The organism is Allobosea sp. BH3 (assembly GCF_025499465.1).
In the GTDB taxonomy this organism is placed as follows: domain Bacteria; phylum Pseudomonadota; class Alphaproteobacteria; order Rhizobiales; family Beijerinckiaceae; genus Allobosea.
The window spans coordinates 165,322-217,182 of sequence record NZ_JAIMCA010000007.1; the positions used below are offsets into that span (position 1 = coordinate 165,322).

The 51,861-nt window shown below is 65.6% G+C and carries 46 protein-coding genes and 3 tRNA genes (1 of these 49 only partly in view); 31 read left to right on the forward strand and 18 right to left on the reverse strand.

What is annotated here, in order from left to right:
• On the forward strand, positions 1 to 928 hold the 3' portion of the coding sequence (locus tag BoBH3_RS23180; protein WP_262333225.1) for a tripartite tricarboxylate transporter permease. 572 nt of this gene lie to the left of the window's left edge; the window shows 928 of its 1,500 coding nt (coding positions 573-1,500); its start codon lies beyond the left edge, outside the window; its stop codon occupies positions 926 to 928.
• Positions 929 to 937: 9 nt separating this feature from the next.
• Here BoBH3_RS23180 and BoBH3_RS23185 read toward each other — a convergent pair whose 3' ends face one another.
• Positions 938 to 1,855 carry a LysR substrate-binding domain-containing protein gene (locus BoBH3_RS23185; protein WP_262333226.1) on the reverse strand — a complete coding sequence of 306 codons (918 nt, stop codon included), beginning with the start codon at positions 1,853 to 1,855 and terminating at the stop codon, positions 938 to 940.
• 121 nt (positions 1,856 to 1,976) lie between these two features.
• Between BoBH3_RS23185 and BoBH3_RS23190 the strand changes: the two genes are divergently transcribed.
• The 9 genes from BoBH3_RS23190 to BoBH3_RS23230 all read left to right on the forward strand — a co-directional run bounded on the left by BoBH3_RS23190 (position 1,977) and on the right by BoBH3_RS23230 (position 10,238).
• Positions 1,977 to 3,014, forward strand: coding sequence for an ABC transporter substrate-binding protein (locus BoBH3_RS23190; RefSeq protein ID WP_410050642.1), 1,038 nt, complete (start codon positions 1,977 to 1,979; stop codon positions 3,012 to 3,014).
• 146 nt (positions 3,015 to 3,160) lie between these two features.
• A complete protein-coding gene (locus BoBH3_RS23195; RefSeq protein WP_262333227.1) occupies positions 3,161 to 4,195 on the forward strand; it encodes an ABC transporter ATP-binding protein in 1,035 nt (344 codons plus the stop codon).
• Positions 4,192 to 5,058 (forward strand): ABC transporter permease, encoded by an 867-nt coding sequence (locus tag BoBH3_RS23200; protein ID WP_262333228.1) that lies wholly within the window; start codon positions 4,192 to 4,194, stop codon positions 5,056 to 5,058. Before BoBH3_RS23195 ends, BoBH3_RS23200 begins: the two co-directional genes overlap by 4 nt.
• 13 nt (positions 5,059 to 5,071) lie before the next feature.
• Positions 5,072 to 5,872, forward strand: coding sequence for an ABC transporter permease (locus tag BoBH3_RS23205; protein WP_262333229.1), 801 nt, complete (start codon positions 5,072 to 5,074; stop codon positions 5,870 to 5,872).
• 2 nt (positions 5,873 to 5,874) lie between these two features.
• Positions 5,875 to 7,008, forward strand: coding sequence for an NAD(P)/FAD-dependent oxidoreductase (locus BoBH3_RS23210; protein ID WP_262333230.1), 1,134 nt, complete (start codon positions 5,875 to 5,877; stop codon positions 7,006 to 7,008).
• Positions 6,989 to 7,297 carry a (2Fe-2S)-binding protein gene (locus BoBH3_RS23215; RefSeq protein ID WP_262333231.1) on the forward strand — a complete coding sequence of 103 codons (309 nt, stop codon included), beginning with the start codon at positions 6,989 to 6,991 and terminating at the stop codon, positions 7,295 to 7,297. Before BoBH3_RS23210 ends, BoBH3_RS23215 begins: the two co-directional genes overlap by 20 nt.
• On the forward strand, positions 7,294 to 8,745 hold the full coding sequence (locus BoBH3_RS23220; RefSeq protein ID WP_316045127.1) for an FAD-dependent oxidoreductase: 1,452 nt from the start codon (positions 7,294 to 7,296) through the stop codon (positions 8,743 to 8,745). The genes BoBH3_RS23215 and BoBH3_RS23220 overlap by 4 nt, the downstream gene beginning before the upstream one ends.
• Entirely contained in the window at positions 8,742 to 9,869 is a 1,128-nt protein-coding gene (locus BoBH3_RS23225; protein ID WP_262333232.1) for an NAD(P)/FAD-dependent oxidoreductase, read from the forward strand. Before BoBH3_RS23220 ends, BoBH3_RS23225 begins: the two co-directional genes overlap by 4 nt.
• Before the next feature lie 24 nt (positions 9,870 to 9,893).
• A complete protein-coding gene (locus BoBH3_RS23230; protein WP_262333233.1) occupies positions 9,894 to 10,238 on the forward strand; it encodes a Rid family hydrolase in 345 nt (114 codons plus the stop codon).
• A gap of 474 nt (positions 10,239 to 10,712) precedes the next feature.
• On the opposite strand, the gene BoBH3_RS23235 is transcribed toward BoBH3_RS23230, so the two are convergent.
• Entirely contained in the window at positions 10,713 to 12,134 is a 1,422-nt protein-coding gene (locus BoBH3_RS23235) for a multicopper oxidase family protein (RefSeq protein WP_262333234.1), read from the reverse strand.
• Between the two features lie 198 nt (positions 12,135 to 12,332).
• Here BoBH3_RS23235 and BoBH3_RS23240 point away from each other — a divergent pair.
• The 5 genes from BoBH3_RS23240 to lon all read left to right on the forward strand — a co-directional run bounded on the left by BoBH3_RS23240 (position 12,333) and on the right by lon (position 19,164).
• A tRNA-Leu gene (locus BoBH3_RS23240) sits at positions 12,333 to 12,417 on the forward strand.
• A gap of 195 nt (positions 12,418 to 12,612) precedes the next feature.
• Positions 12,613 to 14,043: a trigger factor gene (tig, locus tag BoBH3_RS23245; protein WP_262333235.1), complete on the forward strand. Its 1,431-nt coding sequence runs from the start codon at positions 12,613 to 12,615 to the stop codon at positions 14,041 to 14,043.
• A gap of 161 nt (positions 14,044 to 14,204) precedes the next feature.
• Positions 14,205 to 14,828 (forward strand): ATP-dependent Clp protease proteolytic subunit, encoded by a 624-nt coding sequence (locus tag BoBH3_RS23250; protein WP_262333236.1) that lies wholly within the window; start codon positions 14,205 to 14,207, stop codon positions 14,826 to 14,828.
• 294 nt (positions 14,829 to 15,122) lie between these two features.
• Complete coding sequence (gene clpX / locus BoBH3_RS23255; RefSeq protein WP_262333237.1) at positions 15,123 to 16,388, forward strand: ATP-dependent Clp protease ATP-binding subunit ClpX; 1,266 nt, start codon at positions 15,123 to 15,125, stop codon at positions 16,386 to 16,388.
• A 349-nt stretch (positions 16,389 to 16,737) separates the two neighbouring features.
• Entirely contained in the window at positions 16,738 to 19,164 is a 2,427-nt protein-coding gene (lon, locus tag BoBH3_RS23260; protein WP_262333238.1) for an endopeptidase La, read from the forward strand.
• 133 nt (positions 19,165 to 19,297) lie between these two features.
• On the opposite strand, the gene BoBH3_RS23265 is transcribed toward lon, so the two are convergent.
• Positions 19,298 to 20,131: a class I SAM-dependent methyltransferase gene (locus BoBH3_RS23265; RefSeq protein WP_262333239.1), complete on the reverse strand. Its 834-nt coding sequence runs from the start codon at positions 20,129 to 20,131 to the stop codon at positions 19,298 to 19,300.
• A 164-nt stretch (positions 20,132 to 20,295) separates the two neighbouring features.
• On the opposite strand from BoBH3_RS23265, the gene BoBH3_RS23270 reads away from it, so the two are divergent.
• Positions 20,296 to 21,384: a helix-turn-helix transcriptional regulator gene (locus BoBH3_RS23270; RefSeq protein ID WP_262333240.1), complete on the forward strand. Its 1,089-nt coding sequence runs from the start codon at positions 20,296 to 20,298 to the stop codon at positions 21,382 to 21,384.
• A 139-nt stretch (positions 21,385 to 21,523) separates the two neighbouring features.
• Here the strand turns inward: BoBH3_RS23270 and BoBH3_RS23275 are convergent.
• Positions 21,524 to 21,599 (reverse strand) — tRNA-Val (locus BoBH3_RS23275).
• Positions 21,600 to 21,715: 116 nt separating this feature from the next.
• Here BoBH3_RS23275 and BoBH3_RS23280 point away from each other — a divergent pair.
• The 7 genes from BoBH3_RS23280 to BoBH3_RS23310 all read left to right on the forward strand — a co-directional run bounded on the left by BoBH3_RS23280 (position 21,716) and on the right by BoBH3_RS23310 (position 27,856).
• Positions 21,716 to 22,180 carry a hypothetical protein gene (locus BoBH3_RS23280; protein ID WP_262333241.1) on the forward strand — a complete coding sequence of 155 codons (465 nt, stop codon included), beginning with the start codon at positions 21,716 to 21,718 and terminating at the stop codon, positions 22,178 to 22,180.
• Positions 22,181 to 22,298: 118 nt separating this feature from the next.
• Positions 22,299 to 22,375 (forward strand) — tRNA-Asp (locus BoBH3_RS23285).
• Positions 22,376 to 22,977: 602 nt separating this feature from the next.
• Positions 22,978 to 23,751: an ABC transporter ATP-binding protein gene (locus BoBH3_RS23290; protein WP_262333242.1), complete on the forward strand. Its 774-nt coding sequence runs from the start codon at positions 22,978 to 22,980 to the stop codon at positions 23,749 to 23,751.
• Positions 23,741 to 24,481 carry an ABC transporter ATP-binding protein gene (locus tag BoBH3_RS23295; protein ID WP_262333243.1) on the forward strand — a complete coding sequence of 247 codons (741 nt, stop codon included), beginning with the start codon at positions 23,741 to 23,743 and terminating at the stop codon, positions 24,479 to 24,481. Before BoBH3_RS23290 ends, BoBH3_RS23295 begins: the two co-directional genes overlap by 11 nt.
• 72 nt (positions 24,482 to 24,553) lie before the next feature.
• A complete protein-coding gene (locus BoBH3_RS23300; RefSeq protein ID WP_262333244.1) occupies positions 24,554 to 25,756 on the forward strand; it encodes an ABC transporter substrate-binding protein in 1,203 nt (400 codons plus the stop codon).
• Between the two features lie 202 nt (positions 25,757 to 25,958).
• Complete coding sequence (locus tag BoBH3_RS23305; protein ID WP_262333245.1) at positions 25,959 to 26,846, forward strand: branched-chain amino acid ABC transporter permease; 888 nt, start codon at positions 25,959 to 25,961, stop codon at positions 26,844 to 26,846.
• Positions 26,847 to 26,866: 20 nt separating this feature from the next.
• Entirely contained in the window at positions 26,867 to 27,856 is a 990-nt protein-coding gene (locus BoBH3_RS23310; RefSeq protein WP_262333246.1) for a branched-chain amino acid ABC transporter permease, read from the forward strand.
• Positions 27,857 to 28,086: 230 nt separating this feature from the next.
• Here BoBH3_RS23310 and BoBH3_RS23315 read toward each other — a convergent pair whose 3' ends face one another.
• Complete coding sequence (locus BoBH3_RS23315) at positions 28,087 to 28,275, reverse strand: hypothetical protein (RefSeq protein ID WP_262333247.1); 189 nt, start codon at positions 28,273 to 28,275, stop codon at positions 28,087 to 28,089.
• A 242-nt stretch (positions 28,276 to 28,517) separates the two neighbouring features.
• On the opposite strand from BoBH3_RS23315, the gene BoBH3_RS23320 reads away from it, so the two are divergent.
• Positions 28,518 to 29,387 (forward strand): hypothetical protein, encoded by an 870-nt coding sequence (locus tag BoBH3_RS23320; RefSeq protein WP_262333248.1) that lies wholly within the window; start codon positions 28,518 to 28,520, stop codon positions 29,385 to 29,387.
• 372 nt (positions 29,388 to 29,759) lie between these two features.
• Positions 29,760 to 32,126, forward strand: a complete 2,367-nt coding sequence (locus tag BoBH3_RS23325; protein WP_262333249.1) for a PAS domain-containing protein — start codon at positions 29,760 to 29,762, stop codon at positions 32,124 to 32,126.
• Between the two features lie 85 nt (positions 32,127 to 32,211).
• Here the strand turns inward: BoBH3_RS23325 and BoBH3_RS23330 are convergent, their stop codons facing one another.
• The 7 genes from BoBH3_RS23330 to BoBH3_RS23360 all read right to left on the reverse strand — a co-directional run bounded on the left by BoBH3_RS23330 (position 32,212) and on the right by BoBH3_RS23360 (position 40,807).
• The gene (locus BoBH3_RS23330; RefSeq protein WP_262333250.1) at positions 32,212 to 34,746 is read right to left on the reverse strand and encodes an HWE histidine kinase domain-containing protein; all 2,535 of its coding nucleotides are present in this window, start codon (positions 34,744 to 34,746) and stop codon (positions 32,212 to 32,214) included.
• Positions 34,743 to 35,288: a biliverdin-producing heme oxygenase gene (locus tag BoBH3_RS23335; protein ID WP_262333251.1), complete on the reverse strand. Its 546-nt coding sequence runs from the start codon at positions 35,286 to 35,288 to the stop codon at positions 34,743 to 34,745. The genes BoBH3_RS23330 and BoBH3_RS23335 overlap by 4 nt, the downstream gene beginning before the upstream one ends.
• A gap of 183 nt (positions 35,289 to 35,471) precedes the next feature.
• Entirely contained in the window at positions 35,472 to 36,440 is a 969-nt protein-coding gene (locus tag BoBH3_RS23340; protein ID WP_262333252.1) for an MBL fold metallo-hydrolase, read from the reverse strand.
• 13 nt (positions 36,441 to 36,453) lie between these two features.
• Positions 36,454 to 37,134, reverse strand: coding sequence for an aspartate/glutamate racemase family protein (locus BoBH3_RS23345; RefSeq protein WP_262333253.1), 681 nt, complete (start codon positions 37,132 to 37,134; stop codon positions 36,454 to 36,456).
• 12 nt (positions 37,135 to 37,146) lie between these two features.
• The gene (locus BoBH3_RS23350; RefSeq protein WP_262333254.1) at positions 37,147 to 38,064 is read right to left on the reverse strand and encodes a 3-hydroxyacyl-CoA dehydrogenase NAD-binding domain-containing protein; all 918 of its coding nucleotides are present in this window, start codon (positions 38,062 to 38,064) and stop codon (positions 37,147 to 37,149) included.
• A gap of 19 nt (positions 38,065 to 38,083) precedes the next feature.
• Entirely contained in the window at positions 38,084 to 39,058 is a 975-nt protein-coding gene (locus tag BoBH3_RS23355; protein ID WP_262333255.1) for a Bug family tripartite tricarboxylate transporter substrate binding protein, read from the reverse strand.
• Between the two features lie 75 nt (positions 39,059 to 39,133).
• A complete protein-coding gene (locus tag BoBH3_RS23360; RefSeq protein ID WP_410050646.1) occupies positions 39,134 to 40,807 on the reverse strand; it encodes an IlvD/Edd family dehydratase in 1,674 nt (557 codons plus the stop codon).
• A gap of 116 nt (positions 40,808 to 40,923) precedes the next feature.
• Here BoBH3_RS23360 and BoBH3_RS23365 point away from each other — a divergent pair, with 116 nt between their 5' ends.
• On the forward strand, positions 40,924 to 41,616 hold the full coding sequence (locus BoBH3_RS23365; protein WP_262333257.1) for a GntR family transcriptional regulator: 693 nt from the start codon (positions 40,924 to 40,926) through the stop codon (positions 41,614 to 41,616).
• Positions 41,617 to 41,636: 20 nt separating this feature from the next.
• Here the strand turns inward: BoBH3_RS23365 and BoBH3_RS23370 are convergent, their stop codons facing one another.
• Positions 41,637 to 42,542 carry a LysR family transcriptional regulator gene (locus BoBH3_RS23370; RefSeq protein WP_262333258.1) on the reverse strand — a complete coding sequence of 302 codons (906 nt, stop codon included), beginning with the start codon at positions 42,540 to 42,542 and terminating at the stop codon, positions 41,637 to 41,639.
• Between the two features lie 106 nt (positions 42,543 to 42,648).
• Here BoBH3_RS23370 and BoBH3_RS23375 point away from each other — a divergent pair, with 106 nt between their 5' ends.
• From BoBH3_RS23375 to BoBH3_RS23390, 4 genes are all read left to right on the forward strand, one after another.
• Positions 42,649 to 43,635, forward strand: a complete 987-nt coding sequence (locus BoBH3_RS23375) for an MBL fold metallo-hydrolase (RefSeq protein WP_262333259.1) — start codon at positions 42,649 to 42,651, stop codon at positions 43,633 to 43,635.
• 213 nt (positions 43,636 to 43,848) lie between these two features.
• Complete coding sequence (locus BoBH3_RS23380) at positions 43,849 to 44,589, forward strand: metallophosphoesterase family protein (RefSeq protein ID WP_262333260.1); 741 nt, start codon at positions 43,849 to 43,851, stop codon at positions 44,587 to 44,589.
• A gap of 4 nt (positions 44,590 to 44,593) precedes the next feature.
• Complete coding sequence (locus tag BoBH3_RS23385) at positions 44,594 to 45,991, forward strand: bifunctional serine/threonine-protein kinase/universal stress protein (protein WP_262333261.1); 1,398 nt, start codon at positions 44,594 to 44,596, stop codon at positions 45,989 to 45,991.
• A gap of 137 nt (positions 45,992 to 46,128) precedes the next feature.
• A complete protein-coding gene (locus BoBH3_RS23390) occupies positions 46,129 to 46,563 on the forward strand; it encodes a Ros/MucR family transcriptional regulator (RefSeq protein ID WP_410050643.1) in 435 nt (144 codons plus the stop codon).
• 157 nt (positions 46,564 to 46,720) lie between these two features.
• On the opposite strand, the gene BoBH3_RS23395 is transcribed toward BoBH3_RS23390, so the two are convergent.
• Genes BoBH3_RS23395 through BoBH3_RS23415 form a run of 5 tightly spaced genes read right to left on the reverse strand, consistent with a single transcriptional unit; the run spans position 46,721 to position 50,439 of the window.
• On the reverse strand, positions 46,721 to 47,782 hold the full coding sequence (locus BoBH3_RS23395; protein ID WP_262333262.1) for an ABC transporter substrate-binding protein: 1,062 nt from the start codon (positions 47,780 to 47,782) through the stop codon (positions 46,721 to 46,723).
• 2 nt (positions 47,783 to 47,784) lie between these two features.
• Positions 47,785 to 48,114, reverse strand: a complete 330-nt coding sequence (locus BoBH3_RS23400; RefSeq protein WP_262333263.1) for a hypothetical protein — start codon at positions 48,112 to 48,114, stop codon at positions 47,785 to 47,787.
• Complete coding sequence (locus BoBH3_RS23405; RefSeq protein ID WP_262333264.1) at positions 48,111 to 48,869, reverse strand: ABC transporter ATP-binding protein; 759 nt, start codon at positions 48,867 to 48,869, stop codon at positions 48,111 to 48,113. Before BoBH3_RS23405 ends, BoBH3_RS23400 begins: the two co-directional genes overlap by 4 nt.
• Entirely contained in the window at positions 48,866 to 49,669 is an 804-nt protein-coding gene (locus tag BoBH3_RS23410) for an ABC transporter permease (protein WP_262333265.1), read from the reverse strand. Before BoBH3_RS23410 ends, BoBH3_RS23405 begins: the two co-directional genes overlap by 4 nt.
• Positions 49,669 to 50,439 carry an ABC transporter permease gene (locus BoBH3_RS23415; RefSeq protein ID WP_262333266.1) on the reverse strand — a complete coding sequence of 257 codons (771 nt, stop codon included), beginning with the start codon at positions 50,437 to 50,439 and terminating at the stop codon, positions 49,669 to 49,671. The genes BoBH3_RS23410 and BoBH3_RS23415 overlap by 1 nt, the downstream gene beginning before the upstream one ends.
• 444 nt (positions 50,440 to 50,883) lie before the next feature.
• On the opposite strand from BoBH3_RS23415, the gene BoBH3_RS23420 reads away from it, so the two are divergent.
• A partial coding sequence (locus BoBH3_RS23420) for a HAMP domain-containing protein (protein WP_262333267.1) occupies positions 50,884 to 51,861 on the forward strand: 978 nt, incomplete at its 3' end.

The window sequence follows — 51,861 nt, forward strand, 5'->3', positions numbered from 1 at the left end:
GCGCATGACCTTTGGCGTCCCGGAGCTCTCTGACGGCATCGATTTCGTGCCGGTGGCGATGGGCATGTTCGGCCTCGCCGAGATCATCGCCAATCTGGAGCGTCCCAGCGAGCGGCGGGTGGTGAGCCAGAAGGTCCGCGATCTCATTCCCAGCCGCGCCGATCTGCGCGCGGCCTTCCCCGCCATGGTCCGCGGCACGCTGCTGGGCTCGGCGCTCGGCGTGCTGCCCGGCGGCGGCGCTGCGCTGCCGCCCTTCTCCTCCTATGCGTTGGAGAAGAAGCTCGCGAAGGACCCGTCCCGCTTCGGCCATGGCGCGATCGAGGGCGTCGCTGGCCCCGAGGCCGCCAACAATGCCGGCGCCCAAACCAGCTTCATCCCGTTGCTGACGCTCGGCATCCCGGCCAATGCCCTGATGGCGCTGATGATCGGCGCGCTGATGATGCAGGGTATCCAGCCCGGCCCGCAGATCATGCGCGAGCAGCCGCAGCTGGTCTGGGGTGTCATCGCCTCGATGTGGGTCGGCAACCTGATGCTGCTGGTGATCAACCTGCCGCTGATCGGGCTCTGGGTCTCGATGCTCAAGATCCCCTATCGCCTGCTCTTCCCGGCGATCGTGCTGTTCTGCTGCATCGGCACCTATGGCATCGCCAACAGCCTGTTCAATGTCTGGCTGATGCTGGGTTGCGCGGCGGTTGGTTATCTCTTCATCAAGGTCGGCGTCGAGCCCGCGCCGCTGCTGCTCGGGCTGGTGCTCGGGCCGCAGCTCGAGGAGAATTTCCGCCGCGCCATGCTGCTCTCTGAAGGCGATTTCTCGATCTTCCTGAGCCGGCCGATCAGCGCGGTTCTGCTCGCGGTCGTGGCGGCGGTGCTATTGGCGATGCTGTCACCGGCGATCGTGCGGCGGAGGCGCGAGGCGCTCACCGAATGAGGCTGGGCCCTAGTCTGTCATGCCACGCCGATAAAGGTCGCCGCGCGTTTCAAGCTCTGCCCGTACCGTCGCTGCGAAATCCAGCGCGAGAGCAGACCGGAACCGACCTGCCGCCCAGATCACGGCGACCTCAGAGGGGATGGTCGGCCGGAACGGCTTCACGACGATGCCGCGCCCGCTGTACTCAGCGGCGGTGAAGGGGTCGACGATACTCAGACCCGCGCCGGCCGAGACCAGCGAGCAGGCGATCATCGACAGTGGCGTCTCGATCCGCACGTCGCGCGTGATGCGCTCGGCAGAGAAGATCGCGTCGATCCGGTAGCGAAGCAGCGTCGATTGTTCCAGGGAGATAAAGGGCTCGCCGGCGAAGTCCGCCGGCCCGAGAACGTCTCTGGCCGTGAGAGGGTGACTTTCCGGCAGCACCGCAACCTGGGCCGCCAGTGGCAGCAACTCGATGTCGAGCGTCGGGTATTCGAGCGGAAGCTGCGCGAAGCCGACCTCGCAGAAACCCGAGGTGACCCAGTCCGCCACCTGCGAGGAGATACTGCCGTAGATGGAGACGTCGAGGCCCGGACGTTCGCGGATGAAGCCGCCCATCAGCCTGGGCAGGAAGCCGACATTGAACGCCGGCAGCGCCGCGACGCGCAGCGTGCCGGCGCGACCTTCCCGCAGGTTCTGCGCCGCCGCCTGGATGCGCTCCAGCCCGACGAACTGCCGCTCGACCTCGCGATAAAGCGACATGGCCTCGTTGGTCGGCACCAGCCGCGCGCCGCGTCTGGCGAAAAGCTGCAGCCCCAGAGCGTATTGCAGATCGTGGATCAGCCGGGTCACCGCCGGCTGGGTGATGTTCATCGCACGGGCTGCAGCTGTGACGCCGCCGGTGACGATGACAGTGCGGAACGCTTCGACCTGGCGCGGATTTAGCATGCGGTCGGCTCCCCTCGTTCAAATCATAACATTTGGACATGGGTTGCACGAATCATTCGATTTGACCAACTCCAGACTGTCGATGACCTTCGCCCATCACTCGAAAAGAGGAGGGGATACGATGAAGTCCGTATGGTTCGGTTTGCTTATGGGCACGACGGCGCTGGCCGGCGCCGGCTCGGCCAATGCCCAGCAGAAGACGATGTTCGTCGCCGGTTATGGCGGCTCCTATGAGCAGACCATGCGCAAGGAGGTCATCCCGGTCTTCGAGAAGCAGGCGAACGTCAAGATCGAATACGTTGCCGGCAACTCGACCGACACCCTCGCCAAGCTGCAGGCGCAGAAGGGCAACCAGCAGATCGACGTCGCCATCGTCGATGACGGCCCGGCCTATCAGGCGGTCGCGCTCGGCTTCTGCGGCACGCTGACCGACGGCGCCGTCTACAAGGACGTGGCGCCGGTGATGAAGTTCAAGTCGAACAAGGGCGTCGGCCTCGGCCTCGTCGGCACCGGCCTGTTCTACAACAAGAAGGTCTTCGACGAGAACAAGTGGCCGGCCCCGACCTCGTGGAACGATCTGAAGTCCAAGACCTATGGCAAGAAGATCGTCACGCCGCCGATCAACAACACCTATGGCCTGCATGCGCTGATCGCCTTCGCCCAGATGGGCGGCGGCGGCGAGAGCAATATCGAGCCGGGCTTCGAAGCCTTCAAGAAGGACATCAACCCGAACATCGTCGCCTACGAGCCCTCGCCGGCGAAGATGACGGAACTCTTCCAGAACGGCCAGGCGGTGCTTGGCGTCTGGGGCTCGGGTCGCGTCAAGGCCTTTGCCGACACCGGCTTCCCGGTCGAGTTCGTCTATCCGAAGGAAGGCGGCTATGCGCTCGGCGTCGCGGCCTGCCCGATCGAGGGCTCCAAGAATGCGGCCGAGGCCAATGCCTTCATCCAGTTCATGCTCTCGCCCGCGATCCAGAAGGTGATGGCGACCGGCGCCGGCTTCGGCCCCGCCAACGTGACCGTCACACTGACGCCCGATGAGCAGAAGGGCCTGCCCTATGGCGAGGACGTGAAGAAGCTCAAGGCGGTCGACTGGGACATCGCCAACGCCAAGCGCGAGGAGTGGACCCGCCGCTGGAACCGCGAGGTCGAGCGGTAAGTCCCAGCCGTAGCCGTCATTCTCGGGCGTTGCTTTGCGACGACCCGAGAATCTCGTGATGTGGGTGTTCGCCCGAATTTTCACGAGATGGTCGGGTCAAGCCCGACCATGACGCCCGCGCTCAAGCAGAAGACATTCAGGAATCCATGTCGCATCTCGTCCTCGAAGGGCTCTGCAAGTCCTATGGCGCGGCCGTCGCCGTCGAAGCGCTCGACCTGAAGGTGGAGCGCGGCGAGTTCGTCTCGCTGCTCGGGCCTTCCGGCTGCGGCAAGACCACCACGCTGCAGATGATCGCCGGTTTCGTCGGCGTCGATCGCGGCCGCATCCTGCTGGATGGCGGCGATCTCGCCTCGGTACCGCCTGCCAAACGCGGCCTCGGCATCGTCTTCCAGAGTTATGCGCTCTTTCCGCACATGACCGTCGCCGAGAACATCGCCTTCGGGCTCGAGATGCGCGGCATCGGCAAGGCGGAGCGCGAGCAGCGCACGCTCGACGCCATGGCGCTGGTCGGGCTCAAGGGCTTTGCAGAGCGTTATCCGCGGCGCATGTCCGGCGGCCAGCAGCAGCGCGTGGCGCTGGCCCGCGCGCTCGTCATCAAGCCGGCCCTGCTCCTGCTCGACGAGCCGCTCTCCAATCTCGACGCCAAGCTGCGCGAGGAGATGCAGGGGGAGCTGCGCCAGATCCAGCGCTCGGTCGGCACCACCACCATCCTCGTCACCCACGACCAGCACGAGGCGATGGCGCTCTCCGACCGGATCGTGGTGATGAACCATGGTCGCGTCGAGCAGATCGGCGCGCCCGACACCGTCTATGGCCAACCTGCCACCGCCTTCGTCGCGAACTTCCTCGGTAAGACCAATACGCTCGCGGCGATGGGCGACGGCGCCGGCCAGGTCGACGTACTGGGCTTCCGCGTGCCGCTCGCCGGCGCGCCGGCCGGCCCGGTCTCCATCGCGGTCCGCCCCGAGCGGCTGACTCTCGCCGAGGGCGGCTTCCCGGCACGCATCAAGAGCCGCGTCTTCCAGGGCTCGCACTGGCTGCTCGGAGCGGAGAGCGAGGCCGGAACGCTGCTGCTGATGCGTCCGAATGACGGCATGCCGGTTCCTGCCGAGGGCGAAGCGGTGAAGATCGCCTTCGCGCCGGCCGATGCCGCGTTGCTGACCGAGGGCAAGGCGCCATGAGTTTCGCCGCCAGCGAGCGCAGCGCGCCTTACTGGCTGGCCGGGCCGGCGCTGCTCGTCTTCCTCGGCCTCGTCATCATCCCGTTGGGAATGACGGTCCTGCTCTCGTTCTACGACTGGGGCCAGTACAAGGGCATCGTTCCCGAGTTCACCCTGAAGAACTGGATCGAGATCGCAACCGATTCCTATTTCTTCGAGGTCTTCCTGCGCACGTTCCGGATCTCGATCCTGGTGACGCTGGCCTGCGTGCTGATCGGCGTGCCTGAAGCCTATATCCTGAACCGGATGTCGCCGGGCTGGCGCAGCGTCTGCCTGCTCGTCGTCATCGGCCCGCTTCTGGTCTCGGTCGTGGCGCGCACGCTCGGCTGGGCGCTGCTGCTCGGCTCCAATGGCTTGGTCAACCAGGGCCTGATGGCACTGGGTCTCATCACGACGCCACTTGAGTTCATGTTCACCGAGACCGGCGTCGTCATCGCGCTGACCCATGTGCTGATCCCGTTCATGATCCTCTCGGTCTGGGCCTCGCTGCAGCGGCTCGATCCCCAGGTCGAGAATGCGGCGGCCTCGCTCGGGGCGGGCTTCTTCACGATCTGGCGGCGGGTGATCCTGCCGCAGGTCGTGCCCGGCATTCTCTCGGGCGCGATCATCGTCTTCGCGCTGGCGGCCAGTGCCTTCGCCTCGCCGGCGATCATCGGCGGGAGGCGGCTCAAGGTCGCGGCGACGCTCGCCTATGACGAGTTCCTGAACACGCTGAACTGGCCGCTGGGTGCTGCCGTCGCCGTGCTCCTGTTGGTCGCGCTGGTGCTGATCATCGTCGGCTCCAACCGGCTGGTCGAGCGCCGCTATGCTCAGGTCTTCGAGTGAGGAGGGCGGTTCGATGAAACGCAACGGCGCTCTCGCCCTCGTCTTCCACCTGGCCTTCGTGGTGTTCATGCTGGCGCCGCTCGCCATCGTCTGCATCGTGGCCTTCACGCCGGAAGGCTATCTCTCCCTGCCGACGCGCGGCCCGAGCCTGCGCTGGTTCAAGGCGATCTTCGGCTATCCGGAGTTCCTGCGCGCCTTCTACGACTCGCTCTGGCTCGCGGCGCTCTCCTCCACCATCGCGATTGGGCTGGCCGTGCCGGCCGCGCTCGCCATCGCGCGCTACCGCTTCCCGGGACGCGAGGCGATGACGGCGCTGTTCATGTCGCCGCTGATGGTGCCTCATGTCGTGCTCGGCATCGCCTTCCTGCGCTTCTTTACGCAGATCGGCCTGTCCGGGACCTTCACCGGCCTCGTGCTGAGCCATGTCATCGTGATCCTGCCCTTCGCGCTCCGGCTCGTGCTCGCCGCCTCCTACGGCATCGACCGGCGCATCGAGCATGCCGCGATCTCGCTTGGAGCCGACACCATGACGGCCTTCCGCCGGGTGACGCTGCCGCTGATCCTGCCGGGCGTCGTTTCCGGCTGGCTGCTGGCGGCGATCAACTCCTTCGACGAGGTCACGATGACGGTGTTCATCGCCTCGCCGGCCACCGTGACGCTACCCGTCCGGATGTTCCTCTACATCCAGGACAATATCGATCCGCTGATCGCGGCGGTCTCGGCCTGTCTCATCGCTCTGACCGCGGGGCTGCTGCTGGCCCTCGACAGGCTCTATGGGCTCGACCGCCTCTTCGTCGGATCCGGAAAGGGCTGACCATGAACCCAAGCGGCAACCGGAACGAGGGCGACGTCGTCGTCATCGGCGGCGGAGTGGTCGGCGGCGCGATCGCGCTCGGTCTCGCCCGCTCGGGCGCGCGCGTCACCGTGCTGGACGAGGGCGACACCGCCTTTCGCGCTTCGCGCGGCAATTTCGCGCTGGTCTGGGTGCAGTCGAAGGGCTTCGGCATGCCGGAATACGCCCTTTGGTCGCGCCGCTCGGCCGATGACTGGCACGGGCTTGCCGCGATCCTGCGGGACGAGGCCGGCCTCGATGTCGCGCACAGCCAGCCGGGCGGCTTCATGCTCTGCCTTTCCGAGGAGGAGCTGGACAAGCGTGTCGAGATGATGCGTCGGCTGCACAACAGCCAGCCGCTCACCGATTTTCCCTATGAGGTGCTCGATCACGCCGAGACGAAGCGGCGTCTGCCGGCCATCGGCAAGGATGTCGTCGGCTCGCTCTACTCGCCGCTCGACGGCCATGTGAACTCGCTCAAGCTGTTCCGCGCGCTGCGGGAGGCTTGCGTTCGGCGGGGCGTCGATTATCGGCCCGAGCACCCGGTCGAGAGCATTGTCCCGCGCGAGGGCGGTTTCGCCGTCTCCGGGCCATGGGGTGAGGTGCGCGCCGGCCGTGTCGTGCTCTGCGCCGGCCTCGGCAATGCCCGGCTCGCGCCGATGGTGGGGCTCGATGCGCCGGTGAAGCCGAGCAAGGGCCAGATCATCGTCACCGAGAAGACCGAGCCCTTCCTGCACAACCCGATGGTCACGGTCCGCCAGACGGATGAGGGCGGCGTGATGATCGGCGACAGCCAGGAGGATCGCGGCTTCGACACCGTCGTCGGCCAGCCGATCCTCTCGACCATGGCCGAGCGTGCGGTGAAGATGTTCCCGCGCCTTGCCGGACTCAACGTGGTGCGGACTTGGTCCGCGCTGCGCGTGATGAGCCCCGACGGCTTCCCGATCTACGACCAGTCCGAGACCCATCCCGGCGCCTTCGTCGTCACCTGCCATTCCGGCGTGACGCTCGCCGCCAACCACGCCCTGACGCTTGCCCCCGCGATCCTTGCCGGCGAACTGCCGGAAGCGGTCGCGACCTTCACCGCACGGAGGTTCCATGTTCCGGCCCATGCGTGACGTGGCTTCTGCCGCCGCGCTGAATTTCACCTTCGACGGCAGGGCGCTGCAAGGACGCGTCGGCGATACGGTCGCCGCGGCGCTGCTCGCCAACGGCATTACCACTTGTCGTGAGACGCCGGTCTCGGGTGCGCCGCGCGCACCCTATTGCCTGATGGGCATCTGCTTCGACTGCCTCGTCGTCATCGACGGCGTCGGCAACCGGCAGGGCTGCCTCGTGCCGCTGACTGACGGCATGGCGATCGAAACCCAGCATGGCCGCCGCCATGTCGAGGAGGTTGAGGCGTGACCCCGCTCACCGATATCGGCCTGTTGGCCGAACGCTATGATCTCGTCGTGGTGGGCGCCGGCCCGGCCGGCCTTTCCGCCGCTGCCCGCGCCGCCGAGCTCGGCCTGTCGGTTCTGCTTGTCGACGAGAACCCGGCGCCCGGCGGCCAGATCTATCGCGCCATCACCACGACCCCGGTGAAGGACCGTGCCATCCTCGGCGAGGATTACTGGCGCGGTGCCGACATCGTCGGCCGCTTCGAACGCGCGAAGGCTTCCTATGCGGCAGGCTGTACGGTCTGGGCGCTCGGCTCCGACGAGGCGCAGCCCGAGCTTTTCGAGCTCGGCCTGTCTCTCGGCGGCAAGGCGCGCATGATCGCAGCCTCGCAGGTCATCCTCGCCACCGGCGCGCAGGAGCGTCCCTTCCCGATTCCAGGCTGGACGCTGCCCGGCGTGATGACGGCCGGCGCCGCGCAGATCGCGCTGAAGGGTTCCGGCATCGTCCCGGCCGGCCGGACCGTCATCGCCGGCTGCGGACCGCTGCTCTATCTGCTGGCGAGCCAGCTCGCGGCGGCCGGCGCGGAGATCGTCGCTGTGCTCGACACCACGCCGAAGCGCAACTGGAGCAAGGCGCTCGCCGCCTTCCCGGAGTTCCTGCGCTCCCCCTATCTCGCCAAGGGCTTGAAGCTGATGGCTCAGACGCGGCGCAAGCTGCGCTTCGTTTCCGGCGTCACCGGGCTCGCCGCCAAGGGCGAGGGCGCGCTCGCCTCCGCCACGGTGGAGCGCGGCGGCGCTTCCGAGACAATCGCCTGCGACACGCTGCTGCTGCATCAGGGCGTGATCCCCGGCATCAACCTCTCCAGTGCAGCCGGCTGCGAACACCTCTTCGACAGCGAGCAGCATTGCTGGGTTCCCCGGCTCGACAGCTGGTTTGCGTCTTCCGTGCCGGGCATCGCCATCGCGGGTGACGGCGCCGGCATCGGCGGAGCCGAGAGCGCGGCCTTGCGCGGCGAGGTCGCGGCCTTCGATGCCGCCCGCCGACTCGGGCGCCTGACGCGAGACGAGCGCGACCGGCAGGCCGCTCCGATCCGGGCCGGTCTGGAACGCACCTTGCGCGGCCGCCGCTTCCTCGATCTGCTCTACAAGCCCGCCCTGCAGTTCCTGGCGCCGAAGGACGAGACCATCGTCTGCCGCTGCGAGGAAGTCACCGCCGGGCAGATCCGCGATACGGCACGGCGCCTCGGCGTCACCGGCCCGAACCAGATGAAGGCCTTCCTGCGCTGCGGCATGGGCCCCTGCCAGGGCCGGCTTTGCGGGCCGACCGTGGTCGAGCTGATCTCCGAGGTGCGCGGCACCAGCCCGGCCGAAACCGGCTATTATCGCCTGCGCCCGCCGGTAAAGCCTGTGACCCTCGCAGAGCTCGCGGCGCTGCCGCAGACGGACGGGTCCGTGAAGGCGGTCGTGCGGTGAGCATCGGGCGGGCCAGCGCCGACGTCATCGTCATCGGCGGCGGCATCCATGGCTGCTCGACGGCGCTGCACTGCGCGCTGCGCGGGCTCTCGGTCATCCTGATCGAGAAGGACCATGCCGGCCGCCACGCCTCCGGCGTCAATGCCGGCGGCGTGCGCCAGCTCGCCCGCCACGTCGCCGAGATCCCGCTCTCCAACGCCTCGATGGCGATCTGGCACCATATCGAAGAGCTGGTCGACGACGATTGCGGCTTCACCAGCGACGGGCAGGTGATGGTTGCCGAGAACGAGGCCGACCTCGCGAATTGCCGCGCCCGCGTGGACGACCTCAACCTGCGCGGCTTTCACCATGAGGAGCTGATCGACGCGAAGGAATTGCGCGAGATCGTCCCGGCCGTCTCGGATGACTGCCCCGGCGGCGTGATTTCGCGCGGCGACGGCGCGGCCATTCCCTTGCGCGCCACCCAGGCCTTCAAGCTCAAGGCGCAGAGCGTCGGTGTCGACGTCCGCGAGGGCGTGCGCGTCACCAGGGTGGAGCGTGATGGGACCAATTGGCGCGTCGTCACCGATGCGGGTGATTTCCTCTCGCCGCGCATCGTCAACGCCGCCGGTGCCTGGGGGGATCGCATCGCCGCCGATCTCGACGAGCCGGTCCCGCTCGAGGCCGTCGCGCCGATGCTGTCCATCACGGCGCCGTTGCCGGCCTTCATCAAGCCTGTGGTGATCCTGCGGGGCCGCAAGCTCTCCTTCAAGCAGTTTGGCAACGGCACAGTGCTGATCGGTGGAGGCTATCTCGGCCGCGCAATCCGGGACGAGAACCGCACGATCCTCGACTGGGCGAAGCTCGGCTCCAACATGAAGACTGTGTGGGACCTGTTCCCGATCATGCGCGGGGCCTCCATCGTCCGCTCCTGGGCCGGGATCGAAGGCAAGACCGCCGACGATCTGCCGGTCTTCGGCCGGAGCGCGAAGCATGAGGGCGTCTATTACCAGTTCGGCTTTTCGCTGCACGGCTTCCAACTCGGCCCCGGCGCCGGCGCCGTGATGGCGGAGATCATCGCTACCGGCCGCAGCAACGTGCCCATCGACGGGCTCGGCATCGAGCGTTTTGCACCGGCGCATTGAATTCAATCCCAAAGGAGAACGACCATGACCATCAAGCGCAGCATCAAGACGCCGATCCAGAACCGCATCGTCGAAACCGGCAACCTCGTCTTCGTCGGCGGCTGCATCGCGGACGACACCAGCAAGACCATGGGCCCGCAGACCGAGAACATCCTCGGCAAGATCGAGGGCTATCTCCGCGAGGTCGGGCTCGACCGCAAGGCGATCGTCGCCGCGCAGATCTTCGTGACCGACCTGTCGCAGAAGAAGGAGATGGACGCCGCCTGGACCGGCTTCTTCGGCGATGAATTGCCGACGCGCGCCACGGTCGGCGTCGCCGATCTCGGCGGCGGCGCGATGATCGAGGTGGTCGTCACCGCCGCGAGGTAGTAGCTGTTATGGCTCGCTCCCCAGGAGGCTGAGCCATGATGCGCCGATTGCTCCTGCTGTTCCTGCTCGCGATGGCGTCTCCGGCTGCCGCGCAGATCGGCACGCCAAGCACCGGGCCGCTCGTTCCGGGCGGCCCCCGGCAGGGGCTCGGCCCGCCCTCGCTCAGCGACAGCGTGCCGGATATCCGCTTGCACGCGCCGGGCGGCGGCATTCCGGGCGCCGGACCGCCGATCGATGGCGGTGTCCGATCCTGGCAGCCGTCTCCGCGAGTCGGGCCCCAGACGGTTGAAGGATACAGGACGCGCGCGGAAGGTCGTCATTGCCGGACGCCGCAGCGTGTCTGCTATCTCGCGGCACCGGCGCGGCTCGGCAACAATTGCTCCTGCCGAACCGCAAATGGAAGGGTGCGCGGCCGCGTCTCTTCCTAGGGCATGCCCGTTTTGCTCCGGAACGATGCCCTCGGTCGGGGGGCTCTCACACCACCTCGAACCACGCCCACACCCCCAGATCGAACCGCTCGAGCACCGTCGATGAGACCAGCCAGCGCCCAGGGTTGTCGGCGATGAAGGCGATGTGCAGCTTTTTCCGCTCGGGAATCTGCACGGTGTCGAGGAAATAGGGCTCCCAGCCGTCATCGAGTGGGTGCAGCAGCCGAAAGGCGTGGCCATGCACATGCATCGGCTGGATGAAGGCGGTGCGGTTGTCGATCGCCAGCACGATCGGCGTGCCGCGCTTGACGCTGAACAGCGGCTTTCCCTGGAGGCTGCCGGTGCCGCCATTCACCTGCCAGGGGCGGGCGAGGTCGAGGCCGGTGAAGTCGAGCTTGTCCTCCGCCAGCTTCGCGCCGCCCTCGATGACGATCTCGGCGCGGGTCGCATCCTGCATCCTGACCGCGGCGGGCAGGGCCGGATTGGGCCTCAGCGTTGGCGGGGCAGCGGGACGGGCCTGCTTCTGGCCCTCGGTGACGATCCTGACCAGCGGCAGGCCGCCTCCGATCAGGGCCGTGACGCTGGCCGAGGCGCCGGCTTCCTCCGGCAGGTCGAGGATCACGTCGTAGCGCGTGCCCGGCGCGAAGGGCAGCTGTGCCCGCACCGGCTCGAAGGTTTCGGTCGGCTGGCTGTCGACGGCGATCACGACCGCTTTCCCGCCGTCGAAGCGCAGCCGCATGATCCGGGCGTTGCAGGCATTGGCCAGGCGCAGGCGGATGCGTGCGCCGGGCCTGGCCGTGACGGGTTGGGGCGGCGAGCGGCCGTTCACCGTGAGCCAGCTGCCCAGCCGCCCGGCCGAGGCCGCGGCATTGCCCTGCAGCGCGAAGGGCTGGATCGCCTGATCGTCGCCGATCAGCCAGTCGGTCACGAGCACGGGCAGGTCGAGATCGACGAGCGGCGGTTCCTTCTCCTCGACGATGACGAGGCCGGCGAGGCCCCGTCCCGAAGGCTCGGACGAGCCGCCGAGGACGAGCGCGCGGTAGAGCAGGGTGCCGCTGTCAGGCGGCGTCAGCCGGCATTCGGCGCTCTCGCCCGGCGCGATGGGGGGCTGGCTGAAGCCGCCGACCCCGTCGCGCGCCGCTTCGCCGCGCAGGCCGTAAGCGTGCAGCCCGAGCGGGGCTGTCGTCGTGTTCTCCAGCGTGAAGCCCAGCGTCTCGCCGTGTTTGACGCGCAGCACCGGGCCGGGCGTCGCGCCGTCGAAGGCCCAGATATCGGTCTCCGCGGCGGGGGCAGGGCGCAGTCGGACCTTGGCCGGACCCGCGACAATGGTCCGCTGCTGAAGCGCGGCTGCGGGCGCCGGCTGCTGCGTGAGACCGGGCAGCGGGGCGAGCAGGGTCGTGCCGCTGATTCCTGCGAGAAAATGGCGGCGAGTGGTGAGCGCTGCGCGGGCGGACGGCGGTTTCCTCATTCCTTATCGCATAATGCGCACGAGGCGCTCTGGCGAGAGGGCTCCGAAAACGGCCTCGTGCCGGGCCCGGAGGGGGCTGCTCCGGCTTCTTTGCAGAACCGTCATTTTTTTGCTGCATGGCGCGGCCGAAATGCGTATAGCCCTGCGGCTTGACGATGGCCGCGCTGCGTTTGCTCGCGCGCAGCGCTATCGGGGCCGGCGGGCGTGGCGGAATTGGTAGACGCACTGGTTTTAGGTACCAGCGGCGAAAGTCGTGGGGGTTCGAGTCCCTCCGCCCGCACCACCGGTCAAGATCATCGCGTGCCCTTGCGGGCGCGGAAAACGGTGATCGATGCGTTTGTTGGCGCATCGGATTTCTCCGAAAGGTGGTTCCCACTTTTCGGGCCGATGCGAGGGATTTTCGCGAGCGCGGCGGCGGTCGAAACCGGCGCCGCGCTTTGGACATTGAGACTTAAGAGAGCTGTTGGCGGATCATAAAATGAACGTGACCGAAACCCTGTCCCAGGGCCTCAAGCGCGAATTCCAGGTGGTGCTGAACGCCGCCGATCTGAAGACCAGGCTCGATGACAGCCTCCAGGACCTCCAGGGCAAGGCCAAGATCAACGGCTTCCGTCCGGGCAAGGTGCCGGTCGCGCATCTGCGCCGCCTCTATGGCCGCTCGGTCATGTCCGACGTGCTGCAGAATGCCGTCAACGAGGCGAACCAGAAGATCGTCGCCGACAACAACCTGAAGCTCGCCTTCGAGCCGCAGATCCGCTTCCCCGAGAACAAGGAAGAGATCGAGGCCGCGATGGAGGCCAAGGGCGATCTCGCCTTCACCGTCGCGCTCGAGGTTCTGCCGAAGATCGAGCTTGCCGACCTGTCGGACGTCTCGCTGCTCAAGCCCGTCGCCGAGGTTCCGGAGACAGAAGTCGACGCCGCTCTGGAGCGCATGGCCGCCGGCAACCGCACCTTTGCGGCGAAGGGCGCCAAGGCCAAGGCCGAGAAGGGCGACCGCCTGATCATCTCGTTCGTCGGCACGCTCGACGGCGAGAAGTTCGATGGCGGCACGGGCGAGGCCATTCCGCTCGATCTCGGCGCCGGCCAGTTCATCCCCGGCTTCGAGGAGCAGCTCGAGGGCGTCAAGACGGGTGATACCCGCACCGTCAAGGTGACCTTCCCCGAGAACTATGGCGCGGCCCAGCTTGCCGGCAAGCCGGCCGAGTTCGAGGTCACGGTCACCGAGGTGCAGGGCCCCGAGGCCGTCAAGATCGACGACGAGCTCGCCAAGGCCTTCGGCATGGAGTCGCTCGAGGCGCTGAAGACCGCCGTGCGCGAGCAGCTCGGCCGCGACTTCCAGGCCCAGTCCCGCCGCAAGCTCAAGAAGGGCCTGCTCGACGCGCTCGACGGCAAGTATGGCTTCGAGCTGCCGCCGACGCTGGTCGAGCAGGAGTTCTCCTCGGTCTGGAGCCAGGTCGAGGCCGATATGAAGCAGGCCAACAAGACCTTCGCCGACGAGGACACCACCGAGGACGCCGCCCGCGCCGACTATCGCAAGATCGCCGAGCGCCGCGTGCGCCTGGGCCTTGTGCTGGCGGAGATCGGCGAGCAGGCCAAGGTCCAGATCTCGGATGACGAGGTCACTCAGGCCCTGATCGAGCGCGCCCGCCAGTTCCCGGGCCAGGAGAAGCAGGTCTGGGAGTTCTACCAGAAGAACCCGCAGGCTCTCGCCGAGATCCGCGCCCCGATCTTCGAGGAGAAGGTCGTCGACCATCTGCTCGGCCAGGTGAAGGTCGAGGACCAGACCGTCTCCCGCGAGGCGCTCTACGCCGACGACGACGCGGAGGAGGCCGCCGAGGCCAAGCCGAAGAAGGCTGCCGCAAAGAAGAGCAAGAAGGCTGAAGAGAAGGCTGACGAAGCCTCAGCCTGAGCGCCTCGGAAACCTTAATCCGAAACAATCGCGCCGCCGGCCCTGCGACCGGCGGCGTTTCCCTTTTCAGGCGCGATTCCCGTGCTTATGTGGGTGTCTTCCAGGACACCGCCGATTCGACAAACAGCCGCTCAACGGCGCTCTCACCCGAGGACTGATCCATGCTTCGCGATCCGATCGAGACCTACAACAATCTCGTGCCGATGGTGGTCGAGCAGTCGAGCCGCGGCGAGCGCGCCTTCGACATCTACTCGCGCCTGCTGCGCGAGCGCATCATCTTCCTGACCGGTCCGGTCGAGGATTATTCCGCGTCGCTGATCGTGGCGCAGCTGCTGTTCCTCGAGGCGGAAAACCCGAAGAAGGAAATCTCCTTCTACATCAACTCGCCGGGCGGCGTGGTGACGTCGGGCCTGTCGATCTACGACACGATGCAGTTCATCCGCTGCCCGGTCACGACATTGTGCGTCGGCCAGGCCGCCTCGATGGGCTCGCTGCTGCTGACCGCCGGAGCCAAGGACATGCGCTTCGCCCTGCCGAACGCCCGCATCATGGTTCACCAGCCGTCGGGCGGCTATCAGGGCCAGGTCACCGACATCCTGATCCACGCCAAGGAAGTCGAAAGCCTCAAGAAGCGGCTCAACGAAATCTACGTGAGGCACACCGGCCGTCCCTATGAGGATATCCACAACGCTCTCGAGCGCGACAACTTCATGACCGCCGAGCAGGCTCGCGACTTCGGCCTGATCGACAAGGTCATCGATAAGCGCCCTGAGGACGCTGCCTGATCAGGAATTCCGGGTGCCGTTTCGCTGCGGCCGATCGTCCCGATGCTGTGAGTTGGCTTGGACGCACCGCACACCCATATTGAATCGAAACCGGCCCCGTGTTTGCATGGAGTCGGGGGTAAGCGGACCTGGCGCTCCGCTTTGATCCGGTTTGAAACGGCCCTGCCTGCCTTGCGTACCGGAACGGGTCGTTAACCAGATCATCGTGATCTGAGTGCTTATTTATGACGGAGAGACGACGCCACATGCGCCTCGGTGGATGTGGCCTCAGGGCTCCGGAACTGGAGATGGACAATGGCTAACAAGCCCAGCGGCGACTCCAAGAGCACGCTGTACTGCTCTTTCTGCGGGAAGAGCCAACACGAGGTCCGGAAGCTGATTGCCGGCCCGACGGTGTTCATCTGCGATGAATGCGTCGAGCTCTGCATGGACATCATCCGCGAGGAATCGAAATCCGCGCTGGTGAAGTCGAAGGACGGTGTGCCGACCCCGAAGGAAATCCGCAAGGTTCTGGACGACTACGTCATCGGCCAGGAGCACGCCAAGAAGGTGCTCTCGGTCGCGGTCCACAACCACTACAAGCGTCTTTCGCACGCGACGAAGCACAACGACGTCGAGCTCGCGAAGTCGAACATCCTGCTGATCGGGCCGACCGGCTCGGGCAAGACGCTGCTCGCGCAGACGCTCGCCCGCATCCTCGACGTGCCCTTCACCATGGCCGACGCCACGACGCTGACCGAGGCCGGCTATGTCGGTGAGGATGTCGAGAACATCATCCTCAAGCTGCTCCAGGCGTCCGACTACAATGTCGAGCGGGCGCAGCGCGGCATCGTCTACATCGACGAGATCGACAAGATCAGCCGCAAGTCGGACAACCCGTCGATCACCCGCGATGTCTCGGGCGAGGGCGTCCAGCAGGCGCTGTTGAAGATCATGGAGGGCACGGTCGCTTCGGTTCCGCCGCAGGGCGGGCGCAAGCATCCGCAGCAGGAGTTCCTGCAGGTCGACACGACCAACATCCTCTTCATCTGCGGCGGCGCCTTCGCCGGCCTCGACAAGATCATCGCGGGCCGCGGCAAGGGCACCTCGATCGGCTTCGGCGCGACCGTGCAGGCTCCGGACGAGCGCCGGACCGGTGCGATCTTCCGCGAGGTCGAGCCTGAGGACCTCCTCAAGTTCGGCCTGATCCCGGAGTTCGTCGGCCGCCTGCCGGTGCTGGCGACGCTGGAGGATCTCGACGAGCCGGCGCTGAAGACCATCCTGACCGAGCCGAAGAACGCGCTGGTCAAGCAGTACCAGCGCCTCTTCGAGATGGAGGACACCCAGCTGACCTTCACGGACGAGGCCGTCAGCCTGATCGCCCGCAAGGCGATCGAGCGGAAGACCGGCGCGCGCGGCCTGCGCTCGATCATGGAGGGCATCCTGCTCGAGACCATGTACGAGCTGCCGGGGCTGGAAGGCGTCGAGCAGGTGGTCATCGGCCCCGAGGCGGTGGAGAACAAGGCTCGTCCGCTCTTCATCTATGCGGAGCGTGAGGACGAGAAGTCGGCCTCGGCTTGAGCCGCCTTCCACAGCTTTGTAACAACAGGACGCGCGCCTTTGGCGCGCGTTTTGCGTTCGGCCTTCACAGGCCTTCTTTCGGCATTTCGCCGCGCGAGGGCCATTCGGGATGGAATTGCCGGGAGCCGTCCGTCCGCTCTGCCTCCGTTGCAGGGCAGTGGTGCATGACGCGGAAGGCTCGCTTGAAAGCCGGCGAGGAAGTCTCCACTTTAGGTGCACTTGCGAGAGTCGCATGCCTGTCGAGGGTGCGGTGCGCAAGGGCGGAGAAGCGATGGTCGCTTCGGCCGCACACGCCTGATCGCTCCGCCCATCTTGGGGGTCCGCCGGGCGCAACTGCAAAGGAACTGCCATGACTGGCTCGACGCCACGCGCTCCCTTCGTCCCGGGCGAAACCGGCACCTATCCGGTCCTGCCCCTGCGCGATATCGTCGTATTCCCCCATATGATCGTCCCGCTCTTCGTCGGCCGCGAGAAATCCATCCGCGCGCTCGAGGAGGTGGTGAAGACGGATGGGCTCATCCTGCTGGCGACCCAGAAGAACGCCGGCGACGATGACCCGCAGACCACTGACATTTACGAGATCGGCACGCTCGCCCGCGTGCTCCAGCTCCTCAAGCTGCCCGACTCCACCGTCAAGGTGCTGGTCGAGGGTGTCGGCCGCGCCAAGGCGCAGTCCTATTCCGCCACCGAGTCCTTCTATGAGGCTCAGGCCACCGGCCTCGCCGAGGAAGAGGGCAAGAAGGTCGAGGTCGAGGCGCTGGCCCGTTCGGTCGTCAGCGAGTTCGAGAGCTATGTGAAGCTCAACAAGAAGATCTCGGGCGAGATCGTCGCCGCCGTCTCGCAGATCGACGAGCCCGCCAAGCTCGCCGACACGGTGGCCTCGCACCTCGCCGTCAAGATCGCCGACCGCCAGGGCGTGCTGGAGATCACCAACGTCGCGCACCGGCTGGAGAAGGTGCTCTCGCTCATGGAAAGCGAGATGTCCGTGCTCCAGGTGGAGAAGCGCATCCGCTCGCGCGTCAAGCGCCAGATGGAGAAGACCCAGCGCGAGTACTACCTCAACGAGCAGATGAAGGCGATCCAGAAGGAGCTGGGCGACGGCGAGGAAGGCCGTGACGAGCTGGCCGAGCTGGAAGAGCGCATCGCCCGCACCAAGCTGACCAAGGAAGCCCGCGACAAGGCGACGGCGGAGCTGAAGAAGCTGCGCCAGATGTCCCCGATGTCCGCGGAAGCGACAGTGGTGCGCAACTATCTCGACTGGATGCTCGGCATTCCGTGGGGCAAGCGCTCGAAGATCAAGAAGGATCTCAACGCCGCCCAGGCGGTGCTCGATGACGATCATTTCGGCCTCGACAAGGTCAAAGATCGCATCGTCGAGTATCTCGCCGTGCAGCAGCGCGCCAACAAGCTCGCCGGCCCGATCCTGTGCCTCGTCGGCCCTCCCGGCGTCGGCAAGACCTCGCTCGGCAAGTCGATCGCCAGGGCGACCGGGCGTGAGTTCGTCCGCATGTCGCTCGGTGGCGTGCGTGACGAGGCCGAGATCCGCGGTCACCGCCGCACCTATATCGGCTCGATGCCCGGCAAGATCATCCAGTCGATGAAGAAGGCCAAGACCTCGAACCCGCTCATCCTGCTCGACGAGATCGACAAGATGGGCCAGGACTTCCGCGGCGATCCGTCGGCGGCCCTGCTCGAGGTGCTGGATCCGGAGCAGAACTCGACCTTCAACGACCATTACCTCGAGGTCGACTACGACCTGTCGAACGTGATGTTCGTGACGACGGCGAACACGCTGAACATCCCGCCGGCCCTTCTGGACCGCATGGAGGTGATCCGTATCGCCGGCTACACCGAGGAAGAGAAGACGGAGATCTCCCGCAAGCACCTGATCCCGAACGCGATCAAGAAGCACGGGCTGACCGGGAAGGAGTGGTCGATCGACGACGAGGCCCTGCAGACGCTGGTGCGGCGTTATACCCGCGAGGCTGGTGTCCGTAATCTGGAGCGCGAGCTTTCCAACACGGTCCGCAAGGGCGTGAAGGACATCGTGCTCGGCAAGAAGGCCAAGGTCCTCGTCGACGAGCCGCTGCTGGAAGAGTATCTCGGCCCGCCGCGCTATCGCTACGGCATGGCGGAGACGGAGGATCAGGTCGGTGTCGTCACCGGTCTGGCCTGGACCGAGGTCGGCGGCGAGCTGCTGACGATCGAGGGCGTCATGGTGCCCGGCAAGGGCCGCATGACCGTCACCGGCAACCTGAAGGACGTGATGAAGGAATCGATCTCGGCGGCGGCGTCCTATGTCCGCTCCCGCGCCGTCGATTTCGGCATCGAGCCGCCGCTCTTCGACAGGCGTGACATCCACGTCCACGTCCCGGAGGGCGCGACCCCGAAGGACGGCCCGTCGGCCGGCATCGCGATGGCGACCACCATCGTCTCGATCCTGACCGGCATCCCGACCAACCGCGACGTCGCCATGACCGGCGAAGTCACGCTGCGGGGCAGGGTGCTGCCGATCGGTGGCCTGAAGGAGAAGCTCCTGGCGGCGCTGCGGGGCGGCATCAAGAAGGTGCTGATCCCGGAGGAGAACGCCAAGGACCTGATCGACCTGCCGAAATCGGTGAAGGACGGCATGGAGATCATTCCGGTCGCGCGCATGGAGCAGGTGCTCCAGCATGCGCTGACGCGCCAGCCGGTTCCGATCGTCTGGGAAGAGGATCTGAAGGCCGTGCCGGCACCGAGCGCGGACGACGATGCGGCGGGCGCCGTCGCCCACTGAGGCCAGCAAGGTCTGAATCGAAAACGGAAACCGCCGGCGCCTGCGCCGGCGGTTTTCTTTTTTATGGGCTTCACAAGGCAGGGCGGCCCGAAGCCGCCTCGGCTACGGCGGAGTTGGCCGGCTAGGAGGCCGTTCAATCCAGGACAAGAGCTTTTCCGCGGGCGCTGTTGGATGGGATGCCCGCGGATGCATCTGCCGACGGGCTGAGTCCCGAAGGCTGGCTGTCGCCGGCCTCGACCGGCACCGTGCCCACGAAAATGCGATCGAGGCCCTGGAGCGCGAGACCGTGTTTCTCGGTCAGGCGATGGCGCTCTCCCTCCTCCTGCGTAAAGGTGATTTCCGATATGGAGAACCCTGCCTTGGAGAGCTTGTCCGGGAAGTCACGGCCGTACAGCCTGACATGGTCCCAGCCACAGATGCGCTCGACCTCGGCCGCAGGCATATCCGGCGGCGGCTCCCAGGTCTCTGCGCGCTCCTGATCGAGCGGGACCGAGAAGAGAGCCGAGCCTCCTGGCTTCAGCACACGGAGACACTCGTCGATGCCCTTAGCGTCCTCGGCAACATGTTCGAGGATGTGGTGGCAGATCAGATAGTCGAAATGCCCGTCGTCGAACTGGATGTCGGTGATGTCGACCACTGCATTGGCGACCTTGCTGATCTTGACGTCTCCCGCGACATAGCGCGGGTTGCGCCGCCATAGCCGGAAGAATGGCCGCTCCGGCGAAAAATGCAGGACGGCCTTGTCGCTCAGATCGAGGCCGTTCCGGCGCAGATAAAGCCCCATGATTCGGTCGCGCTCCTTGGAGGAGCAGTTGGGGCAGCGCGCCTCCGGACGTGGGCCGACGTCGAGGAAGCGCCCTTCGTAACCGCAGATCGTGCACAGGCGCGAAGGGTATTTCTTGAGAAACTGACTCGGTCTGCGAATAGCCGAGCGCAGATATTCTTGAAAGAAAACAATGATATTCATGCGTTATTCCCAGCCGTTCAGCCCGATTGACCCAATGGAGTTGGTCGAGAACTGTTCGGCCGAGTTCTGGGAATGTTGCGTCAGGCTGCATCACCCCGTTGGGTGACGATTGACGAATTGGCGGCAGTGTCGCATCCGCGCAGGGCGGCTTGGGGCGATTACGAATGCTGGATGCGGAAGAGTTCGGTGACGCGGTTGCGATGCTCTACGAGGCCGCCGCGGTGCCAGAGATGTGGCCTGCCGCAATCGAGCGAATGTCCCGGATCGGCGGCTGCACCGGAGGGCTGTTGTTCGCTCATTCCGAGCTCGGCACCAATTGGATCACCAGCAAGGAGTTCGAGCCGGCCTTCGCGCGCTTCATGGAGCAGGGCTGGATGAACCGGAATTCCCGCATGGCTGGGTTGCTGGCCCATGGCGGAACCGGCTTCGTCACGGACCATGACCTCTTCACCGACGAGGAGATGGACAAGGACGAGATGTACACGGATTTCCTGCGGCCCGAAGGCTATGGCTGGGGCACCGCTACGCATATTCGTGCATCGTCCGGAGACAACATCGTCTTCACCCTGGAGCGGAGGTTCGAGCTCGGCCCGGTTCCCCGCCATGCGGTCGAGGTTCTCGACGGCATTCGGCCGCATCTGGCCCGGGCGGCGGTGCTCGCCTCCAAGCTTCAGATGCAGCGGGCACAAGCCAGTCTGGATTCCTTCGAGCGGGCAGGGGCGCGGGCCGCGTTGATCGGCTCGAGAGGCGGTGTCACGGCGATGAATGCCGGCTTCGAGGCTCTTCTGGGGCAGATCATCATCCGCGCCCGGGATAAGATCACGCTCGATGACGATCGCGCCAACGCGCTTCTGCAGAACGCCCTGAAGGACCTCGCTCGAGACCGCCTTGGTGACACCCGCTCGATCGCGGTCCCTCGCAAGGATGATCTCCCGGCGTTCATTATTCATGTGCTGCCGATCCGGCGGCAGGCGCTCGACATCTTTGCGCGTGCACAGGCAATGTTGGTGGTCACAACCACAGGTCGAAGCCTGAGCATCGAAGGTTCGCTGCTTTGCGAGCTCTATGATCTGACGCGCGCCGAGGCGGCCGTGGCCAACCGCATCCTTGAAGGCCTCACGGTCAATGAGATCGCGGTCGAGCACGGCGTTTCTCGGGAGACCGTCCGCTCTCAGGTCAAGAAGGTCCTCGCCAAGACCGGTTGCCAGTCTCAGGCCGACTTCATCCGCAGATTGGCGCCATTGACCGTTTGATCGAGTGGAGATGCCTCGTGGAGGGGAGCGCGAAATTCAGTACGTCGCCCTTCGCAGCCATGGGTATTTCGCTGCCTATCGGTGCCGCACGCTCGTGCGCGCATTCACGGCTCCGGAAGGCCGTCACGGAATGGAGGAGTGGTGGGCAGTGACGGGCTCGAACCGCCGACATCCTCGGTGTAAACGAGGCGCTCTACCAACTGAGCTAACCGCCCTTGGCGGTCGCGTTTAAGGCCTAGAGGGCCGTATCGCAAGGTCTCTCGGGCCAGTGGTCGTGGGATGCGGGCTTGGGAGCGGAATTCCGCCATCTTCATGGCCATCTTGCCCAGCCATGAAGTCGCTCTCCTTCCTTCATTCCGGCGCCGGGCGTCCTGCGCTCGTCTGCGTCGGTCTCTGCGTCGCGGCCGGGGCAGGGGGCGCGCTGGCGCAGTCGATCATGACCGATGCCTTCTTCGTCGGCCGTCCCGCTTTCTCGCGCCCCGAGCAGCCGGGCAAGCCGGCGAGCTGCGAGGACATCGCTGCGCAGCTACCCGATTCGGTTCCGCGCGATACTCGTGTCGACATGGCAATCGCCGGACCGGTCAGTCTCATCCAGACGGACGGGGCGCTCTGGTATGTCGCTGTCTGCGCCGAGCCAGGCGTGCGCGTGCTCTGCGTGACCTATGGTGCCGGTGATCTGAAGCTCGGCGACAGAGCCGTTCTGCGCGGCGGCTACAATCGGCAAGGGCCGCGCCACATCATGCTCGACCCCTGTCTGGCGTCGCCGGAGAAGGCCGGCGAGCCGGAGGAACCGTGACGCTCTCCCCGGATATTTTTCCACGGATGTGAATTTGCCGGCATCACGTGCTTGACACTTTCGGCCGGGGGTCATACTCCACACCCCGCTGACGGCCACCGCGTCGCAGCCGCCCTGCGCGGGCGTAGCTCAGTTGGTTAGAGTGCCGGCCTGTCACGCCGGAGGTCGCGGGTTCGAGCCCCGTCGCCCGCGCCATATTTTCCCAGTATTTGCAAAGTGTTACGAGTTGCTCCCCTTCGGGGGATTGCGCCCGTTTGGGGCCTCCGCAGGAAACTCGGAACCGTGACCGGCTGGTCCGTCGGCGGCCTGGGACAAGCCGTTTGGTATCGGCAGATGGCGCCCCATCGGACTGTGAGCGAGCGGTTCGCCCAGCATTGCGTCGCAGCGATGATCCTCCTGGTTCACGAAGTCAGCATCGGCCTTCGCTGCGGCCGGATGCCTCGGCTGGTACCGAGCGTCCGTCGTCATCGCCGGGCGTCGACGAGACACCGGAACCTCGGGCACACCGCGCCCGACCGCAGCCGAAGCAAACGGCACCAGGGTCGCGCGCGCGCTCGCGACGGGGCTTGTCCTTTCGCTGATGCCTCATGACGGCATGGGGGCTATGCCAAGGAATAGCGAACCGGGTGCTTGCCGAGCGAAGCGCTGATGACGCGGCTGGCGCCTGTCGATGACCGTCTCATACTTTCGTTCATTGCAGAAAAGAGACCCAAGCAGCCGAAATCCTATTGACCTGCCTAGTGAAGAAAGGTCCGATACCGGCCGGGGATAGGATCCGAAACGGAGATTTCGGCAGGATGAGCATAGCGGCCGAGGATATTATTCTTTCGACCTCGGGTCTCACGAAGGAGTTCGGCGGTTTTACTGCCGTCAATGGCGTCGATCTGAATGTCCGGCGCGGTTCGATCCATGCGCTGATCGGCCCGAATGGAGCCGGCAAGACCACCTGCTTCAATCTTCTGACCAAGTTCCTGCCCCCGACCAAGGGCTTGATCGTCTATAACGGGCGGGACATCACGCGCGAGAAGCCGGCCGAGATCGCCAGGCTCGGTCTGGTGCGCTCCTTCCAGATATCGGCGGTCTTCCCGCAGCTCTCGGTGCTCAAGAACGTGCGGATCGCGCTGCAGCGCAAGCGCGGCGATTCCTTCGACTTCTGGCGCTCCGAGGAGGTGCTGTCGGGGCTCGACGGCGAAGCGATGCGTCTGGTCGAGGCTGTCGGCCTCGGGAGCTTCGCCAAGCTTCCGGCCGTCGAGCTTTCCTACGGCCGCAAGCGCGCGCTCGAGATCGCCACGACATTGGCGCTCGATCCGGAGATGATGCTTCTCGACGAGCCGATGGCCGGGATGGGGCGCGAGGATGTCGAGCGCATCGAGGCCCTGATCCGCAAGGTGTCGGAGAACCGGACCATCCTGATGGTCGAGCACAATCTCTCGGTAGTCGCCTCCCTGTCGGACCGCATCACGGTGCTGGCCCGCGGGCAGATCCTGGCGGAAGGCGACTACGCCACGGTCTCGAAGGATCCGCGGGTGATCGAGGCCTATATCGGCTCGGGAGGCGGCCATGCTCACTGAGGCCACGGCGGTGAATCCGGCCGTCGCGACCGCGCCGCTGCTCCAGGTGCGCGGGCTCGAGGCCTGGTACGGCGAGAGCCATGTGCTGCACGGCATCGATTTCGACGTCGCGCCTGGCGAGGTCGTGACCCTGCTCGGTCGCAACGGCGCCGGCAAGACGACGACGCTGAAGTCGATCATCGGCATCATGGCCAAGCGCAAGGGCTCGGTGGTGATGGCGGGCACCGAGACAATCCAGCTGCCCTCGCGCGCCATCGCCCGGCTGGGCGTCGGCTACGTGCCGGAGGAACGCGGCATCTATTCCTCGCTCAATGTCGAGGAGAACCTGATGCTGCCGCCGCAGGTGAAACCGGGCGGACTCTCGGTCGACGAGATCTTCACGCTGTTCCCGAATCTGAAGGAACGGATCAAAAGCCAGGGCACCAAACTGTCCGGCGGCGAGCAGCAGATGCTGGCTATCGGCCGCATCCTGCGCACCGGCGCCAACCTGCTGCTTTTCGACGAGCCGACCGAAGGCCTCGCGCCGGTGATCATCGATCAGATCGGCCGCACCATTGCGCAGCTGAAGAGCCGGGGCTTCACCATCATCCTGGTCGAGCAGAATTTCCGCTTCGCTGCGACGGTCGCCGATCGGCACTATGTCGTCGAGCAGGGCAAGGTGATCGACATGATCCCCAACGCCGAGCTCGATAACAACATCGACAAGCTCCACGGCTATTTGGGGGTTTGACTGGCAGCCCCAATAATCCGCTCAATAACAAGAAACCGCGTCGAAACAGATGCATCTTCAGGGAGAGACGGCATGAAACTCAAGTCATTGCTTCTGGGCGGCGCTTTCGCCGCGCTGATGAGCGGCACGGCCCTCGCGCAGGTGAGCGTCAAGGTCGGCGTGCTCAACGACCGCTCGGGCCTCTATGCCGATCTTTCGGGCGAGGGGTCCGTCATCGCCGCCCGCATGGCGGTCGAGGATTTCAAGGCAGCCGACAAGGGCATCAAGGTCGAGATCGTCTCGGCCGATCACCAGAACAAGCCGGATGTCGGCTCGACGATCGCCCGGCAATGGTATGATCAGGACGGCGTCGACCTGATCCTCGACGTGCCGACGTCGTCGGTGGCGCTCGCGGTCAACCAGATCACGCGTGAGAAGAACAAGCTGTTCATCAACTCCGGCGCCGCGGCTTCGGACCTCACCGGCGCAGCCTGCTCGCCGAACACGATCCACTGGACCTACGACACCTACGCGCTCGCCCAGGGCACCGGCGGCGCGATGGTCAAGGCGGGCGGCGACAGCTGGTTCTTCCTGACCGCTGACTACGCCTTCGGCCACGCGCTGGAGCGCGACACGGCCGCCATCGTCACGAAGAACGGCGGCAAGGTGGTGGGCGCGGTCAAGACGCCGTTCCCGGGCACCGACTTCTCCTCCTTCCTGCTGCAGGCCCAGGCCTCCAAGGCGAAGGTGATCGGCCTCGCCAATGCCGGTGGCGACACCATCAACTCCATCAAGCAGGCCGGCGAGTTCGGCATCGTCGCGGGCGGTCAGAAGCTGGCCGGGCTGCTCGTCTTTATCACCGACGTCAACGCGCTCGGGCTGCAGACGGCGCAGGGCCTCGTCCTGACCGAGTCCTTCTACTGGGATACCAACGACCAGACGCGCACCTGGTCGGATCGCTTCGCCAAGCTCAACAACGGCAAGAAGCCGAGCATGGTCCAGGCGGGCGTCTATTCGGGCCTGCTGCACTATCTCAAGGCGGTCGAGGCGACGAAGGGCAAGGACTCGGCCACCGTCATGGCCAAGATGAAGGAGATGCCGACCGACGATCCGCTGTTCGGCAAGGGCTCGGTGCGCGTCGACGGCCGCAAGATGCACGACATGTACCTGTTCGAGGTGAAGAAGCCCTCGGAGTCGAAGGGCCCGTGGGATTTCTACAAGCAGATCGCCGTGCTGCCGGCCGAGCAGGCCTTCAAGCCGCTCAGCGAGAGCAATTGCCCGCTGGTCAAGAAGTGAGTTCAGCCTGCTAGCGCGGGCGGAACGATCCCAGGCCGGATAGAGAGCGTCATTCTCGGGCTTGAACCGAGAATCTCATGACCAGAGCGATCTGGTTTCCGAGATGGTCGGGGCAAGCCCGACCGTGACAGCTTTCGGCCCGGATGGCCGTTCCACCCGCGTGATGTCACCAGCCTTTCGGTCAGGATGAGTTGCCACAGATATGTTCGAGCTCCTCGGCATCCCCCCGCAAGCCTTGTTCGGCCAGGTCCTGCTGGGCCTGATCAACGGGTCGTTCTATGCGATACTGAGCCTCGGGCTGGCGGTGATCTTCGGGCTTCTGAACATCATCAACTTCACCCATGGCGCGCAGTACATGATGGGCGCCTTCGTGGCCTGGATGTGCCTGAACTATCTCGGCATCAACTACTGGGCGGCGCTGGTGCTCTCGCCGCTCGTCGTCGGCGCGACGGGCATCGTCATCGAGCGCTTCCTGCTCAAGCGCATCGCCCATCTGGATCATCTCTACGGGCTGCTTCTGACCTTCGGCCTGGCGCTGATCATCCAGGGGCTGTTCCGTAACCAGTACGGCTCCTCGGGCCTGCCCTACCAGATCCCGCCGCAACTGACGGGCGGCCAGAACCTTGGCTTCATGTTCCTGCCGAACTATCGCGGCTGGGTCGTGATCGCGTCTCTGGTGATCTGCCTCGCGACCTGGTTCGTGATCGAGAAGACGAAGCTCGGCGCCTATCTGCGCGCCGCGACCGAGAACCCGACGCTGACCCAGGCCTTCGGCATCAATGTGCCGCTGCTGGTGACCTTGACCTACGGCTTCGGCGTGGCGCTGGCGGCGCTTGCCGGGGTGCTGGCGGCGCCGATCTACTCGGTCAATCCCAATATGGGCGCCGACCTGATCATCGTCGTCTTCGCCGTGGTCGTCATCGGCGGCATGGGGTCGATCATGGGCGCCATCGTCACCGGTTTCTCGCTCGGGCTGATCGAAGGGCTGACCAAGGTGTTCTATCCAGAGGCGGCCGCCACCGTGATCTTCATCATCATGGTGCTGGTGCTGCTGGTGAAGCCTGCCGGCCTGTTCGGCCGCCCGGCCTGACGCAAGCGGAGGATAATGACATGACCGAGCTTGCCTCGACCGAAGCCCCGGCCGCCAGCGTCGTTGCCGAGACCGACGACAGCACGGCACGGCTGCACCGGACCCTGTTCATCGCCATCGCCGCGCTGCTCGTGGTCGCGCCCTTCGTCGCCTATCCGGTCTTCGTGATGAAGGTGCTGTGCTTCGCGCTCTTCGCACTCGCCTTCAATCTGCTGCTTGGCTATGGCGGGCTTCTGTCCTTCGGACACGCCGCCTATTTCGGGATGGCGAGCTATGTCAGCGCCTATACTGCCAAGCACTGGGGTCTGACTCCCGAACTCGCCATCCTCGCCGGCACGGCGATCGCCGGGCTGCTCGGCGCCCTGTTCGGCTCGCTGGCCATCCGCCGGCAGGGCATCTATTTCGCCATGATCACGCTGGCGCTGGCGCAGATGGTGTTCTTCTTCTCGCTGCAGACGCCGCGCTTTACCGGCGGCGAGGACGGTATCCAGGCGGTACCGCGCGGCAAGCTCTTCGGCCTCGTCAGTCTCGCCGATGATCGGGCGCTCTACTGGCTGGTGGCGGCGATCTTCATGGGCGGGCTGCTCCTGATCTACCGCATCATCCACTCGCCCTTCGGCGAGGTCTGCAAGGCGATCCGGGACAACGAGCCGCGCGCGATCTCGCTCGGCTACCGCGCCAACCAGTACAAGCTCGCCGTCTTCGTGCTCTCGGCGACGCTGGCCGGGCTCGCCGGGGCGACCAAGGCGATCGTCTTCCAGCTCGCCTCGCTGACCGATGTGCATTGGTCGATGTCGGGGGAGGTCGTGTTGATGACGCTGGTCGGCGGGCTGGGCACCGTCTTCGGCCCGATCGCCGGCGCGCTCGTCATCGTCGCCATGCAGAACTACCTCGCCACGCTGGGCGCCTGGGTCACGGTCGTTCAGGGCGTGATCTTCGTGCTTTGCGTCCTGTTGTTCCGCGAGGGCATTGTCGGCGTCATCGCAAAGGCGATCAAGAAGCCGCTTTGAAAGCGAGCGGAGTGCCGGGCTTGCGGCCGTATGCCGCCGGATCAGTCGGCCCGATTCCGGCGAGCCATGGGAGCTTGGCCCGACTGTCGAGGACGTGCTCTGCTTGCGTTTCCATTCTCTGCCGCGTCGTTCCGGAGCCGGTCGGCGCTTCCGCAGGCGGGCCTGCCGATTCAGCACAACGCTGGTAGAGGGGGCTGATAGCCCTCTCGCTGCTTCGGAAGCCGCCGGGACTATTCGCCGACGCCCGCCGCAGGTTTCTCGTCCGGCTTCACGCTCGGCTTGTCGGCGTCGCCGGTGTCTCTCTCAGGCTCGGGATTGATCGATACCGACGTGGTCGACTGTTCTCCTGGATCGCCCTGAATGGACTTCACGCGCTGCTGCTCTTCGGGGCTGAGCTTGTTGCCCTGGCCGTCCCGCATGGGTGCCTCCTGCCTGGTTGCCCCCTGGGGTGAACGGCCGCGTTTCACAGCGGTTCCCGGACGGCGATCACGGCTGAAGTCCGCCTGACGGCACTCAGGAACCAATCTGGGCCGATAAAGGTTTGCCTCTCGATCTTTGCTCGCTGCAGGAGAGGCCCATGGACAGCATCATTTATCTCGTCGGTCTCGTGGTGGTCATCATGGCCATTCTGTCGTTTCTCGGTCTTCGATAGGAATTCGCCATGTCCATGTCTGGAACCGACGTCGTCGTCGCCCCCGTGACCATCAACAAGGACAGTCGCTCCTATGTGCAATGGGGGCCGATCATCGGCGGTGCAGTGATCGCCACCGCCATCTCGACCATCATGACCGTTTTCGGCTCGGCGATCGGCCTGTCGATGGTCTCTGCCGATTTAGCGAAGAGCTCGAGCCCCACGGCCCTGGCCGTAGCTGGGGCGCTCTGGGCGCTCTGGGTGATGGCTTCGGCCACGCTGGCTGGAGGTTACCTTGCCGGTCGCATGCGCCAGCCGACCTTCGACGCCAATGAGGAGGAACGCGGGGTTCGCGATGCGACGCACGGGCTGCTCGTCTGGGCGACCGGAGCGCTGCTGATTACGTTCGTGGCGACGTCCTCGCTCTTTGGAGCGGCGAAGACGGCGGCCAGCGGCGTCGCCAACGCCACCTCGGGCATGGCATCTCTGGTTTCCCAGAATGTCGACCCGCTGGCGATGGCGCTCGATCATGTCATGCGCGCGAACGGCCAGCAGCCGCCGACCGCCCAGGAGCGCGACGAAGCCTCGCGGATCCTCGTCAATGCGCTCGCCAACGGCAATATCGACCAGGGCGATCGGGACTATCTCGCTTCGCGGCTGGCCGCACGGTCCGGCATCAGCGACGAGGATGCGCGCAAGCGCATCGACGACGCCTTTGCGCGGCTCTCTCAGGCCAAGGAGACCGCCAAGCAGGCGGCGGAGCGTGCCCGCAAAATCGCGGTGCTGACAGCCTTCCTGACGGCTGCTGCGCTGCTGGTCGGAGCGGCAGCCGCCTCTTGGGCGGCAAGCCTCGGCGGCAAGCACCGGGATGAAAACCTGCGGGCCGAACCGGCCCTCTGATCCTGGCGAAACGATATTGCCCGGTCTCGCTGCGCGAGACCGGGCGCATTTCTTCGATCTTCACTCGGAATCGCCGCACACTCTGCTCCCTATGCAAAATTACGGGCAAGCGGCCTTGGCGAATTCGAAGGTCAGGAATCGCTGCACAAGAGCAGCGCCTTCGCAAAAAAGGAAGGTAAGGAAGGCTTCAGCCGATGAGCTGAGTTGACCAAACCGAGCACTTGGGGCTCCGGGGCGAACCAAAAGCCCTGAGCCTCGTTTCGATTGCGGTTGCTCGGGCGGCAGCCGAGCAGTGAGGGGGAACGACCGTTGAGGGACACCGAACCGGATACGGCCAGCATTTTTCCAGGCTCGAGCGAAATGAGCCGGCTGATGCGGCAGTATGATTGGTCGTCTCACCCTTTCGGCGCGCCGGAGAACTGGCCGGAGGGCCTCAAGATCCCGTTGCGCATGCTGTTGACCTCGCGCTTCGAGATGTGGCTCGGCTGGGGCGACGAACTCAACTTCTTCTACAACGATGCCTACATCCCGACCCTCGGCATCAAACACCCCTCCATGCTCGGCAGGCCGTTTCGCGAGGTCTGGTCCGAAGTCTATGACGACGTTGCCGATCAGGTCGCACGGGTCAGGGGAGGGGAATCGACCTGGAACGACGCGCTTCTGCTGCTGCTCGAGCGACATGGCTACCCTGAGGAGACCTATCACAGCTTCTCCTACAGCCCGCTATACGGGCCAAGCGGGAGCGTTGACGGCATGCTCTGCATCGTCAGCGAGGTCACCGAGAGGGTCATCACCGAACGCCGGCTGAACACGCTGCGGACGCTCGGCATGGAACTCGTCGGAACGTCGACGAGAGACGAGGTCTGCCAGGCGGTTTCCCAGGTTCTCGGCGTCAACCGTCGTGATTTTCCGTTCTCGCTTCTCTTCATGGGGGAGGGCGACGAGCAGGCCGCCATCGCCTGCACCCAGGATGCCGCGGATCTCCTCCACCAGAGTTGGCCCCTGGGTGCGGCTGGCAGTGGCCCCGCGATGATCGCCTTGCCTGCTAGGGCGGCTTATCCTGTCGGTGCCTGGGCGATCGCGTCGCGCGATGCGCTGGTCGTCGCCATACCGGGTGCGGATGGAGAGACGCCGGTCGGGCATCTGGTGCTCGGCCTCAACCCCTACCGACGCCGCGACGAAGACGTCGCCGATCTGGCGCGGATGCTTGTCGGGCAAATCAGCGGCGCGCTCGCCAACGTCACGGCGCTCGTCTCCGAGAGGCAGAGGGCGGATCGGGTCTGGACCCATTCGCGCGACCTGCTGTGCGCGGTGGGCGCGGATGGCATCTATCGCTCGGTCAGCCCGGCCTGGACGCGCATTCTCGGGCACGCCACGGACCAGGTCGTCGGCCACCACATCGACGAGTTTCTCTGGCCGGACGACAGGCAGGAAACCGCGGAAGCCCTGAGCCTGGCTGCCTCCGGAACCGACCTGACATCCTTCGAGAACCGCTATCGCACCGTGGACGGCGAGCTGCGCTGGATTTCCTGGCATACGGCGAGGGAGGGCGACCTCGTCTATGGCTATGGCCGCGACGTCACGGAGGAAAAGCTCAATGCCGAGGCGCTCGCCTCCGCCGAGAACGCCTTGCGGCAGTCGCAGAAAATGGAGGTGATCGGCCAGCTCACCGGCGGTGTCGCGCATGATTTCAACAATCTGCTGATGGCGATCACTGCAAATCTCGACCTGCTGAAGCGCCATATGCCCGACGATCCGAAGGCAACGCGGCTGATCGACGGCGCGATTCAGGGCGCCAGCCGCGGTGCCTCGCTGACGCAGAGGCTGCTCGCGTTCGCGCGGCGACAGGATCTCGAGTTGGTGGCCGTGAGCGTCACGGAGCTGGTTCGAGGCGTCGGCGATCTCATCATGAAGTCGGCCGGCCCGGGTGTCGAGCTTCGCTACCAGCTGGACGAGGAGCTTCCGCTCGCAATGGTCGACGCGAACCAGGTCGAGCTCGCCCTGCTCAACCTTGTCGTCAACGCCCGCGACGCCCTTCGAGATGGCGGTTGCGTCACGATCGCGACAGAGCGGGTTGTGCTCGCGAGTGAACAACATCTGCCTTCAGGTCCCTATGTCCGGCTGGCCGTCTCGGACGATGGGGTGGGCATGGATGAAGAAACGCTCGCCAGAGCGACTGAGCCGTTCTTCTCGACAAAGGAAATCGGCAAGGGCACCGGCCTCGGCCTCTCGATGATCCATGGGCTGGCGATCCAGCTGAACGGGGCGCTGCGCATCAGCAGCACGCCCGGCGAAGGCACCTGCGCGGAACTGCTGCTGCCTGTGACGGAAGAGCGGCCGGCGGCACCCGCACCGGTTGCCGAACCAAGCGTTACCCCGGCTGCGGCCACGCGAACGATCCTCGTCGTCGATGACGATCCGCTCGTTGCTATGAGCACGGTGGATCTGCTCGAAAACCTCGGCCATTCCGTCCGGGAGGCGAATTCCGGGGCAGAGGCGCTCGAGATCGTCCGCAGTGGCGAACATTTCGACCTCGTCGTCACAGACTATTCGATGCCGAGAATGAACGGAGGGCAGCTCGCCATAGCGCTACGGGAGATCCGGCCTGACCTGCCGATCCTCCTCGCGACCGGCTATGCCGATCTGCCTCCGGGCGCCGGGATCGATTTGCCGAGGCTGGCGAAGCCCTACGATCAAAGCCAGCTGCAGCGGGAGATCGCGAAGTTTTTCGGTAGCTGAGCCAAGCCGGAAGATTGTGGCGCGCTCGCTCTTCGACTGCGAGGACCGAGCGACGACACAACCGCGAGCTACGTGCCAAATGACTTTAGCCGATGCCCAGGAGCTTGCGCAGCGCAACGTCGAGCGAGGTCAGGTTGTAGGGCTTGCGCAGCGTGCCCGCCTCCGCGACGCCCGGTATCGCCGCATCGTCATAGCCTGTCGCGAAAATGAAAGGTACGCCGCGTTCGCGTAGGCGATTGCTGATCGATTCCGAGGTTTCACCGCCTAGATTGACGTCGAGGATGGCGAGATCGGGGAGGGCCTGGCTCAGGAGCGACAAGGCTTCCGATACGTTCGCGCAGACCTCGACCTGCCTCGCTCCCAGTGTCGTCAGCATGTCCTCGCAATCCAAGGCGATGACGAACTGGTCCTCGACCAGCAGCACGCGCTTGCCTTCGATCGGCCGGCCCGGCTTGCCATCTTGAGTCGTGGAGGCTTGGACCGGCGCGCTCGCGGCCTCTGTCCAGCGAATAAATCTCGCTGGGATGCAGAATGTCCCTGCCACCCCCTCGGGCCTGAAGGAGAGTTCGCTTCGGCCACCGAGGTCGAACGGGATGCTGCGATCGATCAGGATGCTGCCAAAGCCCTGATGCATCGGCGGCGAGGCCGGAGGGCCTCCCTGCTCGACCCAGGCGATCTCGCAATCGCCCGCAGCATTGGCGTGCCACTCGATCGTCAGTTGGCCAGACTTGACGGACAGCGCTCCATATTTCGCGGCATTGGTGATCATCTCATGGATCACGAGGGCGACGACCGCGAAGGCGCGGGCGTCGAGCGAGACGGCCGGGCCTCGAATCGTGATCGCGCTGCCGCTCGTCCGATAGGGCATTGCCTCCGCCGCGATCAGGTCGAGCAGCAGGCCGCCGCCGCTTGCCCGCATCGCCTGATCATGGGCAATGGCAAGGGCCTCGATGCGCCCCTTCAGCGACGTGACATAAGCCTCGATCGTCGCTCCTTCGGCGAGGGGGTGGGCGACGATCGCCTTGATCAGGGCGAGGATGTTCTTGACCCGGTGATTGAGCTCCTGGTTGAGCATCTTCTGGCGGATTTCCGCCTTGTTCCGCTCGTCAGCCAGCAATTCGCTCTGTCGCAGAACGACCTCGATCAGCGTTCGGCGGGCGGACTCGGCCAATTCGCGCTCGACCGGCGTCCATGTCTTCGAATGGCCGGCGACCGTTTCCTTCCAGACAGCGAAGCTCTGGCGCGGCGTGAGACGGTCGCCATGCGGTCCGGTCGTGTAGGTCTTGTTGGGATCGCCGCCCCACTCGATCGTATGGACCAGCTCCTTGCGGAAGAAGAAGATATAGTCACGCGGGATCTGGGACAGCGGGATGGCGAGCAGCCCGGCGAAGCGGTCGACATGAGCGCGCGCCGCCGGCAGCGCGTCGGCCAGAGATGTCGTAGCCCAGATTCGCCCGTCGCAGACCTCGCCGGCGAAGGCTGCAAGCTCCTGCGCAAACTCGGCTGGCGGCGCGCTGCCTTCAGCCTGCCATTCGCCCTGAACCCAAACTCCGACGCCATCACTCTCCACGAGGTTGCGGAATTCGACGAGGTGCTGGCCGAGAAAGCTGGAGGCATCCGTCACATGTGCTGCGGAGGCGAGCAGGTCATTGAGGAAGTCGCGGGCCTTCTCGGCTGCCAGCAGCATCTGTTTCTGTGTCAGCGCGCCAAGCTGGAGAGCGAAGAACTCGCCGAAGATCTCGGCCGCGATCCGGCGATTCATCGAGAGCGAGCGCGGGCTGTAATGGTGGCAGGCGATCAGCCCCCAAAGCTCTCCGTCGACGATAATCGAGACCGACATCGAGGCGGAGACGCCCATGTTGCGCAAGTATTCACAGTGGATAGGCGAGACGCTGCGCAGATGCGCGTAGGACAGGTCAAGTGGCTCGCCGGCAGCATCGAGCACGGGGGTGATCGGGAAACGCTCCCCGCTTGCGTCGGAGACGACGCGGATCGGATTGAGGAGATAGAGTTGTCGTGCCTGCTGCGGGATGTCGCTGGCCGGAAAATGCTGGCCGATGAAGCTCTCCAGGTCGGGCCGTTTGGCCTCGCTGACGACCTTGCCCGAGCCGTCGGAAGAGAACTGGTAGATCATCACCCGGTCATACTGGAGCACAGCCCGGAGCAGGCGCGCCGCGTTCTTGATCAACTGCGCCGGTGTTTTGACGTCCGAAAGCCGGCCGACCAGGGTTCTTGCGAATTCGAGCGGCGAGCTCGGCCCGGCCGGAACGCTCTTCTCGAACTCGATGATGGCGTTGCCCTTGAAGCCATGGATCGAAATGTCGATCTCGCGATCCAGGGAGGCGAAGTGGTAGCGCGGCATCAGCCCGGGTCGCGATGGCGCGCCGGACCGGGCGAGCGCGTTGCGCATCTCGTGCACCACGGGCCCGCCGAGGACTTCCTCGAGCCTGCGGCCGACGAGTTCGAACTCCTTCAGACCCAGGAAGGCACTGGCGTTGGCGGAGTGGCGCCTGATCGTCACCACCTCGGCATCGCAAACGATCAGGCACCCATGGGGCTGGACGCTGCCGGGGATATGGATCGGTTCGCGATCGCAGTTCGTCAGGTCAACAGTCGTCATGCAGTAGCGAATTCTTTCGAGGTGAAGGCCTGGATAGCGTGGGTGAATACGGCTCTGGCCGAGCGCGCCGCCGCTTCCCATTCCTGACGATCGAGCCTGTCCAGCTCGACCAGGAGCGCACGCCAGCTATCGAGGGAGCTCGCCTGCGCCGACAGGTAGCGCGCTCCGAATTCGGGTCCGAATCCGAGAGCATCCAACCCCTTCACGAGCACGCGGGCGCCCAAGGCCGATCCCTCCAGAACATAGGCAGCGCCCAGGACCGAAGCCATGTCATTTGACAGGTGGAAAGGCGTAGCCGCTGGAACCGGGAGCGCCAGATCCGCCAGATCCTTCTTGAGATCCGGTATGAGGTTGCGGCTCAGGGATAAGCCCAGCGTTGCAGGGACAGCCAGCAGCTCGCTCTCGACGGGAGCGCGGTGCCGGAACGTGCCTTGCAGGAAGCGCGCATAGCTATCGCGGCTCGAAAACACTCCCACGATAGCGTCCAGTTCTCGGTGAAGTGCGCTGGTTTCTTCACGCAGAAAACCCCTGATTTCAATCATTCCGATGGCATCCAAAATGGGGCTGTATCGATATCGCTATAACCAGTACCGGCAGAATTCGGCGCAGTTTTGATTGTCGAATTGTCAGAAACGCCACGCCACGCTGTCGGGTTGCGAGCGACTTTAGAACCTTGAGGAGAGCGGGCTGTTCCACGCCGCAGCCGTGCAGGCCGCGAGCGTGCGTCAGCCAGGTCCGGCAGCGGCCAGATCCAGCTCCGTCAGCGTCTTCATATCGTCGCCAAACCAGGCCCGTATCGACGCCTTGCGTTTTCCCAGATAGTGCGGCTTCCCGTCGACGAGGATCATGGGCAGATCATGTCCCGGGACCACGACAGTGCCTGGCCGGGCGCGCCAGCGCTCCCAAATCATCTCGATCGACTGACGGCTGACGGCCGCGTCGTAGGTCATGTCGGTGTCGCCGGAGACAAGTTCTGCCCGGTTCTTCGCGGCATCGCCGGTAAAGATGATGTCACGCGTCGGTGCGCGCCAATGGAAGATGAGGCAGCCGGGGGTATGCCCGGGAGCCAGATGCGCGGTCATCCCCGGAAAAACCTCCGAGCCATCGGTGACCTTTTCGCAGGTAGGCCAGTCGGATAGCGCACGCACGTAGAGTTCCGGAACGGGTGTCTCGCCCCAGGGTTCTTCAAGCGCCCAGCTCAGCTCGTCTGCCCCGACGACGATCCTGGCGTCGCGAAACAGCGTCCAGTTGACCGAGTGGTCGTAATGGGAATGCGTCAGCAGCAAATCCGTGACCTGCGCGGGCTTCAGGCCGCGCTGCGCCAGCTGCTCGATGATCAGCGTGCGCATGCCGAAATTGCCGGCGTCGACAAGGGCGATGCGTTCACCGGAGCGCAGCAGCGCCACCGTGCTCCAGCCTAGCCCGCCATGGCAGGCGGATTTGCCGGGGAAGCCGCAGATAACGAGGTCGATGTCGGAACCTGCGAGTTCCTGCGGCGTGTCGAATGGCCTGGTCATGCTACAAATCCATAGAGCTTCGATGGATTGTCGACGAGGATTCGCGTGAGCGTAAGTCCCATTGCCGAGCGCTCGCCACAATGCCGCCAGTGACGCCGAGTCGTCGACTGCGGCGAAGCGATCGATCTCCTCGACCGGCCGGCCGCCGCGACCACGGTCGGCGTCGGGCCTGTGCAAGCTCCAGCTGGCGCTATGAGCCCACGGCCCTTTGAAGACCGCGTATGGCAGCCTCCGGCGTCGTCACGACGGGCAGGCCGGTGGCCTGCTGGACAGCCTGGCGGGAGCGCGCAAGCGAGAACTGGCCGAGCACGATGACGTCGACCTGCTTCAACTGGGCCGCAGCCTCGGCCGCGAGGCGATCATGGCTGGCGGCGTCTCCCCGCTTGAGGGCTGCAAGTGCCCCCTCGGCAAGCATTCCCTTTACGGTGACGGGCCTTCCGGCCATCTCTTCGAGCTCGCGCGTAAGCGATGGCAGCGACGGCCCGAAGGTCACGAGCAGGCCAATGCGGCCGCCCGTCGCCAGTGCCTCGGCGAAGGCGGATTCGTTGGGTCGCAGCACCGGGATCGGCAGCGCGCGTTTGACCGCATCGATGGCAGGGCCGAAAGCCGAGCAGGTGAACAAGATCGCCTTGGCCGGCCCGTCCGTGCCCTCGGTCGCCGCCGCATAGCGCCCGAGCGTCAGGAAACGCTCGGTCATTGCCTCATCGAGGCTGCCGCGCGCCGCGAGATCGGTGGCAAGCGAGGTGTCGAGAAGGTCGAAGGGCTGCGCCTCCGGCCAGTCCGCGGCGAAGGCGGCCCGCGCCGGCAGCACGGATTCCTCCAGCGCGTGGATCAGCGCGATCCGGGGCGAGGCTTCGATCGTGTCGGTCATGATACGTGCCCGTTACTCGCTGACCAGCCGGCGTGCCTTCAGCACGGCCAGCAATCCTTCGTCGCGGCGCGCTTCCAGCTCGGCGATCGAGAGGCCGCCCGCTTCCTCGGCGACACCCGCGACTATCTTCGCCTGAACATCGGCGTCGAGCGACGGGCTGCCCAGCGACTGCCAGCGCCGCACCTGGCTCGGACCGAGATGGGCGAGGTAGCCCGCGATGCCGCCTTCGCCTCCGCCGAGGTGATAGGTCATGTGCGGCCCCATCAGGGCCCAGCGCAGGCCCGGACCATTGCAGAGCGCGGCGTCGATATCGGCGACGCTGGCGACGCCCTGCTCGACGAGATGCACGGCCTCCCGATAGAGCGCCGAGGCCAGCCGGTTGGCGATATGGCCGGGCATCTCGCGGTTGAGCACGACCGGGCGCCGGCCGAGTGCGCGGTAGAAGGCCGCCGCGCGCCCGGTCACATCCGGATCGGCCCCGACGATCTCGACCAGCGGCACGAGATGCGGCGGGTTGAACGGATGTGCCACCACGATCCGCTCCGGCCGGGCGCAATCGGCGACGATGGCGCTGCGGACCAGCGCCGAGGTTGAACTGGCGATGATCGCTTCCGTCGGCAGCAGGGAATCGATCTCGGCGAGAAGCTTGCGCTTCACCGCCTCGTTCTCCGGTCCGTTCTCCTGGACGAAGCCGGCGCCTTTCAGCGCCGTCGCGAGGTCGGTCGAGAAACGGACAGCGCCGGCTCCGGCCACGCCGAGTTCGACGAGCTGCGCGCGCGCCCGCTCGACATGGGACAGGAAGCGGGCCTCGGCCTCCGGGTTTGGGTCGTAGGCGGAGACGGCCATTCCATGGGCGCTGGCGAGGGCTGCCCAGCTGGCGCCGATCATGCCGGCGCCAACGATGGCGAGGTTCGTGACGGAATCGCTCATGAGCTGCGGCCCGCGTCCGTTATTCGGGCTTGATGCCGCTCGCCTTGATCAGGTCGCCCCATTTTGTGATCTCGCTGTCGATCAGCTTCGTCGCTTCGGCCGGGGTGCTCGGCTTGGGGTCGACACCCTGGAGCGCGAGCGCGTCCTTCAGCTTCTGGCTCTTCAGCGCCTTATTGAGCTCGGTGTTGAGCTTGTCCAGCACGGGTTGCGGCGTGCCGGCAGGCGCGAGCAGCCCGAACCACGAGGACACCTCGAAGCCGTCGAGCCCCTGCGAGATCGCGGTCGGCGCCTCGGGCATGAAGGGCGAGGCCTCGCGGCCCGTGGTGGCAATGGCCTTCAACGAGCCGGCCTTCACATGCTGGAGGACCGCGGGAATGGTGTCGAACATGATCTTGACCTGTCCCGCGACCATATCGGTCATCGCGGGGCCAGAGCCGCGATAGGGCACGACCGGCATCTTCGTGCCGGCCTTCAGGTTGAATAGTTCGCCCGAGAGGTGCTGCGGCGAGCCCTGGCCCGAGGAGGCATAGGAATAGTCGGCGGGGCTGGCCTTGATCAGCGCGATCAGCTCTGGGACCGTCTTCGCCGGCACAGACGGATGAACGACGAGGGCCAGGCCCACATTGCCGGCCAGGCCCACCGGCACGAAGTCCTTCTTCAGGTCGAAGCCGGGCTTCGCAACGAAGCTCATATTGATGGAGTGGCTGGTCAGCGCGCCGAGCATCAGCGTGTAGCCGTCCGGAGCCGCTCGCGCCACGGCCTGGGCGCCGACATTGCCGCCGGCCCCGGCACGGTTCTCGATGACCATGCGCTGGCCCAGCCCGTTCGACATTTCCTCGGCGACCACGCGGCCGATGATATCGGTGGCGCCGCCGGGCGCATAAGGCACGACCAGCGTGATCGGCTTCTGCGGATAGGGCTGTGCGAAAGCCGTGGCAGGAATGGCCAGCGAAAGGCCGGCGAGCGCGCCGAGCAGGTGGCGACGAGCGAACATGGAATATCCTCCGAAAGTGGTCGAGCGGACCGGTTGGCTCCGGTCTCCTGGAAAGGTTTGGGCCGGCGTGGCCGATCAGCAGAAGTCGAAGTCGCAGCCCTCGTCGGCCTGCAGGACGGTCGTGAGATAGAGGTGGCGATAGCCGCGCGTGTCCTCGGTGAGGTGCGCGGGCGGTTGCCATTGCGCCTTGCGCCGCTCCAGCTCGGCATCCTCGACGAGCAGCGCGATCTCGCGGGCCTCGACATCGAGCCTGATCATGTCGCCGTCGCGGACGAGCCCGAGCGGGCCGCCTATGGCGGATTCCGGCGTGATGTGCAGGACGATGGTCCCGAATGCGGTGCCGCTCATGCGGGCATCAGAGATGCGGACCATGTCCTTGACGCCGGCCTGGGCGAGCTTCTTCGGGATCGGGATATAGCCCGCCTCCGGCATGCCGGGCGCGCCCTTGGGCCCGGCGTTGGTCAGCACCAGAACGTCGTCCGCTTTCACGTCGAGAGCGGGATCGTCCATGCGGCGGACCATGTCCTCGACCGAGGCGAAGACGACCGCGCGGCCGGTATGCTTAAGCAGGGCGGGCGAGGCGGCCGAGTGCTTGATGATCGCGCCGCCGGGCGCGAGGTTGCCGCGCAGCACGGCCATGCCGCCGGTCGGCTTCACGGGGCTCGCAGCGGTGCGGATGATCGTCTGGTTGGGCACATCCTCGGCGGCATCGGCGACCTCTCCGATGGTGCGGCCATCGATCGTGGGCGCCGAGCGGTCGAGATGGTCGCCTAGCTCCTTCATCAGCTTGGGCACGCCGCCGGCCCAATGGAAATGCTCCATGTAATGGTCGCCGGATGGCTTGAGGTCGATCAGCACAGGCACCTTGCGGCCGATGGCGTCGAACTCTTCGAGGTTGATCGAGAGCCCGGCGCGCCGCGCGATCGCCGCCAGATGTACGAGGCCGTTGGTCGAGCCGCCGATCGCCTGCAATACGGTGAGCGCATTGCGGAAGGCCGTTTCGGTCAGGATCTCGCTCGGTTTCGGCCCGCCCTGGGCAAGGCGCACGGCCTCGCGCCCGCTCGCTTCGGCGGCGCGAATGCGGTCGGCATGGGTTGCGGGGATCGTGCCGGAGCCGGGCAGGGCGATGCCGAGCGCCTCGACGAGGCAGCCCATCGTGCTGGCGGTGCCCATGACCATGCAGGTGCCTTGCGTCGGCGCGAGCCGCCCGCTGAGCACCTCGATCTCCTCTTCGTCGATCTGGCCGGCGCGGTGCTGGCCCCAGAGGCGGCGGCAATCGGTGCAGGCGCCGAGCACCTCGCCCTTGTGATGGCCCACGAGCATCGGCCCGGTGATGAGCTGGATCGCCGGGACATCGGCGCTGACGGCGCCCATGAGCTGGGCCGGCACCGTCTTGTCGCAGCCGCCGATCAGCACCACGGAATCGCAGGGCTGGGCCCGGATCATCTCCTCGGTGTCGATGGCCATGAGATTGCGCAGGAACATCGAGGTCGGGTTGGCGAAGGATTCATGGATGGAGATCGTCGGGAACTCCATCGGCAGTCCGCCGGCCAGCATCACGCCGCGCTTCACCGCCTCGATCAGCCGCGGCACGTTGCCATGGCAGGGGTTGAAGTCGCTGAAGGTGTTGGTGATGCCGATGATCGGCCGGTCGAGCGCATCGTCCGAGAAGCCGGCCGCCTTGATGAAGGCCTTGCGCAGGAACAGCGAAAAGCCGGGATCGCCATAGGTCGCGAGGTTGCGGCGCATGCCGCGTGCAGCCGGGCCGGGGGATGAGGTATCATCGTCGCGCTTGGTCATGGCGCTAGGGAAATCAGATCGTCGCCATGATTGTCAACAATTCTGTTGAAGGGTTATAATCTGGCATGCCGACGACTGCGCTGAAGCTCCAGACGACCGACCGGGTCCGCGGCATCGCCGCTGCCTTGGAAGAGGAGATCGTGCTGGGCTGGCTGATGCCCCGCGAACGGCTCGTCGAGGAGGATCTGGCCGAGCGGCTCGAGGTGAAGCGCCATGTGGTCCGCGAGGCTTTGGCCGAGCTCGAGCGGGTCGGCCTGATCGAGCGCGTGCCCAACCGTGGCGCCTTCGTGAAGCTGCTCGACCCCACCGAGGTCCGGCAGATCTACTCGGTGCGAGAGGCGCTGGAGACGCTCGCCGCCGAACAGATTCCCATGCCGGCTCCCGCTCGCCTGCTGTCACAACTGGAGGAGATCCAGGGCGCTCACAGCGCGGCCGTCGCTTCCGGCGACGCTCGCGCTGCATTCCGCGCCAACATGTCCTTCCACGAGGCGTTGTTCGCCGCCTGCGGCAACCCCCACCTTGTCGAGCTGATCCAGGCCATGGCGCAGAAGGTTCATGGCGCGCGTTCGATCACCGCCGCAAGCGCGGAGCATCTGGCGCTGGCGCGCGATGAGCACCTTGGAATGATCGAAGCGATCAGGGCCGGAGACCGGCCTCGCCTCGTGGCGCTCTGTCGCCAGCATCTCGGGCCGTCGCGGGATGCCTATATCGCAGCGGTCGAGCCCCGCTTCGCGCGCTCAAAGAGCGTCGGCGGATAGCTGCGGTGCCATGAAGGCGATCACGGCTCGGCACGCCAATCGAACTCACGGATATGTTGCAGCAACGCTGACATCGCGGCGCTCTGGTGGCGCCGGTTGGGATAATAGAGAAACCAGCTTGGCAGGTCGGGGGACCAGTCGGGCAGCAGTTCGATAAGGCTGCCCTCGTCGAGATGCGGCCTGGCATAGTCCTCGAAGACGTGCGCGATGCCTTGCCCAGCCTGCGCCGCTTGCAGTTCCTGATGCGCGGAGCTCAGCGTGAGGCGGCCTTCCGGCGTGATCTCCATGCGCTCGCCGCCCTTTTCGAACTGCCAGCTGACGACGGTTCCACCCGGAAAACGACGGCGGATGCAGTCGAGACCCATCAGATCGGACGGTGTCGACGGAGCGGCGCGATCCCGCAGATAGTGCGGTGACGCCACGATCGCATAGCGCAGGGCAGGGCCCAGCGGCACTGCGATCATGTCCTGTTCCAGCTGCCTGCCGAAGCGCACCCCGGCATCGAAGCCCCCTTGGACGATGTCGATGATGGCCGCGTCGCTGATCAGCTCGACCTTCACCTCGGGAAAGCTCCGCATGAAGTCGAAGACCAGCGGGCACAGCACGTGATCGACCGCCGGGCCGGGCGCATTGATCCGCAGCGTGCCCGTCGGCGTCTCGCGCAGCCGGTTGAGATCGTCGAGCGCCTGCCTGATGTCGAGCAAGGCCGGAACGAGCCGTTCGTACAGCCGCGCCCCAGCCTCGGTCGGCGCAACGCTGCGGGTCGTCCGGTTCAACAGGCGCAGCCCAAGTGCCTGTTCGAGCCCGCCGATGGTCTGGCTCAGCGCGGCCGACGAAACCCTCCGCTCGATCGCCGCCGCCCGAAAACCACCGCAACTGACGATGGAGGCGAAGGCATCGAGGCTATCGAGGCGCAAGGGCTTCATTGCAAAGCTTTGCTTATCAGGTTGATCGTCAGGACTCGTCTTATCCGATCAATTGTGCGGCGTCATCTTGAGGGCCAACCCGAGTCAATCCGACCACGAGGCAGCCATGACCACCATCACCATGAATCGCCGCAAGATCGTCCTTTCCGCCGTGGGCGCAACGGGCCTGGTTCTCGGAAGCGGCCGGGCCGGGGACGTCCAGGCCCAGGCGCCGCGGACGCCGGAGAGCAATCTCGGCCACTATCGTTTCCGCGTCGGCGAGATCGGCGCGACCGTGCTGAGCGACGGGATTATCGGTGGCCCGCCGCGCGTCTATGCGAGCGATGCGCCCGAACAGGAACTACAGGAGGTGCTGAAGCGCGCCTTCCTGCCTGCCGACCACATGACGTTGAATCTCAATACGCTGCTGATCGAGACGGGAGGCCGGCGCATCCTGCTGGAGGCCGGTGCCGGGCAGACGATGGGCCCGAATGGCGGCAGGATCTTCGCCCGTCTGGCCGAGATCGGCCTGAGCGCAGGCGATATCGATGTCGTCGTCGTCTCGCATACCCACCCTGACCATGTCGGCAATCTCAGAACGGCGGATGGAGGGCCGGCTTTCCCGCGCGCTACGGTGTTCGCTCCGAAGGCTGATTGGGACTTCTTCGTCCTCGGGGAGCCCGACCTGTCCTACATGCCGGTCCCGGAGGAGTTCCGCCGGCGCTTCGGCGCGGCGATCAAGCGCAGCGTCGAGCCCGTCGCCAAGGGCGTCGAACTCTACGAGGCGGGGGCCGAGATCGTCCCGGGTCTGACGACCATCGCCGCATCCGGGCACACCCCCGGCATGGTCTCTTTCCTCGTTCATTCCCGGGGCGACCAGCTGCTGCTGACGGCCGATCTCGCCTACCATCCCGTCGTGAACATCGACCAGCCGTGGCGCCCCGGCCCGGACCGCGACAAGGATGCTGCCCTGAGCGCACGCCGGCGGATATTCGACCGGGCGGCGGCCGAACGGATCCCGGTCCTCGGCTTCCACTATCCGTTCCCGGGTCTCGGCCACCTGCTGCGCACGGACACCGGTTACGCCTGGGTGCCCGCGGGCTGGCAGTTCTGAAAAGGGAGGCGACATCGCGATGGCCACGGCGATCGATCCCGGCCGCTGCAGCTTTCCAGGCGCCGCCGGCGGCGGACCGCCGCAGGCCTGCCCTCATGGTTGCAGCGTTGGCCGGACGGCGCCAAAATTGCCTGACGCAACGCCCTTGGATCATCGCTCTTGCGCTACGCCCTCCGCATGTTCCTCGACCGACGACCGACCTGAGCGCCGCAGATGCGCATCGCCGTGCTCGCCGACATCCATGCCAACCGCGAGGCGTTCGACGCGGTGCGAGAGGCTGTCGCCGCTGAGGCGCCGGACAAGATCGTCATCGCCGGAGACATCGTCGGATACGGGGCCGATCCGACCTATGCCGTCGAGATCGCTGCGGACTACGCCGCCCGCGGCGCCCATGTCGTCCTCGGCAATCACGACCAGGCCGCGGTGGAAGAGCGACGCGGGATGACCGAGAATGCCCGCGCTGCGATCCTCTGGACACGCGAACAGCTTTCGCAGGAGCATCGTGCGTTTCTCGCCGGGCTGCCTATGACGATCACGGATCAGGATCGCCTCTACGTTCATGCAAGTGCCGACGAGCCCGGCCGCTGGCGTTATGTCCACGATGCGCAGGCGGCGGCTCCGTCCTTCGAGGCCACTCCGGCACAGTTGATCATCTGCGGCCATACCCACATCCCGGCGGTCTTCTACTCGCGCCCCGGCCGTCCGCCCGTGGCGTTCCGGCCGCTGGACAACCAGCCAGCGCCGCTGATGACAACGCGCCGCCATCTCGTGGTCGTGGGCTCCGTCGGCCAGCCGCGCGACGGCAACCCGGCAGCCTGCTTTGCCCTCGTCGATCTCCGGGAACGCAGCGTCACCATGCACCGCGTGCCCTATGACGCCGAGACGGCGGCCCGCAAGGTGTTGTCGGCCGGACTGCCGCCGTCTCTCGCGGCCCGCCTCGTTGCCGGACGGTGAAGGGATGCATTTTCGTCAAGGGCAGGTGATCGACGGCTTCACGCTGGAAGAGCAGATGCCCTCGGGCGGCATGGCTTCGCTCTGGCGGGCGCGTCACCCGGATCTCGATGTCACGGCCGTGCTCAAGATCCCGTTTCTCGATCCCGGTCAGGATGTCTCGGTCGTGATCGGTTACGAGGTCGAGGAACTGGTCCTGAAGCGCCTCTCGGGCCCGCATGTCCCGCGCTATATCCGCTCCGGCGACCTCGCCGAGACGCCCTATATCGCGATGGAATTCGTCGAGGGCGAGAGCCTTGCGAAGCTGGCCCGTAATGCCCCCCTGTCGCCTGATGAGGTCGCACTCATCGGCGCCAAGGTGGCCGTTGCGCTGGCCAGCCTTCATGCGCAGGAGGTCGCGCATCTCGACCTGAAGCCGGAGAATGTGATCCTTGCCGAGCGCGGCGCGGTCCTGCTCGACTTCGGCCTTTCCCGCCATGCAGGCTTGCCGGACCTGCTGGGCGAGGAGAGCCGTGTCCCGATGGGCTCCGCCGCCTATATTGCGCCCGAGCAGGTGCTCGGTGACCGCTCCGACCCGGCCAGCGACATCTTTGCCCTCGGGGGCATCCTCTATTTGCTTGCCACCGGCGAACTGCCCTTCGATTTCCCCTCGACGACGGCCGGCATGAAGCGGCGGCTTTACCATGCGCCGAAGCCGCCCTCCGCCATCAACCCGAAGGTGCCTGCCTGGCTCGAGACGATCATCCGGAAATGCCTCGAGGTCGATCGTGGCCGGCGCTACGCCGACGCCGCACGCGTCGCCTTCGACCTGCGCCATCCGGACCAGGTGGTCATCACCAAGCCGCAACCGCGGCGCTCAAGTTGGGACCGCATCGTCTCCGCCTTCCAAAAGCGCGATGACCGCCAGCTGACGGGCGCCCCAACGTCCCGGCGGCGCGAGGCCGGCCCGGCGCTCATCCTCGCTGCGGTCGACCTCGCCGGCGGCACCGACCCGCTTGCCCAGGCCGTGCGAGCCGAGACCGCGCGGCTCGTGGCCGCTCGACCCGATTCCCGCCTCGCCTGCCTGACCGTCCTGAAGACCGAGCTCATCGGCGAGGACTCCAGGGCGGACGATGCCGGGCGCTCCGCCTACATCAGGCGGCTTGTGATGCTGAAGGATTGGGCGCACCCGCTCGGTCTACCGGAGGAACGGGTCAGCTATCACGTGGTTGAGGCGGTCAGCGCGGCCGACGCGATCATCCGCTATGCCGAGCACAACCAAATCGGCCATATCGTCATCGGTGCGCGAGGCGCTTCCGCCGTGAGGCGCCATCTAGGCAGCGTTTCCTCGAAGGTCGTCGCCCAGGCCGGCTGTTCGGTCACGGTGGTGCGTCTTGCGATGCTCGAGGAAGCGGTAGAACCTTAGAATCGATCAAAACAACAGCGGGTCGCGGTGACAGCAGAGCCGACCCTTCCCTGCGATCGCCATCGAAAAAGCTTGATCTATTGATTGCATTCACTAATGCGGTTGAGCGCAGATTCTTGAATAGTAGGGGAATAAAATTGTCCGATTCTAACGACGTGATTGTTGATCTTGTTGCAGGGATCGTTTCGGCTTTCGTGGCTCACAACAGTGTGCCGACCTCCGAATTGCCGGCCCTGATCGCGAGCACTCACGCGGCGCTTGTCGGTCTCGGCAAGGAGCAGGCACCTGTCGTCGAGGAAAAGCTCGTTCCCGCGGTCGCGATCAAGAAGTCGATCACGCCTGATCATCTGATTTGCCTGGAAGATGGCAAGAAGTTCAAATCGCTGAAGCGCCATCTGCGCTCGGCCTACGACCTGTCGCCCGATCAGTACCGAGCCAAGTGGGGCCTGCCGTCCGACTATCCGATGGTCGCTCCGGCCTATGCCGAAGCGCGCTCGAACCTGGCGAAGAAGATGGGCCTGGGCAATCAGCGGCGGAAGACCGCGCCGGCGCGCGCGCGGACGAAGGCCTGAGCTTCGTCTGAACGATAGGGCGGGCGACAACAAAAGTCCGCCTCTTCGCCGGCAGCCTTACGCCCTTCCGGAGTGTCTGGGCCAGAGCCCGGCCTGATATCGACGAGCAAACGGCGGCCGGTAGCGGCCGCCGTCATGGTTTCTGTGTGTGAGCTGCTCAGGGCTTGAAGACGAAGCCCGGCCCGATCGCGACATCGGCCGGGATCGGCGGCAGGTCGCTGAACAGCCCCGGATTATCCGCCATCACCTTGACGATGTGCTTCGGCTCGAAGTGCTTGTTGACGTCGAAGGTGTCCTTGATGAAGCCGAGCCGGTGCAGCCGCTCCTGCGCGGACCAGAGCGCCCGGAAGTTGTTGGCTGAGAGACGGCGGTCCGCCTGCTGGATGTTAAATTCCATCGAGGCCTCGGCGACATCCTGCTTCAGGCCCGGGATCCAGCGAGTCGCCACCTGCGCGGCTCGCTTCGGCTCCTTGCGCATCCACTGGTCGCCCTCGGAGAGCGCGGCGAGGAACTTCTCGATGGTAGCGCCATTGGCCGTCACCCAGGGGCGCAGGCCGACATTATAGCCGATATAGGAGATGACGCCGCCACCGCGGATGATCTCGACGGCGCCAGGAACGTCTTTCAGCGCGACGACCGGCCAGGGGTCCCAGCCGACGAAGGCGTCGATGCCCTTGGCCAGCAGCGCCACCGTCATGTCCGGCGGCGGCGTGTTGACGAGCGTGACGTCGGCAGGCGTCAGCCCGCCCTTCTCGATCAGGGCGAGGATGTAGAGATGGTTGATCGTGCCGAAAGAGGCGGCGATCTTCTTGCCCTTCAGGCTCGCGAGATCGCCCTTGGCGATGCCGGAATCCGCCCGAGCGATCAGCGCCATGGTGGCGTCCGAGCCGCGCGTCGTGGGGTTGCCCGAATAGTTGCCGAGCGCGACGAGGTCCATGCCGCGCAGCACGGCGCCGATCATCGGTACGCCGACCTGGACGATATTGCTCTCGCCCGCCTGCAGGGCGTTCAACGCATCGACGCCGGTGGCATAGGGCCGGGCGATGTCGACATCGAGACCCCATTTCTCGAAGAAGCCGCGCTCCAGCGCGATCGGTAGGCCGATCTGGTCAATACCGGTGACCATGCCGGCCTTGAGCTTCACCAGAGTCTGCGCCCGCGCGATGTTCGGCGCGGCGAGCGCTGCGCCCGCGGCCAGGATTGTCCTGCGTGTGATCATTTTTATCCTCCCTGTTGCAAAGGCTCGACCCGCTTGACCCAGTAGTAGCGGGCGATTGCGGTGAGCTCGTTCTTGTCGACGTTGCGCAATTCGACTGTGTTGCCATCCGTGCCCGAGACGCGGCCATAGCGCTGGAACATCAGCACGTGGAAGCGCTCGGGCTCGAAGGGCAGGGTGACCAGAGCATTGACGCGCTGCCGGTCCGGAAAGCCCGCCGCGATCTTCGACGGCGCGACGATGAAGAGCCAGGCTTGCCAGGAGGCCCAGCCGGCGAGGCAGACGAGCAGAATCAGCCCCCGCCGATTGCCGAGGGCGGAGCGCAGCGCGCTCATGCCGACCTCACCAGCGCGAGGACCTTGTTCGACAGTTCCTTGAATGCGTCGTCCTCGACCAGCTTGTCCCAGGATCGCGGGCGCTCGATCGGCACCGGCACATCGGCCAGCACATGGCCCTTCGAAAGCACGACGACGCGGTTCGCCAGGAAGACCGCCTCGGACACATCGTGGGTGATGAAGAGCACGGTCGGCCGCCGCTCCTCCCAGATCCGGCTGAGCTCGTCCTGCAGGGTCATGCGCGTCTGCGCGTCGACGCTGGCAAAGGGCTCGTCCATCAGCAGGACGTCGGGCTTGTTGGCGAGCGCACGCACGACGCCGACGCGCTGCTGCATGCCGCCCGAAAGCTCGTTCGGGTAGCGATCGGCAGCGTGCGACAAGCCCGCCATGGAGAGATATTCGCGGGCGATCTCGTCGCGCTCGGCCTTCGGCACGCCCCGCATCTTCGGGCCGAAGCCGACATTGTCGAGCACCGTCTTCCAGGGAAAGAGCGCGAAGGACTGGAAGACGACACCGCGGTCCGGCCCAGGCCCCTTGACCGGCTGGCCGCCGACCAGGATCTCGCCGCCCGAATGCGGGATGAAGCCGGCGACCATGTTCAGGATCGTGGACTTGCCGCAGCCGGAGGGGCCGACCACCGAGACGAATTCGCCCGCGGGGATGTCAAGCGAGATGTCGTGCAGCGCCGTGTGGTGGCTGCCCTCGTACAGGTCGTAATAGGTCTTGGAGAGGTTTTTCAGGCCGAGACTTTTCACTGTGTCAGTCCCCAGCGCCGGCCGGTCGCGCGCTCGATCGGCGCGAGCACCCAGGCGTCTACGATGTACCAGAGGATGCCGAGCAGGATCATGCCCAGCACGATTTCGGTGACGGAACCGGCCCGGCGCGCATCGAACATCATGAAGCCGATGCCGCTGGTGCCGACGATCATCTCGGCGGCGATCAGGGCCCGCCAGCCATAGCCGAGGCCGTTGCGCAGGCCGGTGACGATGTTGGGCAGTGCGCCGGGTATCACAACCTCGGTCAGGATGCGCCATGGCGGCGCGCCCAGGCTCTGTGCGGCGCGGTGAAGCTCGATCTTGATCGAGCGCACGCCGAGCACGGTGTTGAAGATGACCGGGAAGATCACCGTGTACACGATGACGAAGGCCATCGTCGTCAGGCCGAAGCCGAACCAGATGATCAGGATCGGCAGCCAGGCGATGTCGCCGATCGCCTGGAAGAACAGGACGACCGGCCAGAGCGCGGTATAGGCTCGCCGGCTGAGGCCGATGAGCAGGCCGAGCGGGATGCCGAGCGCCATCCCCACCGCCGCCCCGGCCGCCAGCCGCGCCACGCTGTCGCCGAGATATTCGGGCAGGATGCCTTTGTACATCAGGCTGCCGAAACTGCGGACGACATCCATCGGCGCGGGGAAGAAGGCCGGCGGAAACGGCCCCCAAGTGGCCACAGCCTGCCAGAGGAGCACGACCGGGATGAAGGGTGCGAGCGTCTGCAGCACCGGCCATTGCTGGGAGGTCCGGACCCAGAAGGACCAGAGCGGGAGCAGGGCGTTCATCACCGCACCAGCCCCCAGCGCTCGATGGTCGCGCGCTCGAAGGGCGCGAGCACCAGGCGGTCGATCAGCAGCCAGAGCACGCCGATCACGATCATGCCGAAGACGATGACCTCGGTCTGGTAGAAGTCGCGGGCGACGAAGAGCATGTAGCCGAGGCCGACATTGGTCGCGATCATCTCGGCGGCGATCAGCCCGCGCCAGGCGAAGCCAAGGCCGGTGCGGATGCCTGTCGCGATGTTGGGCAGAGCGCCCGGCAGCAGCACCTCGGTGAAGAGCGCCCAGCGCCCGGCGCCGAGCGAGGCCGCCGCATTGCGCAGCGACATCGGGATGGTCGAGACGCCGAGCAGCGTGTTGTAGACGACGATGAAGAAGACGCCGTTGAAGATGACGAAGACGATGGCGCCGAAGCCGTAGCCGAACCAGAGCGTCGCGATCGGGATCCAGGCGATGCCGGCCAGCACCGAGAAGAAGCGCAGGAGCGGCGTCAGGAAATCCGAAACGCCCCTGCTGATGCCCATGAGGATGCCGAGCGGCACGGCGACGAGGACGGCGAGCACGGTGCCGAGGATGACGCGGCCCATGCTCGCGCCGACATGCATGAACAGGGTGCCGTCGAGAATGCTGTTGACCCCGGCCTGAACGACCGCGGGGACACCCGGGAAGATCTGCGGGTTGACCTGGAAGACTGGAACGACGATCGCCCAGACGACGACAAGAAAAGCCAGTGGAGCGATGAACACCATCGCGTCCAGAATACGTCTGGTAGCCATCGAACCTCCCCAAACGCCGTGAAGGATTCGGCCGATGATATCGGTCGCTTCCCCAAATGCGTCTCTTGAGAGATCGGCCCGGTCGAGCGGGCCAGTGGACGTCACGGCAGGGCGACTATAGCCAGAAAACCGCTGCGGGAAAGAAGTCACGGCGCATGATCGAATAGCGCCGCGCGCCGGGGGCGGATGCCAGAAACGGCCCGACACGGCAGATTATATTGACCGCAGTCATTTGAAGACGAGTGCCAGCTTTTGTGATGCTCCGAGGATAACAGCCGATGATAAATCCCGCTAAACGGCAAAAAATCCTTTGGGTTCCGCAAGGCACGGCATCGGAAGACCGTTTAATCGATGTGCTAAACTTTTAAGCGTTTTTTATCATTGATGCCCAAAGCTCAAACTTAGAACGGCTCCAATGTCGGGAGCCGCCCTGGGGCGTCATTCATGAAATCCATCCGCCTGAAAATACTCGCCATGCTGGCCATCGTCGCCGGCGGCGCCATCCTGACCGCGATCATCAGTTTCTACGGGCTGCAGAAGGCGGACGATCTGAACACGCGCTCCCAATTGCAGGGCAACGTCGCTTTGGTCACCCAGCAGATCAATGGTCTGGTGACCGCGGTGGTTATGGAATCGCGCGGCGTCTACATGGCGAAGACGCCTCAGGAACAGCAAACCTACGCCAAGGGCATCGAGGATCGCTTTTCGCCCCTGCGGAAATTCACCGCGGAACTGCAGAGGATCGCACCGGAGGAAGAACGCGCGTCGGTTGGACAGATCGCGAAAGCGGTCGAGGAGTTCATCGCGTTCCGGGCGGAAACGGCCCGTCTCGGCCGCGACGTTTCGCCGGCTGCGGCAAACGAGCAGGGCAATACCGAAGCCAATCGCGCAAACCGCAAGGCATTGAACGACCTGCTCATCGGCTTCAGTCAGCGGATCGAGAAGGCCAGCATCACGGTTGGGGACGAGGCGACCGCCTTCACCCGACAGATCCAGTGGCTGATGCCGCTGGTGCTGCTGACGACGCTGCTGGCTTCAGTCGGCGTTGCGCTCGTCTTCGCGCAGCGCTCGATCACCCGCCCGATCCTCGACCTCAGCCATGTCATGGAGAAACTGACCAAGGGCGACACTGCCGTCGAGGTTCCCCATGCCAAGCGCGGCGACGAAATCGGCGCGATGGCCCGCTCGGTCGCGGTGCTGCGCTCGGCGATCGAGCAGGTCGCCGAATTGCAGGAACAGGAGCGCGCAGCGGCAGCCACCCGTCTCGCCCGTGCCCAGTCGATCGAGGCGGTGGTCTCCGATGTCGGCGAGGTGGTCGCTGCGGCTGCGGCCGGCGATTTCTCGGCCCGGCTCGAGATCAAGGATGCCGACGAGCAGATGCAGCGCCTCGTCGCCGGTATCAACGAGATCAACGCGGTGGTG

Excerpts from the sequence above, each read along its gene's own strand:
- BoBH3_RS23185 (WP_262333226.1), bottom strand. The coding sequence starts at position 1,855 with ATGCTAAATCCGCGCCAGGTCGAAGCGTTCCGCACTGTCATCGTCACC.
- BoBH3_RS23190 (WP_410050642.1), top strand. The coding sequence starts at position 1,977 with ATGAAGTCCGTATGGTTCGGTTTGCTTATGGGCACGACGGCGCTGGCC.
- BoBH3_RS23195 (WP_262333227.1), top strand. The coding sequence starts at position 3,161 with ATGTCGCATCTCGTCCTCGAAGGGCTCTGCAAGTCCTATGGCGCGGCC.
- BoBH3_RS23200 (WP_262333228.1), top strand. The coding sequence starts at position 4,192 with ATGAGTTTCGCCGCCAGCGAGCGCAGCGCGCCTTACTGGCTGGCCGGG.
- BoBH3_RS23205 (WP_262333229.1), top strand. The coding sequence starts at position 5,072 with ATGAAACGCAACGGCGCTCTCGCCCTCGTCTTCCACCTGGCCTTCGTG.
- BoBH3_RS23210 (WP_262333230.1), top strand. The coding sequence starts at position 5,875 with ATGAACCCAAGCGGCAACCGGAACGAGGGCGACGTCGTCGTCATCGGC.
- BoBH3_RS23215 (WP_262333231.1), top strand. The coding sequence starts at position 6,989 with ATGTTCCGGCCCATGCGTGACGTGGCTTCTGCCGCCGCGCTGAATTTC.
- BoBH3_RS23230 (WP_262333233.1), top strand. The coding sequence starts at position 9,894 with ATGACCATCAAGCGCAGCATCAAGACGCCGATCCAGAACCGCATCGTC.
- BoBH3_RS23235 (WP_262333234.1), bottom strand. The coding sequence starts at position 12,134 with ATGAGGAAACCGCCGTCCGCCCGCGCAGCGCTCACCACTCGCCGCCAT.
- tig (WP_262333235.1), top strand. The coding sequence starts at position 12,613 with ATGAACGTGACCGAAACCCTGTCCCAGGGCCTCAAGCGCGAATTCCAG.
- BoBH3_RS23250 (WP_262333236.1), top strand. The coding sequence starts at position 14,205 with ATGCTTCGCGATCCGATCGAGACCTACAACAATCTCGTGCCGATGGTG.
- clpX (WP_262333237.1), top strand. The coding sequence starts at position 15,123 with ATGGCTAACAAGCCCAGCGGCGACTCCAAGAGCACGCTGTACTGCTCT.
- lon (WP_262333238.1), top strand. The coding sequence starts at position 16,738 with ATGACTGGCTCGACGCCACGCGCTCCCTTCGTCCCGGGCGAAACCGGC.
- BoBH3_RS23265 (WP_262333239.1), bottom strand. The coding sequence starts at position 20,131 with ATGAATATCATTGTTTTCTTTCAAGAATATCTGCGCTCGGCTATTCGC.
- BoBH3_RS23270 (WP_262333240.1), top strand. The coding sequence starts at position 20,296 with ATGCTGGATGCGGAAGAGTTCGGTGACGCGGTTGCGATGCTCTACGAG.
- BoBH3_RS23280 (WP_262333241.1), top strand. The coding sequence starts at position 21,716 with ATGAAGTCGCTCTCCTTCCTTCATTCCGGCGCCGGGCGTCCTGCGCTC.
- BoBH3_RS23290 (WP_262333242.1), top strand. The coding sequence starts at position 22,978 with ATGAGCATAGCGGCCGAGGATATTATTCTTTCGACCTCGGGTCTCACG.
- BoBH3_RS23295 (WP_262333243.1), top strand. The coding sequence starts at position 23,741 with ATGCTCACTGAGGCCACGGCGGTGAATCCGGCCGTCGCGACCGCGCCG.
- BoBH3_RS23300 (WP_262333244.1), top strand. The coding sequence starts at position 24,554 with ATGAAACTCAAGTCATTGCTTCTGGGCGGCGCTTTCGCCGCGCTGATG.
- BoBH3_RS23305 (WP_262333245.1), top strand. The coding sequence starts at position 25,959 with ATGTTCGAGCTCCTCGGCATCCCCCCGCAAGCCTTGTTCGGCCAGGTC.
- BoBH3_RS23310 (WP_262333246.1), top strand. The coding sequence starts at position 26,867 with ATGACCGAGCTTGCCTCGACCGAAGCCCCGGCCGCCAGCGTCGTTGCC.
- BoBH3_RS23315 (WP_262333247.1), bottom strand. The coding sequence starts at position 28,275 with ATGCGGGACGGCCAGGGCAACAAGCTCAGCCCCGAAGAGCAGCAGCGC.
- BoBH3_RS23320 (WP_262333248.1), top strand. The coding sequence starts at position 28,518 with ATGTCCATGTCTGGAACCGACGTCGTCGTCGCCCCCGTGACCATCAAC.
- BoBH3_RS23325 (WP_262333249.1), top strand. The coding sequence starts at position 29,760 with ATGCGGCAGTATGATTGGTCGTCTCACCCTTTCGGCGCGCCGGAGAAC.
- BoBH3_RS23330 (WP_262333250.1), bottom strand. The coding sequence starts at position 34,746 with ATGACGACTGTTGACCTGACGAACTGCGATCGCGAACCGATCCATATC.
- BoBH3_RS23335 (WP_262333251.1), bottom strand. The coding sequence starts at position 35,288 with ATGATTGAAATCAGGGGTTTTCTGCGTGAAGAAACCAGCGCACTTCAC.
- BoBH3_RS23345 (WP_262333253.1), bottom strand. The coding sequence starts at position 37,134 with ATGACCGACACGATCGAAGCCTCGCCCCGGATCGCGCTGATCCACGCG.
- BoBH3_RS23350 (WP_262333254.1), bottom strand. The coding sequence starts at position 38,064 with ATGAGCGATTCCGTCACGAACCTCGCCATCGTTGGCGCCGGCATGATC.
- BoBH3_RS23355 (WP_262333255.1), bottom strand. The coding sequence starts at position 39,058 with ATGTTCGCTCGTCGCCACCTGCTCGGCGCGCTCGCCGGCCTTTCGCTG.
- BoBH3_RS23360 (WP_410050646.1), bottom strand. The coding sequence starts at position 40,807 with ATGCGCCGCAACCTCGCGACCTATGGCGATCCCGGCTTTTCGCTGTTC.
- BoBH3_RS23365 (WP_262333257.1), top strand. The coding sequence starts at position 40,924 with ATGCCGACGACTGCGCTGAAGCTCCAGACGACCGACCGGGTCCGCGGC.
- BoBH3_RS23370 (WP_262333258.1), bottom strand. The coding sequence starts at position 42,542 with ATGAAGCCCTTGCGCCTCGATAGCCTCGATGCCTTCGCCTCCATCGTC.
- BoBH3_RS23375 (WP_262333259.1), top strand. The coding sequence starts at position 42,649 with ATGACCACCATCACCATGAATCGCCGCAAGATCGTCCTTTCCGCCGTG.
- BoBH3_RS23380 (WP_262333260.1), top strand. The coding sequence starts at position 43,849 with ATGCGCATCGCCGTGCTCGCCGACATCCATGCCAACCGCGAGGCGTTC.
- BoBH3_RS23385 (WP_262333261.1), top strand. The coding sequence starts at position 44,594 with ATGCATTTTCGTCAAGGGCAGGTGATCGACGGCTTCACGCTGGAAGAG.
- BoBH3_RS23395 (WP_262333262.1), bottom strand. The coding sequence starts at position 47,782 with ATGATCACACGCAGGACAATCCTGGCCGCGGGCGCAGCGCTCGCCGCG.
- BoBH3_RS23400 (WP_262333263.1), bottom strand. The coding sequence starts at position 48,114 with ATGAGCGCGCTGCGCTCCGCCCTCGGCAATCGGCGGGGGCTGATTCTG.
- BoBH3_RS23410 (WP_262333265.1), bottom strand. The coding sequence starts at position 49,669 with ATGAACGCCCTGCTCCCGCTCTGGTCCTTCTGGGTCCGGACCTCCCAG.
- BoBH3_RS23415 (WP_262333266.1), bottom strand. The coding sequence starts at position 50,439 with ATGGCTACCAGACGTATTCTGGACGCGATGGTGTTCATCGCTCCACTG.